The 55,609-nt window shown below is 70.2% G+C and carries 54 protein-coding genes, 1 pseudogene and 1 riboswitch (2 of these 56 running past the window's edge); of the genes and pseudogenes, 26 read left to right on the forward strand and 29 right to left on the reverse strand.

What is annotated here, in order from left to right:
• Positions 1–1,367, forward strand: the 3' portion of a protein-coding gene (locus FHR33_RS37205; RefSeq protein ID WP_183658082.1) for a helix-turn-helix transcriptional regulator. The gene continues 1,222 nt to the left of window position 1, outside the view; only the last 1,367 of its 2,589 coding nucleotides appear in the window; its start codon lies beyond the left edge, outside the window; it ends in the stop codon at positions 1,365–1,367.
• 9 nt (positions 1,368–1,376) lie between these two features.
• On the opposite strand, the gene FHR33_RS37210 is transcribed toward FHR33_RS37205, so the two are convergent.
• Positions 1,377–3,041, reverse strand: a complete 1,665-nt coding sequence (locus FHR33_RS37210) for a VanW family protein (protein WP_183658085.1) — start codon at positions 3,039–3,041, stop codon at positions 1,377–1,379.
• A gap of 293 nt (positions 3,042–3,334) precedes the next feature.
• On the opposite strand from FHR33_RS37210, the gene FHR33_RS37215 reads away from it, so the two are divergent.
• Together FHR33_RS37215 and FHR33_RS37220 are read left to right on the forward strand one after the other, a co-directional pair.
• Positions 3,335–4,183, forward strand: coding sequence for a helix-turn-helix transcriptional regulator (locus FHR33_RS37215; RefSeq protein ID WP_183658088.1), 849 nt, complete (start codon positions 3,335–3,337; stop codon positions 4,181–4,183).
• Positions 4,184–4,264: 81 nt separating this feature from the next.
• Entirely contained in the window at positions 4,265–5,020 is a 756-nt protein-coding gene (locus tag FHR33_RS37220; protein ID WP_183658090.1) for a glucose 1-dehydrogenase, read from the forward strand.
• Positions 5,021–5,094: 74 nt separating this feature from the next.
• On the opposite strand, the gene FHR33_RS37225 is transcribed toward FHR33_RS37220, so the two are convergent.
• The 4 genes from FHR33_RS37225 to proS form a co-directional block, all read right to left on the reverse strand.
• Complete coding sequence (locus FHR33_RS37225) at positions 5,095–5,838, reverse strand: amino acid ABC transporter ATP-binding protein (protein WP_183658092.1); 744 nt, start codon at positions 5,836–5,838, stop codon at positions 5,095–5,097.
• Complete coding sequence (locus FHR33_RS37230) at positions 5,835–6,662, reverse strand: amino acid ABC transporter permease (RefSeq protein WP_183658094.1); 828 nt, start codon at positions 6,660–6,662, stop codon at positions 5,835–5,837. Before FHR33_RS37230 ends, FHR33_RS37225 begins: the two co-directional genes overlap by 4 nt.
• Before the next feature lie 3 nt (positions 6,663–6,665).
• Positions 6,666–7,523 carry an ABC transporter substrate-binding protein gene (locus FHR33_RS37235; RefSeq protein WP_183658096.1) on the reverse strand — a complete coding sequence of 286 codons (858 nt, stop codon included), beginning with the start codon at positions 7,521–7,523 and terminating at the stop codon, positions 6,666–6,668.
• Positions 7,524–7,762: 239 nt separating this feature from the next.
• Positions 7,763–9,205, reverse strand: coding sequence for a proline--tRNA ligase (gene proS, locus FHR33_RS37240; protein ID WP_183658098.1), 1,443 nt, complete (start codon positions 9,203–9,205; stop codon positions 7,763–7,765).
• Positions 9,206–9,300: 95 nt separating this feature from the next.
• Between proS and FHR33_RS37245 the strand changes: the two genes are divergently transcribed.
• Complete coding sequence (locus tag FHR33_RS37245) at positions 9,301–10,125, forward strand: nucleotidyltransferase domain-containing protein (RefSeq protein ID WP_221241405.1); 825 nt, start codon at positions 9,301–9,303, stop codon at positions 10,123–10,125.
• A gap of 1 nt (position 10,126) precedes the next feature.
• Here FHR33_RS37245 and FHR33_RS37250 read toward each other — a convergent pair whose 3' ends face one another.
• From FHR33_RS37250 to FHR33_RS37290, 9 genes and pseudogenes are all read right to left on the reverse strand, one after another.
• Positions 10,127–10,627, reverse strand: a complete 501-nt coding sequence (locus FHR33_RS37250; protein ID WP_183658100.1) for a GNAT family N-acetyltransferase — start codon at positions 10,625–10,627, stop codon at positions 10,127–10,129.
• A 264-nt stretch (positions 10,628–10,891) separates the two neighbouring features.
• Positions 10,892–11,107, reverse strand: coding sequence for a hypothetical protein (locus tag FHR33_RS37255; protein WP_183658103.1), 216 nt, complete (start codon positions 11,105–11,107; stop codon positions 10,892–10,894).
• A gap of 131 nt (positions 11,108–11,238) precedes the next feature.
• The gene (gene rpsR / locus FHR33_RS37260; RefSeq protein ID WP_183658106.1) at positions 11,239–11,463 is read right to left on the reverse strand and encodes a 30S ribosomal protein S18; all 225 of its coding nucleotides are present in this window, start codon (positions 11,461–11,463) and stop codon (positions 11,239–11,241) included.
• Entirely contained in the window at positions 11,460–12,608 is a 1,149-nt protein-coding gene (locus FHR33_RS37265) for a CobW family GTP-binding protein (protein ID WP_183658109.1), read from the reverse strand. Before FHR33_RS37265 ends, rpsR begins: the two co-directional genes overlap by 4 nt.
• A gap of 11 nt (positions 12,609–12,619) precedes the next feature.
• The gene (rpmF, locus tag FHR33_RS37270) at positions 12,620–12,784 is read right to left on the reverse strand and encodes a 50S ribosomal protein L32 (protein ID WP_183658112.1); all 165 of its coding nucleotides are present in this window, start codon (positions 12,782–12,784) and stop codon (positions 12,620–12,622) included.
• Between the two features lie 2 nt (positions 12,785–12,786).
• A complete protein-coding gene (gene rpsN, locus FHR33_RS37275) occupies positions 12,787–13,086 on the reverse strand; it encodes a 30S ribosomal protein S14 (RefSeq protein WP_183658115.1) in 300 nt (99 codons plus the stop codon).
• Positions 13,086–13,322 (reverse strand): 50S ribosomal protein L28, encoded by a 237-nt coding sequence (gene rpmB, locus FHR33_RS37280; protein ID WP_183658117.1) that lies wholly within the window; start codon positions 13,320–13,322, stop codon positions 13,086–13,088. Before rpmB ends, rpsN begins: the two co-directional genes overlap by 1 nt.
• 14 nt (positions 13,323–13,336) lie before the next feature.
• Positions 13,337–13,447: pseudogene (rpmG, locus tag FHR33_RS37285) on the reverse strand (50S ribosomal protein L33); the annotation flags it as partial.
• A gap of 218 nt (positions 13,448–13,665) precedes the next feature.
• A complete protein-coding gene (locus tag FHR33_RS37290) occupies positions 13,666–14,241 on the reverse strand; it encodes a TetR/AcrR family transcriptional regulator (protein WP_246453429.1) in 576 nt (191 codons plus the stop codon).
• A 105-nt stretch (positions 14,242–14,346) separates the two neighbouring features.
• Here FHR33_RS37290 and FHR33_RS37295 point away from each other — a divergent pair, with 105 nt between their 5' ends.
• Together FHR33_RS37295 and FHR33_RS37300 are read left to right on the forward strand one after the other, a co-directional pair.
• On the forward strand, positions 14,347–15,744 hold the full coding sequence (locus FHR33_RS37295; RefSeq protein WP_221241406.1) for an MFS transporter: 1,398 nt from the start codon (positions 14,347–14,349) through the stop codon (positions 15,742–15,744).
• Positions 15,741–16,811, forward strand: a complete 1,071-nt coding sequence (locus tag FHR33_RS37300) for a Gfo/Idh/MocA family protein (RefSeq protein ID WP_183658127.1) — start codon at positions 15,741–15,743, stop codon at positions 16,809–16,811. The genes FHR33_RS37295 and FHR33_RS37300 overlap by 4 nt, the downstream gene beginning before the upstream one ends.
• An 80-nt stretch (positions 16,812–16,891) precedes the next feature.
• On the opposite strand, the gene FHR33_RS37305 is transcribed toward FHR33_RS37300, so the two are convergent.
• Positions 16,892–17,482 (reverse strand): short chain dehydrogenase, encoded by a 591-nt coding sequence (locus FHR33_RS37305; protein WP_183658130.1) that lies wholly within the window; start codon positions 17,480–17,482, stop codon positions 16,892–16,894.
• A gap of 71 nt (positions 17,483–17,553) precedes the next feature.
• Here FHR33_RS37305 and FHR33_RS37310 point away from each other — a divergent pair, with 71 nt between their 5' ends.
• The 4 genes from FHR33_RS37310 to FHR33_RS37325 are packed head-to-tail and all read left to right on the forward strand — an operon-like array spanning position 17,554 to position 20,570.
• On the forward strand, positions 17,554–18,489 hold the full coding sequence (locus FHR33_RS37310; protein WP_183658133.1) for a LysR family transcriptional regulator: 936 nt from the start codon (positions 17,554–17,556) through the stop codon (positions 18,487–18,489).
• Positions 18,486–18,734: an ATP-binding cassette domain-containing protein gene (locus FHR33_RS49350; RefSeq protein WP_376773265.1), complete on the forward strand. Its 249-nt coding sequence runs from the start codon at positions 18,486–18,488 to the stop codon at positions 18,732–18,734. The genes FHR33_RS37310 and FHR33_RS49350 overlap by 4 nt, the downstream gene beginning before the upstream one ends.
• A gap of 10 nt (positions 18,735–18,744) precedes the next feature.
• A complete protein-coding gene (locus FHR33_RS37320; RefSeq protein ID WP_183658136.1) occupies positions 18,745–19,953 on the forward strand; it encodes a sensor histidine kinase in 1,209 nt (402 codons plus the stop codon).
• Positions 19,950–20,570 carry a response regulator gene (locus FHR33_RS37325; RefSeq protein ID WP_183658139.1) on the forward strand — a complete coding sequence of 207 codons (621 nt, stop codon included), beginning with the start codon at positions 19,950–19,952 and terminating at the stop codon, positions 20,568–20,570. The genes FHR33_RS37320 and FHR33_RS37325 overlap by 4 nt, the downstream gene beginning before the upstream one ends.
• A 69-nt stretch (positions 20,571–20,639) precedes the next feature.
• On the opposite strand, the gene FHR33_RS37330 is transcribed toward FHR33_RS37325, so the two are convergent.
• From FHR33_RS37330 to FHR33_RS37345, 4 genes are all read right to left on the reverse strand, one after another.
• Positions 20,640–24,083, reverse strand: coding sequence for a S8 family serine peptidase (locus FHR33_RS37330; protein WP_312895895.1), 3,444 nt, complete (start codon positions 24,081–24,083; stop codon positions 20,640–20,642).
• Positions 24,084–24,321: 238 nt separating this feature from the next.
• Entirely contained in the window at positions 24,322–25,413 is a 1,092-nt protein-coding gene (locus FHR33_RS37335) for an ABC transporter permease (protein WP_183658144.1), read from the reverse strand.
• Positions 25,406–27,040, reverse strand: a complete 1,635-nt coding sequence (locus FHR33_RS37340; RefSeq protein ID WP_183658147.1) for a sugar ABC transporter ATP-binding protein — start codon at positions 27,038–27,040, stop codon at positions 25,406–25,408. Before FHR33_RS37340 ends, FHR33_RS37335 begins: the two co-directional genes overlap by 8 nt.
• On the reverse strand, positions 27,040–28,077 hold the full coding sequence (locus FHR33_RS37345; RefSeq protein WP_183658150.1) for an ABC transporter substrate-binding protein: 1,038 nt from the start codon (positions 28,075–28,077) through the stop codon (positions 27,040–27,042). The genes FHR33_RS37340 and FHR33_RS37345 overlap by 1 nt, the downstream gene beginning before the upstream one ends.
• Positions 28,078–28,767: 690 nt before the next feature.
• A riboswitch (cyclic di-AMP (ydaO/yuaA leader) is annotated at positions 28,768–28,937 on the forward strand.
• A 15-nt stretch (positions 28,938–28,952) separates the two neighbouring features.
• Between FHR33_RS37345 and FHR33_RS37350 the strand changes: the two genes are divergently transcribed.
• A complete protein-coding gene (locus FHR33_RS37350; protein WP_183658152.1) occupies positions 28,953–29,726 on the forward strand; it encodes a CHAP domain-containing protein in 774 nt (257 codons plus the stop codon).
• A gap of 91 nt (positions 29,727–29,817) precedes the next feature.
• Here FHR33_RS37350 and FHR33_RS37355 read toward each other — a convergent pair whose 3' ends face one another.
• From FHR33_RS37355 to FHR33_RS37370, 4 genes are all read right to left on the reverse strand, one after another.
• A complete protein-coding gene (locus FHR33_RS37355) occupies positions 29,818–30,534 on the reverse strand; it encodes a cation efflux transmembrane domain-containing protein (protein WP_183658155.1) in 717 nt (238 codons plus the stop codon).
• A complete protein-coding gene (locus FHR33_RS37360) occupies positions 30,531–30,908 on the reverse strand; it encodes an ArsR/SmtB family transcription factor (RefSeq protein ID WP_183658158.1) in 378 nt (125 codons plus the stop codon). The genes FHR33_RS37355 and FHR33_RS37360 overlap by 4 nt, the downstream gene beginning before the upstream one ends.
• Positions 30,909–31,003: 95 nt before the next feature.
• Entirely contained in the window at positions 31,004–31,768 is a 765-nt protein-coding gene (locus FHR33_RS37365; RefSeq protein ID WP_183658161.1) for an SDR family NAD(P)-dependent oxidoreductase, read from the reverse strand.
• Positions 31,769–31,781: 13 nt separating this feature from the next.
• Positions 31,782–32,864: an alanine racemase gene (locus tag FHR33_RS37370; protein WP_183658164.1), complete on the reverse strand. Its 1,083-nt coding sequence runs from the start codon at positions 32,862–32,864 to the stop codon at positions 31,782–31,784.
• 156 nt (positions 32,865–33,020) lie between these two features.
• Between FHR33_RS37370 and FHR33_RS37375 the strand changes: the two genes are divergently transcribed.
• Both FHR33_RS37375 and FHR33_RS37380 read left to right on the forward strand, forming a co-directional pair.
• On the forward strand, positions 33,021–33,956 hold the full coding sequence (locus FHR33_RS37375; protein WP_183658167.1) for a zinc-binding dehydrogenase: 936 nt from the start codon (positions 33,021–33,023) through the stop codon (positions 33,954–33,956).
• Positions 33,957–33,968: 12 nt separating this feature from the next.
• Positions 33,969–35,018: an amidohydrolase family protein gene (locus tag FHR33_RS37380; RefSeq protein WP_183658170.1), complete on the forward strand. Its 1,050-nt coding sequence runs from the start codon at positions 33,969–33,971 to the stop codon at positions 35,016–35,018.
• A gap of 62 nt (positions 35,019–35,080) precedes the next feature.
• On the opposite strand, the gene FHR33_RS37385 is transcribed toward FHR33_RS37380, so the two are convergent.
• Positions 35,081–36,073 (reverse strand): endo alpha-1,4 polygalactosaminidase, encoded by a 993-nt coding sequence (locus FHR33_RS37385; protein ID WP_183658172.1) that lies wholly within the window; start codon positions 36,071–36,073, stop codon positions 35,081–35,083.
• A gap of 246 nt (positions 36,074–36,319) precedes the next feature.
• Between FHR33_RS37385 and FHR33_RS37390 the strand changes: the two genes are divergently transcribed.
• From FHR33_RS37390 to FHR33_RS37405, 4 genes are read left to right on the forward strand one after another with little or no spacing between them, the layout of a single operon-like run.
• Entirely contained in the window at positions 36,320–37,609 is a 1,290-nt protein-coding gene (locus FHR33_RS37390; RefSeq protein WP_183658175.1) for an alpha-glucosidase/alpha-galactosidase, read from the forward strand.
• On the forward strand, positions 37,606–38,895 hold the full coding sequence (locus FHR33_RS37395) for an ABC transporter substrate-binding protein (RefSeq protein ID WP_183658178.1): 1,290 nt from the start codon (positions 37,606–37,608) through the stop codon (positions 38,893–38,895). Before FHR33_RS37390 ends, FHR33_RS37395 begins: the two co-directional genes overlap by 4 nt.
• The gene (locus tag FHR33_RS37400; RefSeq protein WP_183658181.1) at positions 38,892–39,818 is read left to right on the forward strand and encodes a carbohydrate ABC transporter permease; all 927 of its coding nucleotides are present in this window, start codon (positions 38,892–38,894) and stop codon (positions 39,816–39,818) included. The genes FHR33_RS37395 and FHR33_RS37400 overlap by 4 nt, the downstream gene beginning before the upstream one ends.
• On the forward strand, positions 39,815–40,633 hold the full coding sequence (locus FHR33_RS37405; RefSeq protein WP_221241407.1) for a carbohydrate ABC transporter permease: 819 nt from the start codon (positions 39,815–39,817) through the stop codon (positions 40,631–40,633). Before FHR33_RS37400 ends, FHR33_RS37405 begins: the two co-directional genes overlap by 4 nt.
• A gap of 73 nt (positions 40,634–40,706) precedes the next feature.
• On the opposite strand, the gene FHR33_RS37410 is transcribed toward FHR33_RS37405, so the two are convergent.
• On the reverse strand, positions 40,707–41,465 hold the full coding sequence (locus tag FHR33_RS37410) for an IclR family transcriptional regulator (protein ID WP_183658184.1): 759 nt from the start codon (positions 41,463–41,465) through the stop codon (positions 40,707–40,709).
• Between the two features lie 112 nt (positions 41,466–41,577).
• On the opposite strand from FHR33_RS37410, the gene FHR33_RS37415 reads away from it, so the two are divergent.
• Entirely contained in the window at positions 41,578–43,344 is a 1,767-nt protein-coding gene (locus FHR33_RS37415) for a serine/threonine protein kinase (RefSeq protein ID WP_183658187.1), read from the forward strand.
• A 156-nt stretch (positions 43,345–43,500) separates the two neighbouring features.
• Positions 43,501–45,279, forward strand: a complete 1,779-nt coding sequence (locus FHR33_RS37420; protein ID WP_183658190.1) for a PA14 domain-containing protein — start codon at positions 43,501–43,503, stop codon at positions 45,277–45,279.
• A gap of 84 nt (positions 45,280–45,363) precedes the next feature.
• Here FHR33_RS37420 and FHR33_RS37425 read toward each other — a convergent pair whose 3' ends face one another.
• Entirely contained in the window at positions 45,364–45,630 is a 267-nt protein-coding gene (locus FHR33_RS37425) for a YciI family protein (RefSeq protein ID WP_183658193.1), read from the reverse strand.
• Between the two features lie 23 nt (positions 45,631–45,653).
• Between FHR33_RS37425 and FHR33_RS37430 the strand changes: the two genes are divergently transcribed.
• Positions 45,654–46,373 carry a Crp/Fnr family transcriptional regulator gene (locus FHR33_RS37430; protein WP_183658196.1) on the forward strand — a complete coding sequence of 240 codons (720 nt, stop codon included), beginning with the start codon at positions 45,654–45,656 and terminating at the stop codon, positions 46,371–46,373.
• A gap of 21 nt (positions 46,374–46,394) precedes the next feature.
• Here FHR33_RS37430 and FHR33_RS37435 read toward each other — a convergent pair whose 3' ends face one another.
• Positions 46,395–46,964, reverse strand: coding sequence for a hypothetical protein (locus tag FHR33_RS37435; protein WP_183658198.1), 570 nt, complete (start codon positions 46,962–46,964; stop codon positions 46,395–46,397).
• Positions 46,965–47,193: 229 nt separating this feature from the next.
• Positions 47,194–48,486, reverse strand: a complete 1,293-nt coding sequence (locus tag FHR33_RS37440; RefSeq protein WP_221241408.1) for an erythromycin esterase family protein — start codon at positions 48,484–48,486, stop codon at positions 47,194–47,196.
• Positions 48,487–48,544: 58 nt separating this feature from the next.
• Between FHR33_RS37440 and FHR33_RS37445 the strand changes: the two genes are divergently transcribed.
• From FHR33_RS37445 to FHR33_RS37455, 3 genes are all read left to right on the forward strand, one after another.
• Positions 48,545–49,093 carry a helix-turn-helix domain-containing protein gene (locus FHR33_RS37445; protein WP_183658201.1) on the forward strand — a complete coding sequence of 183 codons (549 nt, stop codon included), beginning with the start codon at positions 48,545–48,547 and terminating at the stop codon, positions 49,091–49,093.
• Between the two features lie 98 nt (positions 49,094–49,191).
• Positions 49,192–49,824: a TetR/AcrR family transcriptional regulator gene (locus FHR33_RS37450; protein ID WP_183658204.1), complete on the forward strand. Its 633-nt coding sequence runs from the start codon at positions 49,192–49,194 to the stop codon at positions 49,822–49,824.
• Positions 49,825–49,882: 58 nt separating this feature from the next.
• The gene (locus tag FHR33_RS37455; RefSeq protein WP_183658207.1) at positions 49,883–52,885 is read left to right on the forward strand and encodes a WD40 repeat domain-containing protein; all 3,003 of its coding nucleotides are present in this window, start codon (positions 49,883–49,885) and stop codon (positions 52,883–52,885) included.
• Between the two features lie 81 nt (positions 52,886–52,966).
• Here FHR33_RS37455 and FHR33_RS37460 read toward each other — a convergent pair whose 3' ends face one another.
• Entirely contained in the window at positions 52,967–53,872 is a 906-nt protein-coding gene (locus FHR33_RS37460; protein ID WP_221241409.1) for a S1 family peptidase, read from the reverse strand.
• A gap of 243 nt (positions 53,873–54,115) precedes the next feature.
• Here FHR33_RS37460 and FHR33_RS37465 point away from each other — a divergent pair, with 243 nt between their 5' ends.
• The 3 genes from FHR33_RS37465 to FHR33_RS37475 form a co-directional block, all read left to right on the forward strand.
• A complete protein-coding gene (locus FHR33_RS37465; protein WP_183658211.1) occupies positions 54,116–54,907 on the forward strand; it encodes an acyl-CoA thioester hydrolase/BAAT C-terminal domain-containing protein in 792 nt (263 codons plus the stop codon).
• Positions 54,908–55,118: 211 nt separating this feature from the next.
• On the forward strand, positions 55,119–55,523 hold the full coding sequence (locus tag FHR33_RS37470; RefSeq protein ID WP_183658214.1) for a hypothetical protein: 405 nt from the start codon (positions 55,119–55,121) through the stop codon (positions 55,521–55,523).
• A protein-coding gene (locus tag FHR33_RS37475) for an NAD-dependent epimerase/dehydratase family protein (RefSeq protein ID WP_183658216.1) crosses the window boundary here: on the forward strand, positions 55,520–55,609 show its 5' end (the start). The gene runs 831 nt beyond the window's last position; only the first 90 of its 921 coding nucleotides appear in the window; it begins with the start codon at positions 55,520–55,522; its stop codon lies beyond the right edge, outside the window. Before FHR33_RS37470 ends, FHR33_RS37475 begins: the two co-directional genes overlap by 4 nt.

Raw genomic sequence — 55,609 nt, forward strand, 5'->3', positions numbered from 1 at the left:
ACCACCTGGTCAGGCATGCGGGGAGCTCGGCCGAGGCGGCCGCGCTCAGGGCCGTCATCGCCGACGGGCGCGGGCGGACGGAGGAAGCGCACGTGCTGCTGTTCGAGTCGGCCGCGACCGTCACGCCGGCGGAGCTGCAGCCTCTGCTGCGCAGCGCCGCGCGGGCGGCCTGGCGTGCCAACGACTTCGAGGCGCTCGACCGCATCGCCGCCTGCGTGGCCGAGGGGTCGGACGTGCACAGGCTGGCCACGGCGGCGCTCGCCACCAACCGGCTGGACGACGGCGGCATCGAGACGCTGAAGGAGCTGCTGGCCCTGCCGCCGCGGTCAGATGTGCAGGATCGCCTGCTGTTCGCCAGGTTGCACCTGATCATCGGCGACATCGAGGGCGCGATGCGCCTGGCCGGCAGCCTGGAGCGGGAGTGCAGGTCGCGGGGCGCGCTCGGCGTGCTGCCGGCCGTACAGACGATCCTGGGCAGGACCCTGCTCTTCACCGGCCGGCACACCGACGCGCGCGCCACCCTGGTCGACGGGCTGCAGATCGCCGACGACACCTGCCAGCGCATGCCGCGCGTCGAGCTGTCGGCGACCATGGCCGAACTGGCCGCCATCGAGGGCGACGAGGAGCGCTGCCGCGCGTTGACGGCCGAGGCGATCGAGACAGGCCTGGCCCCGAGCGCGGTGCACGCGGCCGTCGCGCTGAGCCTGCTCGACCTGGGCCTGGGACGGCACGAGGCGGCCCTGGACCGGATGGAGGCGGTGGTGTCGGGATCGCGCCCGATGGGCGTCATGGGCCATCTGCCGATCCTGATCGAGGCCGCGGTGCGCCTGGGGCAGCCGCGCCGCGCCGCTTCCGCGGTGCGGCTGTTCACGGCCTGGGCCGATCGGGTCGGCCAGCCGTGGGCCGCGGCCGTCGCGCTGCGCTGCCGGGCACTGCTCGCCGACGACGTCGACACGTTCGCGCAGGCCGTCCAGATCAGGACGTACCCCTTCGAGCAGGCGCGGACGGAGCTGCTGTACGGCGAGCGCCTGCGGAGGGACCGGCGGACCAGCGAGGCGCGCGGCCACCTGCGCGGCGCCGCCGAGACGTTCGAGCGGCTCGGCGCGCGTCCCTGGGCCGAGCGCGCCCGCGGCGAACTGCGCGCCACGGGGGAGACCCGCCTGGTGCGCGGCCACGCGACCGACCTCGCCGACCGGCTCACGCCGCAGGAACTGCAGAGCGTACGGCTGGCGGCCACCGGGCTGAGTAACCGGGAGATCGCCGAGCGGCTGTTCGTGAGCCCGCGCACCGTCGGCTACCACCTGTACAAGGCCTATCCCAAGCTGGGCGTCACGACCAGGGCGGAGCTCGCCTCGCTCGGGTTGTGACGCCGAGCGCTAGGTGCAGTCCAGCTTGGGTTCAGGGGCGTAGACGGTGTGGAACTTCTGCTTTTTGATCGTCTCGCCGTCCTTCTTGAAGATCCGCCACACGTCGATGGTGAACCCTTCGACGCCTCCCATGGGGATGCACTCAGGCCCTGACTCCTCCAGGGAGGGGAATCCGCGCACGTTGTAGCGTTGCGAGCTCTTCGACTCGATCTCGAAGCGTTTGGTGCTCCAGAACTGGACGGTGATGGACGTGCCGCTGTGAGAGGTGTTGATCAGCACGCCGTACGGCGAGTCGTTGCGCCAGCGGAAGTCCGGCTGCGGATAGGAGACGGTGGACTCGCGTCCGGCGGGGTAGCGGGAGATGTAGTACTGGTGCGGGACGTGCTGCACGTCCTCGAAGCCGCCGAAGAAGACCGCGTTGAACATCGTCGTGGCGAACTGCGACACCCCGCCGCCCACGTCGTCGACGAAGCGGTTGTTCAAGATCATGGGCGCCTCCACGAACCCGCGTGCCCTGTCGCGCCTGCCGACGACCTCGTTGAGGGAGAACGTCTCGCCGGGCATCACCACGTGCCCGTCGACGATGTCGGCGATCCGGTGGATGTTGGTCACGCGCGGCGCGCAGCAGGGGTGGCGGGTGGTGAAGGAGCTCACCTTCTCCTTGACGCCCAGGCGTGCCGCCTTCTCCGTGGTGAGCCTGGGTTCGGTCCTGCGCAGGGGCGCCTCGACGGTGCGGCCGCCGCTCGCCAGGGCGGCCGAGATCGCCTCACCCAGAGCGGCCGCGTCCACGCTCATGCCCGCCCGGGAGGGCACCACCTTGGGGACCCCTGCGGTGATCCTGAACGTGGCGTTCCTCGGTCGCCGGTCCTCGCTCACGAGTTTGGCGTCGAGGTCGGCGGCGAGGCCGGACGCGTCGAACCGGGGACGCAGCCCGCCCCTGTTGTCGGGAACGTAGCGCAGGCGCGCGGCGATCTGCTCGGGTGACAGCTCGGCCTTCCCCGTTCCGCTGGTGAGCGTGAGCGGCGCGGCCACAGCCCGGCGCGCACTCGTGGACACCGCCTGCCGTACCTTGTCCGCGCTCACCTGAGGGGCGACCTCGCGCACCGGCACGGTGACCGCCCCGGTGCCGGCCGGATAGGCCCGCCGTACGGCACGCGCGGCGCCTTCCTGGTCCAGCCGTCGCCCCGCCTTCGGGAGCACCGGCTCGGGCACCAGCCCGCGATAGGAGACGCCGCCTTCCCTGGGTTCTCTGTCGACCTTCTCGGCGACACCTGCCATGGCCGTCGCAAGACGCCGCTCGTCGACCGTGGTCACCGGGGCGATGTCCCGATGGCCGAACAACGAGCGAGCGACCCCGGCCGGAGTCAGGGAGCCGTCCTGCGCGGACGCGACGGTGCCCTTCGCGTCGAAGGCCAAGCCGAGCTTGTCCGGCTCGACGCGTACCTCGTCGTCTCCGACGTCGAGCGTGACGGGGACCGTCGCTCTACCGGAGAGCTCCCGGACCAGCTTCGCCTCGGCGTCCTCCGGTGGCAGGCCGCCGATGTCGACGCCCGCCACCCGCGTGTCGGGTGGCACCTCACCCGCCAGGGTGGCCGCGGCGACGGCGTAGGCGAGAATGGGGACGAGGAGCAGCGCGAGCACGACCGCGATCAGGCGCCGCCTCCCGCGGGGCATCCGGAGCAGAAGGGGCGGCCGCATGGTGATCAGCTCGTCGGGACGCGGGGGATGGGGGCGGTGAAGAACACGGCGCGGACGGCGCGAAGGCGATGCCTCCTACCCCTCATCGTCAGCCTCCTGGTCGAACAGCTGCCCACCTGCTCCCTGACCGACTACCCGCCAAACGGACCGGCATGTCCGCGACCCGCCTGCGAAGCGACGCCAGGTGACAGGGGACCGTCCGGCGCGGCCATGGCGTGTCCGCGCCGGATCGGGCGGCCGGTCCGCGCCGGTCGTCGCTACCATGGGATATGACCAGCGAATCCCCTGCGGTGACGCGGCGCCGTGAGCAGCTCCGCGACTTCCTGCGCACGCGGCGGGCGCGGCTCACGCCCGGCGACGTCGGCATCGTGGCGGTGGGCAGGCGGCGGACACCGGGGCTGCGGCGCGAGGAGGTCGCCGCGCTGGCCGGGGTCGGCGTGTCCTGGTACACCTGGCTCGAACAGGGCCGTACCATCAACGTCTCGGTCGAGGTGCTCGACGCGGTCAGCGGGGCGCTGCGCCTGACCGAGCCCGAGCGTGCGCACCTGTACGTGCTTGCCGGTCTCAACCCGCCAAGGGCCGGCGGGGCCCGCGGCGCCGAGGTCACCCCTGAGCTGCGGCACCTGCTCGAGGCGTGGACGCCGCGGCCCGCGGTGCTGCGGGACCGGTACTGGAATCTGCTCGCGATCAACGACGCGGCGCGGGCGGTGTTCGGGTTCGACGACACCGACCACAACTGTCTGATCTCGTTCTTCACCAATGCCCGATACCGGGACATGCACGTTCATTGGGCGTCGGCCGCGCCGGTCGTCGTCGCCGCCTTCCGCGCCGCCGCGGCCCACGCTCCCGACGACCCGGAGTTCGGCCGGGTGGTGGACGATCTGAGCGATGCGAGTCCCGAGTTCGCGCAGTTGTGGGCGCGCCACGACGTGGGTGTCCCTGTTCAGACGGTGAAGGCGGTGCACCACCCCGAGGCCGGTGACCTGTTCTTCGACATGGTGACCCTGGCCGTGGTCGACCGCCCGGAGTGGTACCTGGAGCTGTACAACCCGCGGCCCGGCTCCGAGACGGAGGATCGGCTCGAACGGCTGGCTACCCGGCTCGCCACCCCGGCCTGAGCACCCGCCCAAGGTGGTGGTGCGGCTCCCAGGTTGACTGCGCACTGTTTGTGCCGCGCGCCACCCGGCACGCTGAGTCTCATGACGCACAGCATTTCCCGATTCGACGACAAGATCGTACTCATCACCGGCGGTACGAGCGGCATGGGCCTGGCCACCGCGCGAAGGTTGCTCGCCGAGGGCGCGCACGTGGTCATCACCGGGCGCGACGAGGCCCGGCTGGAGGCCGCGGTCAAGGATCTGGACAGGGAGGACCGCGTCCTGGCGGTGCGCGGCGACGTGGCGAGCCTCCCCGATCTGGACGCGCTGACGGCCGCGATCCGGGACCGGTACGGGCGGCTCGATGTGGTCTTCGCCAACGCGGGCGTCGCCTCGTTCCAGCCGAGCGGTGAGATCACCGAGGCCGAGTTCGACCACGTCGTGGGCATCAACTTCAAGGGGGTGTTCTTCACCCTCCAGAAGAGCCTCCCGCTGCTGTCCGACCGTGCGGCGATCGTGATCAACGCGTCGTGGACGCTGTACCGCGGCCTGCCCGGCGCCTCCCTGTACGCGGCGACCAAGGCGGCAGTGCACAACCTGGCGCACACCCTCGCGGCCGAGCTGCGGGGCAGGGGGGTTCGGGTCAACTCCGTGAGTCCCGGCTACATCGAGACCGCGATGTTCCACGCCAACATCTCCGCCGAGGCGCAGGCCGCTGTCGTCGCCGAGGTGGCCGCCGGTCGGATCGGCACCCCCGAGGACGTCGCCGACGCGGTCGCCTTCCTCGCTTCCGACGAAGCGTCCTACATCAACGGACAGGACCTGATCATCGACGGCGGCCTGGTCGCCGCCGCCTGACGACCTGCGCACCTGGTTCGGGAGGCCCTCGGGGGGCGACCGGTCGATCGGCCACCACCTGGGGCCTCCCGAACTCAGCCCTCCGGATGCAGCACGCGCTTGAGGAACGAGCGGGTGCGCTCGTGCTGGGGGTCGCCGATCACCTGGGCGGGCGGGCCGTCCTCGACGATGACGCCGCCGTCCATGAACACCACCCGGTCGGCCACCTCGCGGGCGAAGCCCATCTCGTGCGTGACCACGAGCATGGTCATGCCCTCCTCCGCCAGCTTGCGCATGACGGCGAGCACGTCGCCGACCAGCTCGGGGTCGAGCGCAGAGGTGGGCTCGTCGAACAGCATCAGGTCGGGGTCCATGGCCAGGGCCCTGGCGATGGCCACCCGCTGCTGCTGTCCACCGGAGAGCTGGGAGGGGTAGGCGTCGCACTTGTCCGAGACGCCGACCTTGTTCAGGTTGTCCCTGGCGACGATCTCGGCCTCTTTGCTGCTCCGCTTCAGCACCCGGCGCTGCGAGATCATGACGTTCTGCAGCGCGGTCATGTGGGGGAACAGGTTGAACTGCTGGAACACCATCCCGATGCGGCGCCTGACCGAGTCGATGTCCGCGTCGGGGTCGGTGACCTCGATCCCCTCGACGTGCACGGTGCCCTCGGTCGGCTCCTCCAGCAGGTTCACGCAGCGCAGCAACGTGGACTTGCCCGAGCCCGAGGGGCCGACGACGCAGACGACCTGGCCCGCTTCGACCGTGATGTCGATGCCCTTGAGCACCTCGTTCGCGCCGAAGTACTTGTGCAGCCCCTTGATCTCGATGGCGGGCGTCATCGGCCACTCCCCTTACGCTTCTCCAGCCGGGTCGCGAGATAGCCGAGCGGGACGGTGACGATCAGATACGTCAGCCCCGCGACCATGATGGGCGTGGCGTTGGCGTACTGGGAAGCCAGGTCGTTGCCGAACTTGGCCAACTCGACGTACTGCCCCGAGACTCCGAGGAAGAGCACCAGTGAGGAGTCCTTGAGCAGGCTGACGAACTGGTTCGTGGTGGGTGGGATCACGATCCTGATCGCCTGGGGGATCACCACGGTGAACTGCGCCCTGGCCGCCGACATGCCCAGCGACCTGGCCGCCTCGGTCTGTCCCTTCGGTACGGCCTGCAGCCCGGCACGGAAGACCTCGGCCTGGTAGGCCGCGCCGACGAGGCCGAGCCCCAGGATGCCCTGGCCGTAGGTGCCGCCGGGCACCTCGAAGCCGGGCAGCGCCAGGGGCAGGAAGGTGATCAACAGGAAGATCAGGAGGGCAGGCAGGCCACGGAAGATCTCGATGTAGATCGTCGCGATCCACCGGTAGGGACGCACCGGTGAGATGCGCATGAGGGCGAAGATCAGTCCGAGCACGAAGGCGAGGACGAAGCCGCCGATCGTGTAGATGAGCGTGTTTCGCAGCGCGATCGTGAACAGCTCGGGCAGCGCCTTCTCGGCCACGTCGCCCTTGGCGAAGTTCTGGGAGAGGCTGGCCCAGTCCACGTACAGGAGCAGTGCGCCAAGGACGACACCCAGGACGACGTACTGGGTGCCACGAGTGATCTTCTGTTTCTTACGAGGGCTGAGCCGGGCACGGCCCGGCGCAGCCGCCACAGGCTGATCCGACATGGACTAGCCCAGCTCGCCGGGCTTCTTGCCGAACCACTTCATGAAGATCTGGTCGTAGGTGCCGTCGGCCTTGGCCTGGGTGATCGCGTCGTTGATCGTCTTGAGCAGGACAGGGTCGGCGTTCTTCTTGAGGCCGATGCCGTACTGCTCGCCGGTGTCGAGGCTGGTCAGCAGCTCGAACTTGGCGGCGATCTCCGGCTTCTTCAGCCAGGTGAGGACCACGGGCAGGTCCTGGACGATCACGTCGGCCTGCCCCGACTGCAGAGCCAGCAGCTCCTTGGGCGAGTCGGCGTACTCGGTCGGGTCGAACCCCTTCTTCTTGACGTAGTCGAGGCCGGTGGTGCTGGCCTGTGCGCCCAGTTTGAGACCCTTGGCCTTGACGTCCTCGAGGGACTTGGCGCCGGTGCCCTTCTTGGCCAGCAGCGCCTGCGTGGCGTCGAAGTACGGCACGGAGAAGTCGATGTTCTGCTTGCGCTCGTCGGTGATCGTCATGCCGGCGGCGGCCAGGTCGCACTTCTTCGCGGCCATGGCGGCGCCGCTCTTGATCACCGCGAAGTCGATGTCGACGATGTCCTGCGTCACCCCCAGCTTCTTGGCCGCCAGGTCGACGATGTCGACATCGAAGCCGACGACCTTGCCGCTCGCGTCCTTGAACTGGAACGGCTCGTAAGGGATGTTCGTGCAGGTGGTGAGCTTGCCCGGGTTGACAAGCTGCGCGCCGGCCGCGCCCGTGCCGCCAGGGCTGGCGGTCGTGGTGGTGCCGCTGTCTCCTGAGCCGCCGCAGGCGGACAGCCCCAGGATGGCGGTCAGAGCGAGCACGCTGATGGTGTTCCTGCGGCGGCTCTTGGACCAGAGGGCCATGTCAGGCCTCCTCAAAGAGGTATGTCATGAATGTTGCATTTGGTGAAGCCTAATTCGCCCCGTGCGATGACCCGACAACAGAACCGTGTGCCGATCATGCGGTGGCCGCGTTGCACAGAGTAGAACACCTCGATGCCGGCCGTCTGCGGGCGGGGACACCGTAATGACCACACCTGGCGAGGCGGGGGCGCACGCCTGCTCGCCCCCGTGAAGTGATGACCACGCGAAGCCGTCCGGCTTCAGTAGGACCGCCCGAAGATGACGCGCTTGCCGTAGGCGGAAGGCGCGCCGCAGTGCACGCATGATCCGGTCTCCCGCGCGGCGTCGAGAGGAACGCAACGCGGGGTGGCGGCGCTCTTGGCCTTGATGTCGTTCTCACACGCGGGCTCGCCGCAGTGCAGGGCCGAAGCCCAGCCCGAGGTCACAGCCTCGGTGAAGGAGTCCCACGTGTCGACCGTCGTTGTGTGAGCGTGGCGGAAGTCGGTGGCCCGCTTGAGGAGGAAGGCCTGGAAGGCTTCCAGGACAGCCGGCATGTCCTCCGCGGCGGAGGCCAGCGAGATCGTCTGCTTGCCCTCATCGCCGAGTCGTCTGACCATGACCACGCTGCCCGATTCAAGATCGCGCGGCCCTAGTTCGAGGCGTACGGGTACGCCGCGCAGCTCCCAGTCGTTGAACCGGAAACCGGGCGACAGCTGTGGACGGTCGTCGACGTGCGCGCGCACGCCGACGGCCTTGAGCCGCACCGCGAGGTCACGAGCGGCGGCCAGGGTCTGCTCACCCTGCCCCCCGCGTCCGATCGGAACGATCACGACCTGGTACGGCGCGAGCCTGGGCGGCAGGACCAGGCCCTTGTCATCGCCGTGGGTCATGATGACCCCGCCGATCATCCGGGTGGACATCCCCCAGGAAGTGGTGTGACACAGTTCGAGGCGGCCTGCCTCGGAGGTGTACTGGATGTCGAAGGCCTTGGCGAAGTTCGTGCCCATGTAGTGAGAGGTGCCGGCTTGCAGCGCCTTGCCGTCCCGCATCATGCCCTCGATGGTGAAGGTGCGCACCGCCCCGGCGAAACGCTCCCCGGCCGTCTTCTCCCCAGGCACGACCGGAAGCGCCGCGATGTCGCGCGCCACCTCGGTGTAGAGGTCGAGGGCGAGCATCGTCTCCCGCATCGCGTCAGCCTCGTCGGCGTGCGCGGTATGGCCCTCCTGCCAGAGGAACTCCGTCGTGCGCAGGAACATCCGGGGCCGCAGCTCCCAGCGCACCACGTTCGCCCACTGGTTCAGCAGGAGCGGCAGGTCGCGGTGGGAGGAGACCCACTTGGCCATCATCTCCCCGATGATCGTCTCTGAGGTGGGTCGGACGATCAGCGGCTCCTCGAGCTCCTTGCCGCCCGCATGGGTGACGACAGCGAGTTCGGGGGAGAAGCCCTCGACGTGCTCCGCTTCGCGACGCAGGTAGCTTTCCGGGATCAGCAGCGGGAAGTAGGCGTTCTCGTGGCCGGTGTCCTTGATCCGCCGGTCGAGCTCTCCCTGGAGGAGTTCCCACAAGCGGTAGCCGTACGGTCGGATGACCATGGTGCCCTTCGCCGGCCCCCTGTCCACGAGCTGAGCCTTGGCGACCAGCTCGTTGTACCAGGCAGAGAAGTCCTCCCCTTGAGGGGTCACACCGCGTTCATCACGTCCCATGGAGGGAGAATAGCGTCGGCCACGGAGGCTGGCGTCGCCATGGCGATGCTCGCTCATGTGCGCCGATCGAGCGTGGAGCGGTGGACCACCGAGTCGTGCAGCTGATCGGCCATCGCGGCGCTCACCGCCGTGACATGAATCCAGTCGCCGTCGACCACGGTCCCTGGAACTCTTCCGGCATGACTATCAACCACGTCGACCAGGCGCGACGTCTCGCCGGTGACCGTTTCCCCGATGCGCTCGCCGTCATCCTCGCCGGCTCGACGGCTACCGGGCGCGCCACTGCCCGCAGTGACCTGGACCTCGCGGCGCTCGTCGAGGACGGCGGCGAGACCGGCAGAGAGACGATCCGGTTCGAAGGCCGTGTCGTGGAGCTCTTCGTTCACACCCGTGCCGGTCTCGTGGAACTCTTCGCTGCCGACGTCGCCGCACGCCGTGCGGTCCTTCAGAGCATGTACGCCACGGGTCTCGTCCTGGTCGATACGAACGGTGAAGCCGGGCGCGCCCGCGCCCTGGCCGAGGCGGACCTCCGGAAGGGGCCGCCGGCGCTGGAGCCGCAGGCGGTCGAGACCAGGAGGTACGGGCTGACGGACGCACTGGACGATCTCACCGACACGGGCGACCGCATCGAGCGTCTGGCGGTGGCAGGGCTGGTTCTCAGCATGGCGGCCGACCTGCTCTGCGACCACCACCACGCGTGGATCGGTGGCGGGAAGTGGTTGCCGCGGCGTCTTCTGGCGGCGGACGCGCAGCGTGGAGCCGCCCTGTTGGAAGGACACCTGTACCTGTGTGAGACGGGAGACCCAGCGCTCATGATCGACGCGGCATCGGAGATTCTCGACCTTGTCGGCGGGCCGCTTCGCGAGGGATATCGGCGGGACTGGCGTGGCGGCGGCGACGCGGTCGCGCCCATGGGCTGATTCAGAGGTGGAGGGCGAACTCCACCTGTGCCAGCGGCCGGCCGTCGCCGAAGTCGTGGTCGCGCAGCGCGCCCGTTTCGGTGAAGCCGCACTTGGTGTAGAAGCGCCGGGACTGCGGAGTGTCGTGCAGCGTCCACAGGTGGACGTGGTCGAAGCCGTCCTCCTTGAGCTGGGCCAGGGTGGCGGTCATGAGGGCTCCGGCGGCCCCGGTGCCCCAGCCGTCCGGGTGGGCGTAGAAGCTGTAGATCTCCGCCATTCCGGTCTTGGACGGGGAGGTGCCGAAAGCGGACATGGCCAGCGGACGCCCGTCCCCCCTCGCCAGCATGATCGTGTCCTTGCCCTGAGCGAGGCGCTCGTGCCACTGGGTACGGCGGCGCCGTACCCCCTGCTCGGCGAAGTCCGTCGCGAAGAAGGGGGCGTAGGCGACCTTCCACGCCTCTGCGTGGATCTCGCCCAGCGCGTCCCCGTCGTCGGCTGTGGCCTGAGCAATGGTGAAGAGCATCAGGCCACCCTAGCCAAGGCGCGCGCCTCTGATCATCGGCACCACCGGCCGGCGAGCTTGTCGGTCACCGGAAGCGGGTGCCACCGGGGTGCCGCCGACCGCCAGGACGGTGATGATCATCTTCATGGTCAGCGATCATGCCGAAGGCAGGTCACAGGCGGGGCACGACCGGCCGACGGGGACGGGGTGGGCGGCAGGTCTGGGGACGACCTGGTGAGGGGACTCGCCGTGGCCGTCGTGATCTGGGCGGGCGCTCGCGCCGGTTCAGTCTTTCGGGCGGGCGAACAGTTCGAGGTGCGAGCACTCGGCACAGCGGAAGGCGTCGACGATCCAGCGCGTCTTCCCCATCCGCCTGGCGCCGCCGAACAGCCCGCGCTCCAGGGGGCCCTTGATCCAGCGGGCGTACCCTTGAGAATGCTCGCCGGAGTCCTCGATGAAGCCGGGCTCGAGGTCCGCGCTGTCACATTGGGTGCATCGCATGCCCGTATTGTGCCAGTGCGGCGATCAGGAAAGACCCGGCGATCACCGTCGTGCCGAGGCCGGTCACCGTTCCGGGCGTGGTCTGGGGCGACTGTCCGTACCTTCTGTACGGACAGTCGGCATGTCGCCCGTCAGCGGGCCCGCGAGCCGTACGGGAGCAGGGCCATCTCGCGGGCGTTCTTGACGGCGCGGGCGACCTGGCGCTGCTGCTGGACGGTGACCCCTGTGACGCGGCGGCTACGAATCTTGCCCCGGTCGGAGATGAACCTGCGCAGCAGGTCGGTGTCCTTGTAGTCGATGGAATCGACGCCCAGCAGTGGATTCGCCTTCTTGCGCGGCGGGCGGCCGGTTCTCATGCGGTGCTCTCCTTGAGGTCGAGTACGAAGGCGAACGGGTCGGCGTAGTTCGCCCAGACGTCGGATCCGGCCAGCGACTCCTGCTCGGTGAGCAGGCAGGAGTCCAGCAGCGAGAGGATGCGGTCCTGGTCGAGGTCGGGGCCGGTGAAGACGAGATGCTGGACGCGGTCACCGAGGATGTCGTTCCAGTCCAGGGTGGCGGCCATCCTGCGGGCGGGGGAGACCAGCTCCCAGGCGGCCTCGGGCAGGGCGACCAGCCATGGCCCTGCGTCCTCGATCGAGACGACGCCTGCCACGGCGTCCCAGGCGAGCAGCCGGTCGTGCCTGTTGGCCAGCCAGAACCGGCCGCGGCTGCGGACGGTCTGGGTGACAAGCTCGTCCACGGCGTCGAACAGGCGCTGGGGGTGCAGCGGGCGCAGCCGATGCCAGACCACGGTCGAGATCTCCCCTGTCTGCGCCTGGCAGGGCAGCTGGGCGGTGGCGGGGTCGACGCGGGCGGCGAGCATCTCCACGTCGACTCGCCGGCCGGTGACCTCCGGCAGCGCCAGGACGTCTGCCGGAGTGGTGGGAACGAGGTGGCCGAGCACCGTCAGGGCGAGCTCGATGTCCTCCTGGTCTGCGCCGGACACGACGATGCCGGTGGCGTACTCGATCTGCCTGGTCAGGACCTCGGCCAGGTAGCGCTCGTCGTCGGCGGCCGCGCGCTTGCCACGCGTGGCGAGCCGCTCGTCGCAGCACAGGTCCTCGGTGAGTCCTTCGGCGTCCACCGCGGTCAGCACGCCCGTCACGCGCAGGGCGTGCGCCGCGTCCTCATGCCAGGCGAGCGCCTCGGCGACGGCTCTGGGCTCGACGGAGTCCCACAGCTCCGCGATGAGCAGGGGAGCGCTCCCCGCCGCCCTGGCCAGCAGCTCGGGGATCAGGTCTTCGCGTACGGTGCAGGTGACGCAGCCGTGCGCGAGCCGTACGTGGTGCCTGTCGAGGACGCCGGAGGCGTCCCTGACGATGCGCTCCACCCGGCCGGCGCCCACCTCACCCAGATCGTGGTGGACCGCCACCGACCCGGGATGCTCGGCGAGCAGACGATCGACGAGCGTCGAACGCGCTTCGGCGTGCAGTCCTGAGACCAGGACGACGGGGACGGACATGTCAACTCCTCTCAGGGGGTGATGAGGCCGCGCTGGTAGGCGCGGACCAGACGGCGCGGCACCAGCAGCCGGTTGCCGCCGATGACCAGCGGGACCAGGTCGGGGGTGGACGCCTTCCACTGGGAGCGACGATGGCGGGTGTTGGCGCGGGAGGTCCTGCGCTTGGGAACGGCCATGGCTACCAGCTCGCCTTCGTGATGCCGGGCAGCTCGCCCCGATGCGCCATCTCTCGGAACCGGATCCGGGAGAGCCCGAACCTGGTCAGGTGGCCGCGGGGGCGGCCGTCGACCGTGTCGCGGTTGCGCAGGCGGGTGGCGCTGGCGTCGCGCGGCTGCCTGCCCAGCTCCCGTACGGCCGCCGCCCTCTCCGCGGGGGTGCCGGTGCGGATGGCCTCCTTCAGCTCCGCCCTCCTGGATGCGTGGCGGGCGACGACGACTTCGCGCCGCCGGTTGGCTGCGATCTTGCTCTTCTTGGCCATCAGACCCTCTCTCCGCGAGCGCGGATCCGTGCCACCGCGGCTTCGACGCCGATCTTGTCGACGGTCCTGATCGCTCGGGCGCTCAGCGTCAGCCGGACGTGCCGGCCCTCGCTCGGCAGCCAGTAGCGCCGGTGCTGGATGTTGGGGTTCCACCGGCGGCGGGTGCGCCGGTGGGAGTGGGAGACGTTGTTGCCGAACACCGGCTTGGCGCCGGTGAGCTGGCAATGGGCCGACATCAGTTCCTCCCGCTGAGAGTGAGGCGGTCGGGATCGTTGCGGCGGTTCTTGCGGGTCACGTAGGTGTAGCCGGTGCCCGCCGTCGAACGCAGGGTGATCACCGGTCTTACGTCGTTTCTGGCCAATGCCACAGCTCCTCTGTCTGGCCGGGTCCTGGCATGATAACGAAAACGGTTTTCATTTGCGAATGGCGGAGCCAGCCGGCAGGGAATTGCCGCAGCCACGGTGCGGGAGATCTCGAAGAGCGGCGTCGCCTGGACGAGCGCATGGCACAGGGGGCTCCGGCGCCCATAGGGCCGCCGCAGCCGAACCGGGCCGACCGGTCAAGGACGCACGGGACCCGCTAGCGCCACTGGCTGAGGACGTGGTCGATCAGAGCGTGGAGGCGGTCGTCGGTGTGCGGGCCAAGGTGCAGGAGGCGGCGGTAGTAGATCGGGCCGTACAGCAGCTCGACGATCAGCTCCAGGTCCGCCTCGGGGGACAGCTGCCCCTGCCGCTGGGCGGAGCGGAGCCGGTCCATCGCGACCGCGACACGTGGCTTGATCAGTTGCTCGACGAGGTCGCGGGCCAGGGCCTCGTCGTGCTGGGTCTCCGCGATGAGCCCGAGGTAGGCCGATCCGGTGCGCGGGCTGGCCAGGAAGTCCAGCACGGCCGCCGTCTGCGTGCGCAGGTCGGCGACGAGGTCGCCGGTGTCGGGAAAGACGGTGGCGGTCTGCGCCAGTTCGCCCAGCGCCTCGAGGATCACGGCGCCCTTGGTGGGCCACCAGCGGTAGATCGTCTTCTTGCTCACCCCGGCTCGGGCGGCGATGGCCTCCACGGTCACGTTGCCGTAGCCGCGCTCCGCGCTGAGATCCATGGCCGCGGCCAGGATCGCCTGGTGGCTCTTCTCGCTGCGTCGTTGCGCGTTGGGTGCCATCATCACGCCGCCAGCTTACAGGAACGACACGTGTCGTGTTGACAGAGGCCGAGCGTGGCCGCACAATCTCAACACGACACGACACGTGTCGTATAGTGAAGGGGATCCATGAACTCGCGCTGGTCGGCGCTCACCGTGCTGTGCGCCATGCAGTTGATGACGGTCCTGGATGGAACGATCGTCACCGTCGCCCTGCCCACCATCCAGAACGACCTCGGCTTCTCCCAGGCGGGCCTGTCCTGGGTGGTCAACTCCTACCTGATCGCCTTCGCCGGTCTGCTGCTGCTGGCCGGACGCCTCGGCGACCTGGCCGGCAGCAAGAAGGTGTTCCTGTTCGGGCTCGCCGTCTTCACCCTCGCCTCGCTGCTGTGCGGCGTGGCGACCAGCCAGGAGACGCTCATCGCCGGACGGTTCCTGCAAGGCGTCGGGGCCGCGCTTGCCTCCGCCGTCGTGCTCGGCATGATCGTGGGGCTCTTCCCCGAACCCGGCGAGCAGGCCAGAGCCATGGGCGTCTACGGCTTCGTCTCCGCCGGCGGCGCCTCGGCAGGACTGATCGCCGGCGGGGTCATCACCGAAGCCCTCGGCTGGCACTGGCTCTTCCTGGTCAATCTCCCGATCGGCGCAGTCGCGCTGCTGGCCGGCGGGCGGATGCTCAGCCGGGATAACGGGCTCGGACTGCACGCAGGCGCCGACGTCCTCGGGGCAATCCTGGTCACCACGGGCCTGTCCCTCGGGGTGTTCACCATCGCCCAGATCTCCGAATCCGGTCTGAACCCCTGGTACGGCGGGGCCGCCATCACCTTGCTGGCGGCGTTCGTCGTACGCCAGGCCAAGGCCTCCAGGCCGCTGCTGGCGCTGCGCATCTTCCACAGCAAGGAGATCGTCGGCGCCAACCTCGTGGTGGTGCTCGTCTTCGCCGCCGGCTTCGGCTTCCAGTTCCTCAACGCCCTGTACCTGCAGCGCGTGCTCGGCTTCGACTCGATGCAGACAGGTCTGGCCTTCCTGCCGGCGCCTCTGGTCATCGGCGCCCTGTCGCTGTTCTTCTCGGCCAGGCTCACCGCGCGCTACGGCACCCGCCGCGTCCTGCTGGTCGGGCTGCTGGCACTCGGTGCGGGCCTGGTCCTGCTCAGCCGGGCGCCGGTCGGCGGCGACTACTGGACCGACGTCGGCCCCTCGCTGCTCATCCAGGGCTTCGGCATGGGCCTGACGATCCCGGCGGTGATCATGAGGGCCATGTCGGGCGCCGAGCCGACCGACGCCGGGCTCGCCTCCGGGCTGAACAACACCGCACAGCAGGCCGGCGCCGCAGTCGGCCTGGCGGTGCTGGCGACGGTCGCCACCACGCGGAGCGGCTCACTCGTCGCTCAGGGCGAAGAGGCCCTCACCGCGCTGCGTGACGGCTACAGCCTGGCCTTCCAGGCCGCCGCCGGGTTCGTGTTCGTGGCCCTGATCATCACCTACGTCGTCCTCAGGGACGCCCCCGCCAAGCAAAGGATCCCGGTATGAGAGTCGGAGTCATCGGCGCGCACGCCTCCCGCGGCTGGGCGCGCGCGGTCCACCTGCCCGCCCTGCTGTCCCTTCCCGACTACGAGATCACCGCGGTCGCCGGCACCAGCCGGGAGTCCGCTCGCCAGGCGGCCGACGTGTGGGGCGCCAAGCACGCCTTCGCCGACCCCCAGGAGCTGATCTCCCATCCCGACGTCGACCTCGTCACGATCTCCGTGCAGCTGCCCCGCAGGGACGGGCTCGTCGAGGCGGCGATCAGCGCGGGCAAGCACGTCTACAGCGAGTGGCCGCTGGCCCGCTCCGCCGAGGCCGCCGAGCGCCTGCACGCCCTCGCCGAGCAGGCAGGGGTACGGCATGCCGTCGGGCTGCAGAGCAGGCACCACCCGGCGATCGGGTACCTGCGCGACCTGGTGGCCGACGGCAAGGTCGGCGAGGTGATGTCAGCCTCGCTGACCTACTCCCTGTCCTCGCCCGAGGTCTGGTCCGTGCGGTACGCGGACCTGTTCGACCACACGAAGGGGGTCAACCACCTCGCCGTCGTGGGCGGGCACTCGATGGACATGTTCGGCTCGGCCGTCGGGCACTTCACCGAGATCTCGGCGACGCTGGCGACCCGTATCCCGCGCATCACCCTGCAGGAGACAGGCGAACAGATCACTGTCACCTCTCCCGACCAGATCGCGGCCGTGGGCCTGCTGGAGTCCGGCGCCGCCGCCTCGGTGCACATCATGACCGGCGGGCCGCGGGGCGAGGGGTTCCTGATCGAGGTCCACGGGCGGGCGGGACGGCTGGTGCTGGATTCGGCCGACGACTCGCTGGTCGGCCCCGAGTTCACGCTGTCGTTCTCCGGCGGCACCGGCGGAACGGTCGTGCTCCCCGTGCCCGATCGGTACGTCCCGATGCCCTCGGACGCTCCGCCCGCCGTACGCAATGTTCGTCAGGTCTACAGGAATCTGGCGGCCGGAATTCCGACCGAGCCGGACTTCCTCACCGCCGTCCGGACGCACCGGCTGATCGACGCCATCAAGCGCTCCGCCACGACCGGCGAGCGGCAACACCTCGGCTGACATCTCCTGGCCTGATGCTGTGAGAGCCGTCCGCACCGCCGTCACAGCATCAGGCGAGGCCCGTCACGGATCACCCGGGGTCAGCCGACCTCGTAGACCTGCCCGGTCTGGTGTCCCTCGATCGAGCGCAGGTAGGCGTTGGCGGCCTGCCGTACCGGCACCGGCTCGAAGCCGGCGAAGAGCTCGCCGTAGGCGTCCATCGATTCGGTGAAGACGGTCGGGCTCACCGCGTTGACCCGTTGCGGCAGCTCGATGGCCGCGGCGCGGACGAAGGCCTCGATCGCGCCGTTGGCGAGGGACGCCACGGCGCCGGTGCGCAGCGGGTCGCGGGCCAGCACGCCGCTGATCAGCGTGAACGATCCGCGGACGGTGGCGGCGCCCTGGCGCACCAGTTCGACCTGGCTGGTGACCTTGCCCGTGATGCCGTCCAGCACGTCCTGGTGGTCGAGCCGGTCGAGCGGCAGCCATGGCACACTGCCCGCCGCTGAGGCGACCGCGTCCACCTCGCCCAGCTGCTCGTACATCGCGCGGATCGATGCGGGGTCGGTGATGTCGACCGGGACGTCGGAGCCCTTGCGGGACGCCGTCACGATCTCGTGGCCGCGCTCGCGCAGCACCTCATGGATGCCTCGGCCCAGCGTTCCTGTCGCTCCCACGAGCACAATTCTCATGAGCCCAGCTTCGCTGGAGCACTATCGTGAAGTCTAGCTACCTGAACTTCAGGACCTTTTAAGATGTGCTTGTGATTGATGTGAAGCGGCTCGTCCTGCTCAGGGACTTCGCCGAGTACGGCACCGTCACAGCCGTCGCCGAGCTCCACGGCGTGACGCCGTCCGCGGTGTCGCAGCAACTGCGGATCCTGGAAACCGAGGCAGGCGCCGCTCTCCTGCGGAGAGAGGGACGGATGGTCCGGCTCACCGCCGCGGGATCCACGCTCGCCGCCGAGTGCGAGCAGGTGCTGGCGGCTCTCGAACGCGCGAAAGGCGCCGTTCGCGCGCTCGACGGCGAGGTGGGCGGCGAGCTGGTGATCGGCTGCCTGCCCAGTGGACTGGAAACGCTGGCAGCGCCGCTGGCATCGAGCCTGGTGCGCGCGCATCCGGGGCTGCGTGTCCGTATCGTCGAGGCCGAGCCCGAGGAGGCGCTGCCGCTGCTCAGGCAGCGCACTCTCGACGTGGCGCTGACCTACCGCTACCCCCACCTGGGCATGCCCCTGCCGGAGGGGCTGGTCGCGCAGGCGCTGTTCGACGATCCGCTCGTGCTGGCCGTACCGGAGGAACTGGGGGAGATCGACGGTCTGGCCGCGCTCCCGCACCAGCCGTGGATCACCACACCGGCGCCGAGCGCGTGTCGCGACGTGATGACGCACGCCTGCCAGAGCGCGGGCTTCACCCCGGTCATCGAGCGCAGTTACCGCGACCTCCGCTCCGCGCTGGCGCTGGTCGCCGCGGGCCTCGGGGTGACGATCCTGCCCATGATGCTGTGCAGGACGCCGCCGCGGGGACTCGCCCTCATCACCCTGCCGGGCAAGGGGCGGACGATCGAGGCCGTGGTCCGCGCAGGGACGGAGTCCCATCCGGCCATCGCCGCCGCCCTCCATCACCTTTCTGTCAGTGAATCAGCGGTCGTTCCGGATCCACCAGCCGGAAGGCGGGCGGGCGATGTGCGGGCCGGCAGGTGACGCCATCGTCGAGGTATGGGAACACAGGGGATACCCGCGCTCTTGGTCACCGGCTGCACAAGAGCTTCGGAGACCATGTCGCGGTCGATCACGTCGAGCTGACGGTCCCCGCAGGATCGTTCTACGGCCTGGTCGGGCCGAACGGCGCGGGCAAGACGACGACCCTGGCGATGGCGGTGGGCTCTTCAAGGTGCTGGGCGGGGGAACAGCAGGACCGGTCGGTCCGCCAACCGGCAGGGACGTAGGGTCGGCATCATGACGGACCCGTACCCCCCATCGCGGTGGGAGCGACGCTTCGATCGCCTCGTCGAGGTGGTCCCCTTCATCTGCCTGGGCACCGCGGCGGTCATCAGCCTCTCGGCGCCTGACCAGCCCTGGGAGAAGCGGCTGGTGACGCTGGGGCTGGCGGCAGTGGCACTGGCCTGGATCCTCTGCGCCCACGTGCTGCTGCCCGCGCGATGGCGGCAGCGAACGGGTGTCACCGTCGTCCACTTCGTCGGCGTGCTCGTCACGGCGGCGATCCTGACGCTCCACGATCCGATCTTCGCCATCCATACGATCTCCGGATTCTTCCTGGCCGCCCAGTTCGCCCCGTCGAGGTGGACGTTCGCCGCGGTCGCCGCCACCTCCATCGTCCTGTACGGCACCGTCCTGGACTGGTCGGAGGCGAACGTGCAGTTGGTCCTCTTCCACGCCGCGATCGTGGCCGTGCAGACGCTCTCCATCGGCGGCGGCGTCATGATGAGCATCAAGATCGAGGAGCGGCAGCTGAAATACCGCAAGGCCCTCGCCGACCTGGAGGCCATGATGGAGGAGAACGCCGGGCTGCAGGTCCAGCTGATGACGCAGGCCCGTGAGGCGGGTGTGCTCGACGAGCGGCAGCGGATGGCCAGGGAGATCCACGACACCCTCGCCCAGGGCCTCACCGGGATCATCACGCAGCTCAGGGCGGCCAAGAGGGTCGAGGACATGCGCCCGCACGTCGACCTCGCGCTCACCCTCGCCCAGGAGAACCTGGCCGAGGCGCGGCGGTCCGTCCAGGCGCTGAGCCCGCTCGAGCTGGAAGAGGCCCACCTGCCAGAGGCCCTGTCGGCGATGGCGCGGAACTGGGCCGGCGGCTCGGGAATCGACCTGCACGTCGAGGTCACCGGAGAGAGCCGGCCGCTCAGCCCGGCCATCGAGGTCACCCTGTTCCGCGTCGCCCAGGAGGCCCTGACCAATGTCGCCAAGCACGCCGGCGCCTCACGGGTCGGCCTGACGCTCTCGTACGCCGGCGACGTCGTCCTGCTCGACATCCGCGACGATGGGGCAGGCATCGGCGCCGAGAGCGGGAGGGGATTCGGGTTGAGCAGCATGAGGCAGCGCGTCCGCGGGGTCGGCGGCACCCTGGAGATCGAGAGCACCCCCGGCGAGGGGACCGCCGTCAGCGTCGGTGTCCCGGCCCTGCAGGCGGTCACGGCATGATCAGGCTGCTGATCGTCGACGACCACCCGATCGTGCGTGGCGGCCTGCGCGCCGCCTTCGAGGCCGAGCCCGGTATCGAGGTGGCAGGCGAGGCGTCCAACGGCCGCGAGGGCGTCGAGCGGGCCGGAGCCCTCGCCGTCGACGTCGTCCTGATGGATCTGCGGATGCCGGAGATGGACGGCGTCACCGCGATCGCCGCCATGCGTGAGGCTCACCCTGAGATCAAGGTACTCGTGCTGACGACCTTCGACAGCGACGCGGACGTGCTGCCCGCGATCGAGGCGGGGGCCACCGGTTACATGCTCAAGGACGCCCCGACCGAGGAGCTCCTGCGGGCCGTGCACGCCGCCGCGGCAGGCGAGCCCGTGCTGTCGCCGTCGGTCGCCGGACGGCTGATGGGCCAGATCCGCAAGCCCACGAAGGCCGTCCTCACCGAACGGGAGCTGCAGGTGCTCCAGCTCGTCGCCGACGGCGCGTCCAACCGTCAGGCCGCCGCCAAACTGTTCATCAGCGAGGCGAGCATCAAGACGCACCTGCTGCACGTCTACGGCAAACTCGGCGTGCGCGACCGGGCCGCCGCCGTGGGCGAGGCCTACCGTCGCGGCCTGCTCGCCTGAGCACCGGCGGGGGTCGCCGGCCTGGAGCCCAGCCTCGCCCCCTCCTGATGGAGGGGGCGAGGGAGGACGTCACGGCTTGTCGGGCCGCTCCGAGATGCGGACGAAGCTGACGATCGGCGCGCCCTTACGCGCCGCGAAGCGCACGTTGAGCTGCCCGTCGGTCACCTTCACCGTGTGCTGCCTGGTCACCGCGGTGTAGGTGCCCGCCTCGAGCGCCAGGTCGAGCGCCGGGATCGCCAGCTGGCCCTCGACGATCACGTCGAACACGCGCCTGCCCATCCCCGTCGACCTGGTCTCCGCGAAGCCCAGCTCGACGGTGTACGTGCCGGAGGGGACGTTGTCGAAGCGGTACTCCAGCATGTTCTCCCTGACCCGCCTGAACAGCTCCTGTTCGGTCGTGCCCTTGATGGTCCTCGTCGTGGTGTGCGTCGAGGTGGAGGTGGCCACGTAGCCGTGTGCGCCCTGGGCGTACTTCCTGTCTGCGGTCCAGGTGTCGCCCTCGCCGTCCGTCAGGGCCCTGGCGCCGCCCGCGTCGACGGCCACCTGGAGCTTCGGCACCGCGACCGTCACCCTGATCTCGATGACCGGCTGGCGACCGCTGGCCGAGCGGACGGTCAGCGTGCCCGCCCGTACGCCGCCCGGCTGGAGGCCGGCGCTGGAGACGGAGATCTTCAGCGCCGCCGACTGGCCCTTGGCCAGCTCTCCCGCGGCCGGGGCCACGGTGAGCCATGCCGCGTCGGCCGTCGCGGTGTAGGCGGTGGGCGAACCGAGGTTGGTGAGCTCCACCGTGCGGGCCCTGCTCGCCTCCGCGGGCATCACCACCGTCACCTCGGCCACAGAGGCGCTCACCCTGCCGGTGACGAGCGCGGTGTCGATCCTGGTGAGCGTGCCGGGCGCGATCGTCACCTGCTGGGAGAAGGTGCCGTAGTGCTCCCTCGAGACCTCCACCGTGTAGTCGCCCGACGGCACCTGCCCGTAGAAGGCGCCGTCCGCGCCGGTGGTGAACGTCGCCACGTCGCCGATCTTCACCTGGGCCCCGGCGAGCGGGTCGCCGTCGTTGGCGTCGGTGACGGCGCCGATCGCCAGGCCGTGCCTGCTCGCCGTCACCGCCAGGCTCTGCCCGTCGGTCAGCGCCGCGGTGTTGTAGGAGTACAGCAGGCCGTCGGTGCCGCCCGCGTTCTCGATGCCGACGGTGGCGCTGGAGCCGCGTTCCCGCTCGCTGTCCACGTCCTTGTAGCGGTAGCCGATCGAGCCGTCCTCGCCGAGCAGGACGGAGAACGACATCCGCTGCGTGGTGTCGGAGTAGAAGGTGACGTTCCGCCACTCGATCACGAAGGTCCTGCGTGGTGCGGTGCCGCTCGTCGCGGTGTAGACGCCCGCCTGGGCGTCCACCGACAGGTCGTCCCAGAACGGGTAGACCGCCAGGTTGGGTGCGCCGGTCGAGGGGAGGGTGGTGTTGCTGCCGGTGGTCGCCCTGTCGGCCGCGAAGGTGGCGAAGCCGTTGGTGGTCACCCAGGCGCGTGACTGTCCCGTGCCGTAGTAGGGGACGGTGAACGGCAGCGTCACCTGCGTCGCCTCGTCGTCGCCCGTGAGCGCGAGCCTGTCGGTGCCCGCCACGTAGGCGTCGGAGCCGCTCCTGCAGGTGTAGCCGAAGTTGTCGCCGCGCAGCGGCAGCTCGATGTCCTTGGTCACGTCGCCCGCGACGCTGACCTCGGCGGTGGCGCTGCTGGAGCAGCGGGAGGCGGGCGTGACGGTGAGCTCGTAGGCGCCGTGCGGCAGCGTCAGCCGGTACCTGCCCGAGGCGTCGGTGACCGCGCTGACCGGCGTGCCCCTGGCGGCCACCGTGGCGCCGGCCTCAGGCGCGCCGGCGGTGGTGACCGTGCCCGACACCACCGCGGAGGCGGCCGGGGTCAGCGTCACGTCCGTCGTCGCGCTCTGCTCGGCGACCACCGAGGCGGTCGCGGTGGCCTGGCCGTAGCCGAACTTGGTCACCGTGATCTGGTAGTCGCCCGGCACCAGGCGCGGCAGGCTGTAGGCGCCGTCCTGCGCCGTGGTCACGGTACGGCTCAGCGGGCCCGTCACGGAGACCGTGGCGCCCGCGAGCGGCGCCCCCTCCGCGCTGACCGTGCCCTTCAGCTCGCCGAGCCCCTCGCGTGGCGCGGCGTTGACGGCGGCGAAGGCGTCGAGGCGGCCCTCGCCCCACACGTTGTTGTCGGCCGCGGTGCCGCCGCAGGTGGTGTCGCTGACGTCGATCGCGGTGCTGTCGAGCAGCGGCCGGGTCGCCGCGATGTCCCCCTGCAGGCGCGGCGAGGCCGACCAGATCAGCGCCACCGTGGCCGCGACGTGCGGCGAGGCCATCGAGGTGCCGGTGAAGCTGCTGTATCCGCCGCCCGGCACCGACGAGCGGACGTTCACGGCGGGAGCGGAGATGTTGGGCTTGATCTCGCCGTTCTCGCCCTCACCCTTGCTGGACCGGTTGTAGACGACGTTGTTCACGTCGAACCCGCCGGTGCTGTAGCTGGCCACGTACTGCCCTGGCGAGCCGCTGGTACGGCAGGCGGGCCCCTCGTTGCCGTTGGCGAACATGGGGAAGATCCCTGCCGCGATCCACGCGTCGACCGTCGCCTTGTACCAGGGGTCGAAGCCCGCCCCGCCCCAGGAGTTGTTGACGATGTCGGGAGCCAGGTCGGGGCGCGGGTTGGCGCCGGTCAGGTCCGTCGGCGCCAGCACCCACTGACCGGCCGCGAGCAGCGAGGCGTCCGTGCAGGTCTGGCCCTCGCAGCCCTTGGCCGCGATCCACGTGGCGCCGGGCGCGACGCCGATGCCGGAAGCGCCCACCATGGTGCCCATGACGTGGGTGCCGTGGCCGTTGTTGTCACACGGGGCCGGGCTGGGGCAGATGCCCGCCGGGTCGAACCAGTTGTAGTTGTGGTCGTGACCGCCTGCCGAGGTCCTGCCCCGGTACTGCGCGGCGATCTCCGGGTGGTCGAACTGCGCGCCGGTGTCGATGTGCGCGACGACGATCCCCTCGCCCCTGGCGCCCAGCTCGTTCCAGACGCGGGGCGCGTTGATCCGGTCCACGTTCCACTCGACCGCGTTGACCTTCGCCTCCGCCGTGCCGGGGACGGGCTTGGGCAGGGAGAGCGTCCTGACCGGCTCGATGGCCGTCACCTCGGGCAGCTCGGCGATCTCGGCGGCGAGCTTGGCGTCGGCTGTGACGGTGACCGCGTTGACGATCCAGAATGGCGTGAACTCCGCGTCGCGCGCGTCGAGCAGCTTGCGGAGGTTCGCCTGGGAGGACCTGGCGTGCTGTGACTTGGCCGTGTAGACCTGCTTGGCCTTGTCGTCCTTGGTGGTGGCCCGGTGCGCGGCGGTGAGGCTGGCCTCGCCCTTCAACCGCACCCAGAATGTCGCCTTGTCGTCCTTGGCCAGGTCGGCGCGGACGGCTTCACTGATCTTCTGCGGTTCCGGTGCTGCGTGGGCCAGGCCGTGGGGGAGGAGAAGGGAGAGCACGGCGAGGATCCCTAACAGGACCGCTCGACGGCGCCGGGGGGTGTGGGTCACAGACGCTCCTAGACGATCTTTACCTCCATGTGGACGAAGCGTGACTCCCGTCAGTTACCTTTTCAAGGGGCAACTGCGGCATATGTGGGAATTGTGACCTGTCGGCTCTCGGGGCGTCGTGTGCTGCGGACGGAGGGTGACGGGGGACCGCCGCGGCGTTGCGCCGCGGGCACCGGGGAGACCGGTGTCAACCGCCGCTGGAGGCCGACCGTCTGGTGTTCAGCTGGTCGAACCCGACCGCGACAAGGATGAGCACGCCGATGGCGATCTGCAGGTAGAAGGCGTTGATCGCCAGGAGGTTGCCGCCGTTGTTGAGGACCCCCATGATCAGGGCTCCGGTGGCGGCGCCGATCGCGCTTCCCTTCGCGCCGAACAGGCTCGCGCCGCCGATGACACAGGCGGCGATCGCGCTGAGCTCGAAGCCCGTGCCGGCGGTGGGGATGCCCGCTCCCAGCCGGGAGGCCAGCAGCACCCCGCCGAGACCGGCGAGCAGGCCAGAGATCATGTAGACCGAGATCGTCACCATCCGCACGGGTACACCCGCGAGGCGGGCCGACTCGGGATTGGAGCCGACGGCGTAGATGTAGCGGCCGAAGACCGTCCGCGTGAGCACGAACCACATCACGGCGGTGACCGCGGCGGCGACGATGAGCAGGTTGGGAATGCCGAGGATCGTGCCGTTGGCGATGACCTGGAACGCCTCGGGAACGCCCTGGATGGTCTGGGCGTCGGTGCTGACCAGGACTATCCCGCGGGCGATGCCGAGCATGCCAAGGGTCGCGATGAACGGCGGCAGCAGGGCCCTGGTCACCAGCAGGCCGTTGACGACCCCGAGCGCGGTGCCGATCCCCACGCCGAGCAGGATCGCCGGCACGATCGGCATGCCTGCGACCAGGAACTGCGCGGTGGAGGCGCCTGACAGGCCGAGGATCGACCCGACCGACAGATCGATCCCGGCGGTCAGGATGACCAGGAGCTGGCCGACCGCGATGATCCCGAAGATCGCGACCTGCCGGGCGAGGTTGGACAGGTTGTTGCCGGTGAGGAACTCGTCGCTGGCAAGGGTGAGGGCGCCGATCGCGACGAGCAGGACGACGAGGCCGCCGCTCTCTCGTCCCGCGATGTCCCCCAGCGTGATGACTCGCCGCCTGGGCTCGGCCTGCTGCTCGGGCGACAGCCTGGCCCTCGGCACCGTCTCCAGCCCCGGCCCCTCACCGCCCGGCGGCTTGTTGGTGATCGTCGTGGTCTCGATCGGCTCACGCCAGATCAGCTTAGGCATCTCGGCTTCCCCCTCCTGGGTCGTCGGGCGTCGGTGGAGTCGTGCGCCCAGGCGCTCGGACCTCACCCGAGACCGATGCGGTTCCGTCCGAGGCCGCGGGCGTCGCGGTCGCGTCCTCGGCGGCCGGGACCTCGGCGCCTCCGCTGCCGCTGGCCAGGCGGAGCACGTCCTCCTCGGTGGCCGATCCCGGAAGCTCGCCCGCCACCGCCCCGTCGCGCAGCACCAGGATGCGATCGGCGAGACCCAGCAGCTCAGGGAGGTACGACGACACCACGATGATCCCCAGCCCCTTCGCGGCCAGGTCTCCGATGACGGTGTACAGCTCTCCCTTGGCCCCGACATCGATGCCCTTCGTGGGCTCGTCGAACATCAGTACCTTCGGCTTGGTGAGCAGCCATCGGGCGAGCAGGACCTTCTGCTGGTTGCCGCCGGACAGCGTCGACACCGGCTGGTCGTAGGAACCGGCCCGCAGCCGCAGGCTGTCGAGCAGCCGATCCGCCTCCTCGACCTGCTCGCGGCCGGGCAGCAGCCCGCGGCGGGAGCCGCTGCGCAGGCTGGCGATGGTGACGTTCTCCCGGATCGAGAGCTCCGGCAGCAGTCCCAGCACCTTCCGGTCCTCGGTGAGCAGTCCCACCCCGGCGTTCATCATCGCGCGTGGACCGGACGGTTTCACCGGCTTGCCGTCGACCTCCAGCTCACCGGCCACGACAGGAGCGGCGCCGAAGACGGACAGCAGCAGACCGCTCCGCCCCGAGCCGAGCAACCCGCCGATGCCGAGGATCTCCCCTGCTCCGACGTGGAGGTCGATGCTCGGCGAGCCCTCGAACCGGCGCAGCCCCCTGACCCGCAGCGCGGGCGTTCCCGCGTGCCGGTGGGTCTCCGGATAGAGGGAACTGATCTCCCTGCCGACCATCGCGGTGATCAGCCGGTCCTCGTCGTAGTTGCTGATCGGCCCCGTCTCGGACAGGCTCCCGTCCCGCAGCACGGTCACCCAGTCGCCGATCTCGAACATCTCCTCGAGGCGGTGGGTCACGTAGAGCATCGCTATGCCGCGCTCGCGCAGCCGCAGGATGTGCTCGAGGAGCCGTGCGGACTCCGCCTCGGTGAGCGCCGTGGTCGGCTCGTCGAACACGATCACCTTGACGGAGTCCGCGGTCAGCACCTTGGCGATCTCCACGAGCTGGCGCGTGGCCGCAGGGAGCCGCTCCACGATCGCGTCCGGGCTGAGGTCCGTCAGCCCTACCTCGTCGAGGGCCTGCCTGGCCCGGGTGCGCAACCGGTTCCTTGCGATGATCCCGGTGCGCGAGGGGAGGCGGCCCATGAACAGGTTCTCCGCGACCGACAGGTGGGGGAGCAGGCTGAGCTCCTGGTAGACGGCCTGCACGCCGGCCGCGCGCACCGACGCGGGGGTCGGCGCGGTGACGGGGTGTCCCTCGATCTCGTAGCTGCCGCTGTCCCTGCGCAGCGCGCCCGTCAGCACCCGGATCAGGGTCGACTTGCCCGCGCCGTTCTCCCCCGCCAGGCAGTTCACCTGACCGGGGACCAGGCTGAGCGAGACGTCGCTCAGCGCCTGGACAGGGCCGAAGGCCTTGGAGACGCCCTGCAGTTCCACCACGGCCTGGACCATCACTCCGCCTTCATCGTCGGCGGGTTGAGCAGCTGCTTCACGTCGGGCTCGCTCATGTTCTTCTTGTCCGCCACGACCGCCCCAGGGTCGATGTCACGCGGCGGGATGCGGTTGACCGTGGCCATCCCCGCGGCCAGGACCCCCTGGTAGCCGAAGAAGTACGGGTTCTGCACCACCAACGCGTCGATGGTGCCCGCGGCGAGCGCGGCGTTCTCCTGCGGGTCGGAGTCGAACGCCACGACGGGGACGGTCTCGCTGGCGTTGTTGTCCTGGATCGCCCTGGCCGCGCCGACCCCCGAGGTGTTGTTGTCCGCGAACACCCCCGCCAGATCGGGGTTGGCGGTCAGCGCGTCGTTGACCTGCGACGCCGCGGTGTTGATGTCGTTGTTGTTGAAGCGCTGCAGCGTCACCTTGACCTGCGGGCAGTTCAGCGCGAGGCCCTGCTTGAAGCCGGCGTCCCTGTCGACCAGTGACTGGATGCCGGCGACGGAAGACTCGATCATGACGCTCCCGCTCGTCTTGTTCTGCGCCTTGAGCAGCTCGCACATCCGCTTGCCTGCCTGCATCCCGGCCTTGAGGTTGTCGGTGCCGATGAACCCCTCGGAGGCGGTGGTCACGCGGCTGTCCACGGTGATGACCTTGAGACCCGCCTTGCGCGCCCTGTCGATCGCCGAGTTCAGGGCGCTGGAGGAGTTGGGCGCGATGACCAGCCCGTCGACGCCCCTGGAGATGGAGTTCTCCACCAGTTGGACCTGCTGGTCGATGTTGGTCTCGGACGTGGGGCCGAAGGTGCTCACCTTGATGCCGAAGTCGCCGCCTGCCTGCTTCGCTCCGGCGATCATGGTCTGCCAGAACGAGGAGTCACTCGCCTTGATGACCACGTCGATCTTCTTGCCGCTCGCCGCCCCGCCCGAGCCTCCGCCGGTCGCCTGGCTGGCCGAACTCGTCGCCCGGCCTCCCACCACCCCGAGCACCAGTGCCACCAGCGCGATGGCCAGGACGAGTGAGAGCGAGAAGACGATACGTGAGCGAGCCATGACGGCCTCCTGAACTGCCCTCCCTATGGGCGCCTCAAAGGGCTTTCACGCTCGGTCGCGAACCTTGACGACGAGCGCGGACAGCGGTCGGGGTGCACCCATGGAGAACTCTTCATTCAACAAAAACTCACAACCATCGGTCGCTTCCAGCAAAGCTCTGGAAGTGTCCCGGTGGAAACATGTGAAAGGAAAAGAACTCATTACTCGCGGCGACATGTCATCGCCGGCTCCATGGGCGACGAGCCCGTAGCGACGACTCGCTCCCCGCGGATCGACCCTCGGGCCGCAGCGGGGCCGCGACCTCGGGCGAGAACTCCACCTCCTTCGCGATCGTCCAGGCCGGCGTTCTGGAGATCCAGTGTTCCGATCTTCCCAACGGGCGTGTCCGTCCTCGCGTGGTGCCCCGGCTCCCTGCAGGCGATCGTGTAGCGGGTCTCATGGTGATCGCTCTGCGGACGACTGGAGCCGCCCTGAGCTGCGGCTGGTCGCTCTCGATGGCCGTGAGGTGGGCCTGACGCGATCTCGCGGGGGGAGGGCAGGCGAGGGCAAAAGCGAGGTGTGCTCGATGGCGGTTCAAACCAGCGCAAGGTAAATCTTTTGTCCGGAATGGTGCGGTTTGTTCAAGTAATCGCTACCTTCTTGCCACATCGCAACGTACTGACCGGCGACTTGCCTTCACCCCCGAGGGCGGCCGGTCGGCCGCCGAATCCCATCGGTGACGGGCACGTCCCGTCATGGGAACCGGGGACCCACTTGGTGTGGAGCGATCCACGCCCGGGGTGAATCCACCATGCGTGGTGGTAGGGCGACTCCTGGCCCGAACCCGTCAGCTAACCCGGTAGGCGGTCAAGGAGAAAGGTCATTCCCCCAACCTCATGCCATCCATCGTGGACGGGCTGCTTGACGCTGCCCAAAGGGATCTCGGCTACCGGGAACAGAGCAACGGCTACACCAAGTTCGGCGAGTGGTACTACGCCAACGTGGACAAGAGCGACTCCTACTTCAAGACCGCGCCCTGGTGCGACATGTTCGTCACCTGGGCGGCCCACCAGGCCGGTGTCGAGGAGTACGTCGGAGAGTTCGCCTACACCGTCGACCACGCGAAATGGTTCAGACAGCAGGACGCGTGGAGCGAGGAGCCCGAACCGGGCGCCATCGTCTTCTTCGACTGGTCCGGCGGGGACAGCGTCGAAGGCATCGACCATGTCGGAATCGTCGAGAAGGTGGACGGAGCCAAGGTCTTCACGATCGAGGGCAACGCCGACCGTGTCTGGCTCAAGCGCAAGGAGCGCGACCCGGGCAAGATCGTCGGCTACGGCCTCCCCAGGAAGGTGCAGGAGAACCTCGGCGCGCGCGTGGAAAGCGCCTCCGAGCAGGTGGAGAGCGCGGCCGTCGGCAGCGCTTCCGAGCCCCCGATGAAGGCCTCGGCGGTGCAGCACGTCTCCGTTTCAGCTCGGCAGCCGTTCGCCGGTGTGACCTCTGAGCTGCCCCAGGTTCAGGACGCGACCGCTTCGGCCGCCGTGCTCGTCGCGCTGCTGTGCACCGCTGTGGCGGTCAAGCGCGTCAGGGACAGGCGACCGGCCCACGCGGTGGGCGGCGGTGGCCGAAGCCACCGGGCATCCGGGTGGAGCAGGGACCTGTTCGCGTAGGGGAGGCTCTCCGGCCGAGCCGTGCGGCTCGGCCGGAGAGCGCCCCCCGCCAGGCGGACGGGCGGGGGTGTCTCAGTTCGACAGCAGGGCATCAGTCGTCCTTCCGCTCGTTCGGGCAGCAGCCGTCGGCGCACCCGGCCGAATCCGGGGCCGAGAGGTCGGTGGCGAGCGGATGCGGGGCGCAGCAGGCCTCCCCGCGCCAGGCTTCACGACCCTCCTTGACCGCCACAGCGGCGATCACGAGGGCGGCAACGGGGTCGGCCCATGACCAGCCGAACAGGCTGTTGAGCGCAAGCCCGACCAGGAGCACCGCCGACAGGTAGGTGCACAGCAGCGTCTGCTTGGAGTCGGCCACGGCCGAGGCGGAGCCGAGCTCGCGACCGGCGCGCCGCTGGGCGGCCGACAGGAAGGGCATGACGACCAGGCTGAGCCCTGCCAGGACCAGGCCGGGCGTGGAGTGGTCGGCCTCGCCGGTGCCGAGCAGGGCGCGTACGGCGTCGAAGGTGACGTAGGCGGCCAGGGCGAAGAACGACAGCGCGATGACGCGCAGGGCCGTCCTCTCGCGCTCTTCGTGGTCGGCGCCGGAGAACTGCCAGGCCACCGCGGCGGCCGAGGCGACCTCCACGATCGAGTCGAGGCCGAAGCCGACCAGCGCGGCGGAGGAGGCGACGGTGCCCGCGGTGATGGCCACCGCGGCCTCGATCACGTTGTAGGTGATCGTCGCGGCGACCAGCAGGCGGATGCGGCGCCGTAGCGCCTCGCGCCGGTCGGCGGACGGCCCGAGGCCCGGCGTGTTCAGCGCGGTCACGACGGCCTCGGCTGCGCCGCCAGGCCGGGCATCGGGCACAGGGCGACCGCGTGGCCGGTGGCGGACAGGAGCTGCTCGGCCGAGGCGAGCAGGTCCATCAGCTCTGGCCGGGTCAGCGAGTAGAACGACTGCCGTCCTTCGGCGCGGTAGTCGACGAGGCCGCAGTCGCGAAGACAGGCCAGGTGTTTGGAGACGGTGGACTGCGCCAGCCCGAGCTCGCCGGTCAGATCCACCACCCGCGCCTCGCCCCGGGCCAGTCTGGCCACGATGCGCAGCCGGGTCTCATCGGCCAGGGAATGGAACAGCGCCGCCGCGGGCGGCAGTCCTGCCGCGATGTCGGCGCTCACACACCGGCCAGCATCATTGATCGCCATACCGCGATGATAGCTCTTGCGGGCGACGACTTGGCAAGGGGGAGGCGGTCGCGACCGGCGATCGCACCGTCGGCGACGCCTGGGCCGCAGGTCCGTCACATGATCGCCAGCTGGCCGCCGTCGATGACCAGCTCGGTGCCGTGGACGAACGCCGCGTCGTCGGAGGCCAGGAAGGCGTAGCCCGCCGCAACCTCCTCCGCGAACCCGGCGCGCCCGAGCGGGATGTGGTCACGCTCGTACGACGAGACGAAGTCGCCGTCGAGCCCGGCCGAGATCGCCGAGTTGAGCGGCGTCCTGATGTAGCCGGGGCACAGCGCGTTCACCCTGATGCCGTGCTTGCCCAGCTCGACGGCCATGGTCCTGGTGAGAAGCAGGACGCCGCCCTTGGAGGCGTTGTAGTGGGCGTAGTCCGCCTCGCCGCCGAGGCCGTTGGTCGAGGACATGTTGAGGATGACGCCGCCCTCGCCGCGCTCCACCAGGTGGCGCGCCACGGCCTGGGCGACGAGGAACATGCCGCGCAGGTTCACCGCGATGATCGTGTCCCAGTGGTCGGGGGTGATCTCGAGGAACGGCTCGCGCCATGCCGTACCGGCGTTGTTGACCAGGACGTCGACCCCGCCCATCGCCGCGATCGCGCCCTCCACCAGCCTGGCGACGTCGGCCTCGGCGCGGACGTCGCCCGCCAGGCCGCTCACCTCGCCCAGCGGGGACAGCTCGGCCACGGTCGCGGCGACCTCGGCCTGCTCGAGCCCGCCGAGCACGACCCTGGAGCCCTCCTCGAGAAACCTGCGGGCCGTGGCGGCGCCGATGCCGCTGCTGCCGCCGCTGATCAGCACTCGCTTGCCGGCCAGTCCTCGCATGACGTCCCTGCTTTCAACGCACCGCGCCGCGGGCCGCGACGCGTAGCTCGGTGATGACCTGTCCATCTTCGACGCCGTGGGCCAGGTCGAAGAGGTTGACGACGGAGCAGGCGTGGCTCGGGATGAGCGCCGCCCGCGTCCCCACGGGCAGTTCGCCGTGGTGACCAGGCTCCAGATGCGCGACGGCGTGCTCCTCGTTCAGGAACTCCATGTGCGCGTACGGCACGCCCGCGACCCTGATCCAGTCGGGTGAGCCGCTGCCGTCGGAGGTGAGGCACTTGGTCCCCGCGTCGAAGACCACGCGCTCGGGCGTGGGCCTGGCGATGACGGTGGACAGCACGCGGGCGGCCGTGGTCGCCTCGCTCGCCACGCCGAGGCGCATCATCGAGGCGTCGTTGAAGATGTAGGTCCCCGGCCTGATCTCGGTCACGCCCGCCACCCCCGCGACGTGCCTGGCGGTGGGCGTGGAGCCGACGCTGATCTCGCGCAGCTCGATGCCGTCGCGGGCGCACAGCTCGGCCGTGGCCACCAGGTCGGCGCCCTCGCGGCGGGAGGTCTCGGCCAGCTCCTCGGGGGTGCGGGAGTGGTAGGCGTGGCCTGCGAGCGTGAGCAGCCCGACGACCTCGACGCCGGGGATCGCGGCGATCTCGGCCACCAGGTCGGCGGTCGGCCGGCCGGGAGGACGGCCCAGGCGGTGCTGGCCGGTGTCGACCTCCACCAGGACCTCGACCGGCGGCCCGCCCAGGCGGCCGAGCCCCGCGGCGACCTCGGGGGAGTCGAGGCTGACCCGCACCCTGGCCCGCTCGCGCAGCGCGGCCAGGCGGCGGAGCTTCGGCTCGCCCCAGATCGGAAAGGCCAGCAGGATGTCGTCGATCCCCGCGTCGGCCATGATCTCGGCCTCGCCCAGCTTGGCGCAGGTGATACCGGTCGCGCCCGCCTCGAGCTGCATCCTGGCCAGTTCGGGCATCTTGTGCGTCTTGACGTGCGGCCGCAGCCTGACGCCGTTGCGCGCGGCCACCTTGGCCATCTCCGTCACGTTGGCTCTGACCGCGGCGAGGTCGATGACGAGCGCAGGGGTGTCGATCTCGGGGTACATATCCCGAAATTAACATCCATTCCGCCTAGTGCACCAGCGTTCCGTTATATGGAATAGCGCGATGGCTGCCCAAGACCCTTGACAGCCGCATCGCATGCTGGTGTTCTTGCGCTAATTCGGAATGCCGTTCTGCGATACGGAATGAGGAGGTCCGCGATGAGGGCGTTGGTGTTCACCGGCCCTGGTGTCGTCGAGATCCGCGAGGTGGCCGAGCCGGAGGTCGGTGACGGCGAGGTCCTGGTCCACGTGGTCACCTCCGGCATCTGCGGGAGCGAGCTGCATGGCGTCAGGACGCCGGGGTTCAGGGTGCCGCCGCTGGTGATGGGGCACGAGTTCGCCGGCCGTACGGACGAAGGGACCCAGGTGATCGTCAACCCGATCCTGTCGTGCGGCGCCTGCGACGTGTGCGGGATGGGTCTGCGGAACGTGTGCAGGAAGCGGCAGATCGTCGGCGTGCACCGGCCGGGCGGCTTCGCCGAGCGCGTGGCCGTACCCCGCGAGGCGATCACCGCGCCGCCCGTCGAGCTGGACTGGACGGCTGCGGGCATCGTGGAGCCCGCGGCGAACGCGGTGCACGCGTGGTCGCTGGCCGGGGCTCCCGCGGGGGCGCGGGTGGGCGTCATCGGCGCGGGCGCGATCGGCCTCGCCTGCCTGCAGGTCGCCCTCTCGGGCGGGGCCGGGGGCATTGAGGTGGCCGACCACGCGGAGAGCCGGCGCGCGATCGCGCGCAGCCTCGGCGCGGACGCGGCCGTGGCCGAGCTGACCGGCGAGTACGACGTGATCTTCGACGCGGTGGGCGCCGCCGTCACCCGCGAACGGTCGCTCGCGTTGCTACGGCCCGGTGGGGTCGCGGTGTGGCTGGGCCTGGCCGAGGCCGTCGCGGGCTTCGACGCCGCCGGGCTCGTGCGCGGCGAGAAGCGGGTGCTCGGCTCGTTCGCCTACACCGACGCCGACTTCGCCACGGCCGCCGAGCTGGTCGGCGGATGGGACCTCAGCTGGGTCGGCACCTTCCCGCTGATCGAGGGGGCGGCGGTCTTCACCACGCTGATGAACGGTCACAGCGTTCCCGTCAAGGCCCTGCTCACCCCCTGAACCGAGGCAGCCGTGGACATTCCCCTCTCCCAGTACCGCCCGATCTCCCAGCTCACCGTGCCGGTCACCGTCGTCGAAAGGGCCCGCGTGCCCGCCGTGGACGCGCACGTCCACCTCGGCCGCTGGCTCACCGGCGACGGCGACTGGATGGTCAAGGACGTGCCCGCGCTCCTGGCGACGATGGACGGGCTCAACCTGCGCGGCATGGTCAACCTCGACGGCCGCTGGGGTGGCGAGCTGGCCGCGAATCTGGAACGTTACGACGCCGCCCATCCAGGCAGGTTCGCGACGTTCTGCCACGTCGACTGGTCGTGGACCGCCGATCCCGGCCATGGCTTCGGCGAGCGGCTGGCCGCGCAGCTGCGCGCCTGTGTCGCCGAGGGCGCCGCGGGGCTCAAGGTGTGGAAGGACGTCGGCCTGCGCCGCCGCGACCATCGCGGTGAGCTGGTCATGCTCGACGACGAGCGGCTCGCGCCGCTGTGGGAGGCGGCGGGGGAACTGGGCGTCCCGATCGCCCTGCACACCGCCGACCCTGTCGCGTTCTTCCAGCCGATCGACGAGCGCAACGAGCGGGTCGAGCAGCTGGCGGCCCGCCCCGACTGGGCGTTCTCGGGGCCCGGCTTCCCCCGCTTCGAGCGGCTGATGGAGGCCATGGAGTCGATGGTCGCCGCCCACCCCGCGACGACCGTGATCGGTGTGCACGCCGGGTGCTGGCCGGAGAACCTCGGCTGGGTCGGCGGCATGCTCGACCGTTACCCCAACTTCCACATCGACCTCGCCGCCCGCATCGCGGAGCTGGGGCGCGCGCCCCGCGCGGCTCGAGAGCTGCTGGTGCGCCACCCCGGCCGCGTGCTGTTCGGGACCGACGAGATCCCGCCTGACCCCGAGGTCTACCGCATCCACTTCCGCTTCATGGAGAGCGACGACGAGGCCTTCGCCCACTCCACGCAGGACCCGCCGCTGATGGGACGCTGGACCATCAGCGGGCTCGACCTGCCCGACGACGTGCTCGCGCGGGTCTACGCGGGCAACGCGCTCGCACTCGTGCCGAGGCTGGCATGAAGACTCGTGCCGAGGCTGACGTGAACGGGTGGCCCCGCCCCCGGCGGGGCCACCGCGCGCGCTCACTTACACGGCTTGTACGGCTTGTCGTACAGCGAGTAGTCGCTCGCCTTCTTGATGGAGTTGAACTTCAGCTGGTTGGCCTTGGCGCAGAAGCTCCCCGGCGAGGTCTTGTACTCCACCTGGAAGACCGGCTTGCCCGCCCTGACGAAGGCCGACAGGTCGGCGCACTCGCTGTACTGGAAGCACTCCTCGTTGACCGCGTAGTCGAAGACCGACACCAGGTCCTCGATCTGGCTGAGGTCGTTCTTCAGCGCGACGGACAGGCCCTTCCTGTGGGCCAGGTCGGCCAGCGCCCTGTTGTAGATCAGCTGGGTCTCCGGGCTGATGTCCCAGCCGGTGACCTCCTTGCCCTCCTCGTGGGCGTGCACGACGTCGAACTCGACCCCGTCGAACCCCGCCTGCACGCACTTGTCGACGCGGGGCTCCATCATCTTCAGGAGGAAGTCACGCTGGCCCCTGTCGTTGTTGATGTTCGCCCAGCGCTCGTTCGGGAACTCCTCGCTGAACGGTTTGCCCAGCAGGGAGTTGCCGTGGCTCTCGTGCCAGTCGACGAACTGCTGGTAGTCGGGCCTGAACTCCTCGATCGACCCCGCGTCGATGTAGCAGACGGCCTTGGCGCCCTTGGCGTGGATGGCCTTGACACCCGCGGTGTTGAGCGTGGAGTTGTTGCCCGCGATCTCGGCGTCGACGTACAGGTCGATGTCGAAGACGGTCGGGCGCACGCACGCGCCGCCGGTCTGCGGCACCTCGCAGATGTTGACGTTGATGCCGCCGGTCGAGGCGTAGGCCTTGTTGCCCTGGAGCTGGTACTGCCAGCGGCTCTGCACCGGAGGGCGCCAGATAGCCGCGCTCGCCGCCGCCTCCGTGCCCTTGGCGGCGCCAGGGGCGGCTGTCGCGGCGGCCTCGGCGGACGCCGTGAGGCCGAGCGCGGCGACCGGCAGTAAGGCCGCGACCGCGGTCAAGCGGGTGGAGATGGATCGGAAACTGACCAACGCACTCTCCTTCTATTCCATATAGCGGAATGATATTCCGCCATTAAGGAAATCGGGCATGATCGGGGGTTGTCAACCTTCCTCTTGACGTCGAGACTTCCGCAAAACAGATGAAAAGCGCCAATCCTCCGCCTCAACAAGATCTTTCCGTATAGCGGAACTCTAGTCTGTATCGCGGATGGGTGGCTATACTCGCCGCACGCAGTGGGCCGTCACGCTCACCGTGTGCTCTGTGGAGGGAACCCCATGGCACGCATAGTCTTCGTCGGCGCCGGCAGCGTCGAGTTCACCAAGAACGTCCTCTCCGACATCCTGACATTTCCGGAGCTCGGAGAGTCCAGCCTGGTCCTGCACGACATCGACCCCGAGCGGCTGGCCACGGCCGAGGCCATGGCCAACTGGATGGTCACGGAGCTCGGGCTCGGCGCCAAGGTGGAGGCGCACCTCGACCGCCGAGCCGCCGTGGACGGCGCCGACTACGTGATCAACGAGATCGCCGTAGGCGGGCACGCCGCCACCCGTGTCGACTTCGAGATCCCCCGTCGCTACGGCCTGCGCCAGACGATAGCCGACACCCTCGGCATCGGTGGGATCTTCCGGGCGCTCCGTACGATTCCGGTGATGGTGGGCCTCGGCCACGACCTGGCCGAGCTGGCGCCGCAGGCGCTGCTCCTCAACTACACCAACCCGATGGCGATGATCCCCCGCGCCGTCTACCAGGGAACGCCCTTCAAGAACGTCGTCGGCCTCTGCCACTCCGTCCGCGACACCCAGGCCAGGCTGGCCTCGCTGGTGGGCATGCCGGAGGAGGAGGTCTCCTTCGTCACGGCGGGCGCCAACCACCAGGCGTTCGTGCTGAAGTTCGAGCACAAGGGCCAGAACCTCTACCCGGCGCTGGACGAGGTCATCGCCCGCGACCCCGAGCTGCGCAGGACCGTCAGGGTGGAGATGTACCGCCGCTTCGGCCACTTCCCGACCGAGTCGAGCGAGCACGGGTCGGAGTACCTGCCCTGGTTCCTGCACCACGACGACCAGGTCGAGCACTTCCGCATCCCCGTCGAGATCTACCTGCGCTGGTCGGAGGAGAACCTCGACACCTACGAGGAGACCAGACGCAGGCTCGCCGCGGGAGAGGGCGTCGAGATCGAGCCGGCCATGGAGCTGGCCTCCGAGGTCATCCACTCCATCGAGACCGGCACGTCGAGGGTCGTCCACGGCAACGTGCGCAACGACGGCCTGATCGCCAACCTGCCCGTCGACGCCTGCGTCGAGGTGCCGTGCCTGGTCGACAGGTCGGGGATGCACCCGACCAGGATCGGCGAGCTGCCGCCCCAGCTGGCCGCGCTGAACAGGACGTTCCTGAACGTGGGCGAACTGACCGTGAGAGCGGCCCTCGAAGGCCGCCGCGACCACGTCTACCACGCCGCCATGCTCGATCCCAACGCCTCGGCCACGCTCACGCTCCAGCAGATCCACGACCTCGTCGACGAGATGATCGAGGCCCACGGCGAGCTGCTTCCCGAGGGTGTCCGATGAGGCGGGCGCTGGCCGCCGCGGCGGTCCTCACCCTGGTCGCGACCGGCTGCGGCGGCGGCACACAGGACAAGCAGGCGGCGAGCGGTCCTGTCGAGATCACCATCTGGCACGGCCAGGAGGACGCCTCCGCGAAGTCGATCGAGAAGCTGGTCGACCGGTTCAACCAGAGCCACCCGGACATCAAGGTCAACACCGAGTCGGGTGGAGCCACGGCGGACGGCATGCTGCCCAAGATCACCGCGGCGCTCACCTCCGACTCCTACCCTGACATCGCCTACCTCTACGGCTCATGGGCGCCCAACATCGCCAGGAACACCAAGACGGCCGACCTCACGGAGTTCGTCAAGGACCCCGCCGTCCAGTGGAAGGACTTCTGGGCCAGCGAGCGCGAGGCCGTCACCGTCGAGGGCAAGGTCATCGGCTTTCCCGCAGTGGTCGACAACATGGTCGTCCTCTACAACAAGAAGGTGCTGGCCAAGGCGGGCCTCCAGCCGCCGAGGGCGGGCTGGACCTGGGACGACTTCAGGGCGATGGCCAAGCAGGCCACCGACGCCCAGGACGGCGTCTTCGGCACCACCTGGCCGATCAGCGGCGGCGAGGAGGCGGTCTGGGGCCTGTGGCCGATGATCTGGCAGGCCGGCGGCGACATCCTCACGCCCGACCACAGGAAGGCGGTCTTCAACTCCACGGCGGGCCAGCAGGCGCTCGGCAGGCTGCGCGCCATGGCGGTCGACGACAAGTCCGTCTACCTCGACTCCAGCCCCGCGGAGAAGGGGCAGAAGCTGTTCGAGTCCGGCAGGCTCGGGCTGTTCCTGTCGGGGCCGTGGGTGCTGCCCGACCTGCAGGCGGCGAAGGTCGACTACGGCGTCTCGCCGCTGCCCGGCACCAACGGCAACCACGAGACCATCTCAGGGCCCGACAACTGGGTGGTCTTCGACCACGACGAGCGCAGGGTCAAGGCCTCGGCCACGTTCCTGGCCTGGCTGACGGCCGCCGAGCAGCAGCTGGTGTGGATGGGTGACACGGGCTCGCTGCCGATCAGGGAGTCGATCACCAAGCTGCCCGGCTACCAGGACTACCTCGACAAGTACCGGGGCATCGACGTGATCTCGGCCAACCTGGCCAACGCCAGGCGGGTCAGGCCGGCGACCACCAGGTACCCGAGGGTGTCCGCCTTCGTGGCCGAGGCCGTCGCGCAGACCCTGCTCGGCAGGAGCGATGTGAAGACGGCGCTCGACGAGGCGGTCGCCAAGTCGGACGCGGCGCTGGCCGTACCTGGATCATGAGCAGCACCGCGCTCAGCGCCTCCACCGCCGCGCACAGGCGCTCGAAGGACCGCAGGAGGCTCGGCGACAACATCGCCGGCTGGTCCTTCGCAGGGCCGGCGACGCTGGTCATCCTGGGGTTCTCGCTGGTGCCCATGGCGTGGGCGCTGGCGCTGTCGTTCACCGACTCCGACCTGATGACGCCGGGGCGCAACGTCGGGCTCGACAACTACCGGGCGCTGCTCGAGGACCCGGTGTTCTTCCAGGCGCTGCGGAACACCGGGCTGCTGCTGGTGCTCTACATCCCCGCATCGCTCGTCGCGGGCCTGCTGGTCGCGGTGCTGCTGAACAGGAAGGTGCGCGGGATCGGGTTCTACCGGACCTGTTTCCTCGTGCCCTACATCGTCTCGGCCACCGCGACGGGCCTGCTCATGGGGTTCATCTTCGACCGCGACTTCGGCCTGGCCAACGGGCTGCTCGCCAAGCTGGGGCTGCCGATCCAGGGGCTGCTCAGCAGCCCCTCGCAGGCGATGTTCGTCCTCACCCTGATCTTCTTCTGGACGCGCTTCGGGTTCTCCGTGGTGATCTACCTGGCCGCGATCCAGGAGATCAGCAGGGAGGTGATGGAGGCCGCCTCGATCGACGGCGCGGGATGGTGGACCACCTTCAGGCACATCATCGTGCCGTCGGTGCGCCCGATGACGATCTTCCTGGCGGTCTGGGGCGTGATCGACGCCCTGCAGTTCTTCGACCTGGTCATGACCACGACGAAGGGCGGCCCCGCCAACGCGACGGTGACCATCGTCTACTACGTCTGGCAGCTCGCCTTCACCTACTCCACCGCGGGCTACGGCGCTGCCGTGGCGTACGTGCTGTTCGCAGGGACCCTGCTGCTGATCGTCGTGGGCCTGCTGGTGGCGCGGCGGAGGGGGGTCACGACGTGAGACGCCTCCGCCTGCCCAGCAAGTGGCACCTGGTGCTGGCGCCGATGTCGGCGGTGGTCCTGCTGCCGTTCGTCTGGCTGGTGCTCAGTTCCGTGATGACCCAGGCCGAGCTCAACAGGTTCCCTCCGGCGATCTGGCCGGAGGGCGTCGACCTGGGCGGCTACCGCACGGTCGTCGAGCGCTCGAACTTCCTGCGCTGGTTCCTCAACAGCGTCATCGTGTCGGGAGCCATCGTGCTGGCCCAGGTCGTGCTGTGCAGCATGGCGGGCTACGCCTTCGCCAGGATCAGGTTCGTCGGCTCCAAGCTGGTCCTGGTGCTGGTCATCGCCACGGCCTTGATCCCGTTCCAGCTCACGGTGATCCCGACCTTCCTGATGTTCAACCGGATGGGGCTCACCGACACGCTCGGCGCGCTGATCGTGCCGCAGCTCAGCTCGGCGGTGGGCATCTACCTGATGACCTCCTTCTTCCAGTCCTTCCCCAAGGAGCTGGAGGAGGCGGCGCGCATCGACGGCTGCTCGCGCGTCGCGGTGTTCTACCGGGTGGTGCTGCCGGTGGCCAGGCCCGCACTGGCGGCGCTCGCCGTCATCACGTTCATCACGGCGTGGAACGACCTGTTCTGGCCGCTGGTGGCGATCAACTCGGAGGACAACTACACGGTCCAGGTGGGTCTGACGACCTTCCAGGGGCAGCACCGCGCCGACTGGCCGGCGATCATGGCGGGGACGGTGATGACGACGCTGCCGGTGCTGGCGGTCTTCCTGTTCGGCCAGCGCCGCTTCGTCCAGGCGCTGACCGGCGCGGTCAAGGGCTGACGGCTCAGGCGGGGAGCGGCGCGGTCAAGGGCTGACGGCTCAGGCGGGGAGCGGCGCGCTCTCCGCCCGAGCGTCAGATCTTCTCGGCCACCGCCCGCTTCAGGACGTTGCCCACCTCTTCCATCCGGGCGGGGGACATGCGGTCCTTGATCGCGGTCACGCTCACCGCGGCGACGGGCGCGGTCCTGCCCATGAAGACGGGGGCGGCCACGCACCGCACGCCGTACTCGTTCTCCTCCAGGTCGAGCGCGTAGCCGCGCTGCCGGACCTGGTCGAGGTGGGTGGCGAGCTTGCCCGGATGGGTGATCGTGTTACGGGTCCTGGTCGACAGCGGGCCATACCTTTCGGCCCACGCCCTGATCGCCTCGTCGGTCGGATACGTCCAGGCCAGCAGCGCCTTGCCGACGCCCGTGCAGTGGGCCGCGTTGCGGCCGCCCACCACCGAGGTCATCGTGATCGAGCGGACCGCCTCGACCTTGTCGAGATAGACGACCTCGCTGCCGTCGAGCATCGCCATGTGCACGGTCTCGGTGAACTCCTCGCTCAGCCGCAGCAGCAGCGGCCGTACGAGCGTGCGCAGGTCCATCGTCTCGTAGAACCTGAAGGCAGTCGCCAGCATCTCGGTGCCGAGGAAGTAGGGGCCGCTGGGCTCGGGCTGGGCGGCGAAGCCGCGGTGCTTGAGCGCGCCGAGCAGCCGGTGGAGCGAGCTCTTGGGGAGGCCGAGCCGGGTGGCGAGCTCGTCGAGCGTAACGCCCCTGCTGTGTTTTCCGATCTCCTGCAGGATGAGCAGGGCGCGATCGACGCTGCCGACGGGGGACTGGGCCTCAGCCACTGCATTCTCCTCATGTTCCGCTTTGTGGAATGCTAGCGCGTTATGCGGAACCGGGCGCGTTCCGAGCGGCCTTCTCGTTTCCAGCGCCGCGGGAATGGGATAGAAACTCCGAGTGATCCCGATCAACGGCGACGACCCTCGGCAGATCGGCCCGTACCGCGTCGTGGGCCGGCTGGGAGCGGGCGGAATGGGCGTCGTGTACGCCGGGCTCGGCCCGGACGGCGTGCGGATCGCGGTCAAGCTCATCCACGCCTCCTTCGCGGCGGACCCCGAGTTCCGGGCGAGGTTCGCGCGCGAGATCTCCGTTCTGGGGCGCGTGCGAGGCGTGTGCACCGCGCGGATCCTCGCATCCGACGCGAACGCGGCGCGCCCATGGCTGGCCGCCGAGTACGTGCCGGGGCCGACGTTGGAGGAGTACGTCCAGGCGAACGGCCCGCTCCAGGGCGACCGGTGGTTCGGCCTCGTGGCCGGGCTGGCGGAGGCGCTGGCCGCCGTTCACGCCGTGGGCGTCGTCCACCGTGACATCAAGCCCTCCAACGTGATCCTCTCGCCGAGCGGCCCCAGACTCGTGGACTTCGGCATCGCGCGAGCCCTCGACGGGACATCGGTGACCCGGTCGGGGACCCTGATCGGGTCCCCTGGATGGGTGAGCCCTGAGGAGTACCGCAGCACGCCGGCCGCGACGGCCGCCGACGTCTACGGCTGGGGGATGCTCGCCGTGTACGCGGCGACGGGCAGGCCGCCGTACGGCACGGGCCGGCCCGAGGTCCTCGCGATGAGGGTTCTCAACGACCCGGTGGACACCTCGGCGGTCCCCGCGTCCCTTCGCGAGCTGGTCGACAGGTCGCTGGCCAAGGAGCCGTTATCCCGGCCCTCCACGCAGGAGGTCCTGGAAGCCGTGTCGGGGGCGTGGCGGATCGGCGGGGCCGACGAGCTGACGGCGCGGCTGGACCGCACGTGGGTGCTTCCCGTCGAGGACGTCCCATGGCCCTGCCGTAGGGGCGGCGGTCGCCGGACCGCGATGGCGTACGTGGCGGCCGTGCTCGTCCTGGGCGTGGCGGCGGCCGCCGCCCTCCGGCTCCTGCCGGAGGCCGAGCCGTCGGCGCGCTCCACCCTCACTGCCACCGCGACGGCCTCCAGGCCGCCGGTGTCCGCGAGCGACTCCACACCCCCGTCGCCCGACACCTCCTCGACGGAGCCCACCCCGTCCTCGGAGCCCACCTCGGCGTCACCGTCCACTCCGGCGCAGCCCGAGCCGCCGCGGACGCCCACCGAGCTGGCCGCCGTCCTCGACCTGGCGCTGGAGGCCACCCCCGCGGCGAGCTTCTCCTTCGAGGGCGGCTTCACCCAGAGCAGCGCCTCCGCGAAGGCGACCGGCCGTACGGTGACCACCGACCACGGAGGGAGCGACCTCGACATGCTGGTCGAGGGGGGTGACGACAGGCCGAGGGCCCGCTACGTCGTCCTCGACGGCGGCACCCTCCACCCCGGCGACGAGCGGGTGTCGGTCCTGCGGCCCGAGAGCCCCGCATGGGTCACCCTGATGATCGCGGGCACCGCCGGACCGTCGATCATCCGCGAGGTGGTGGCCAACTCCACGCGGATGAGGAGGAGGGGACACACCTACACGGGAACCATGGCCATCGACCAGACGAGCGGGCTCCTCCGCGATCTCCTCAACTCCTGGGCGGGCGGGGACGTCGAGCGGACGAGCCCTCGTTCGTACCTCACCTACAGCCTCTCCACCGACCCGGACGGCAGGCCGCGGCGCTTCAGGCTCACCTGGTGCGTCCCCACCGGCGACAGCGGCATCTACAGGTCCGACTTCATCACCACCTACCGCGCCTGGCGGTCCGGCGGCCGGATCGACAAGCCGTGAAGGGCGGGCACGGCGCTCTTCGCCTGCCGATCCCTCGTGATGACGGCCACACGCCCCGCGGTCGCGCGAGCGGAGAGGTCGGCTTCGTGTAACTCCCCGGTCATCCGCTTATGTCATGATCCACAGGATCTTGTGGGCATTGTTGACTGGAGAAGAATGATCGCATTAGCACGTCGCACGCTGCGCGCCGTACTCGCGGGCGGTCTGACCGCCGCCGTGGTGATCGGCCCGGCGGGCGCGCCGGCGGAGGCGGCCGTGGCCGCCGCCGTCCTGGTGGACTTCACCAAGCCGATCCGGACCATCTCGCCCGCCGACATCGGCGTCTCGATCACCGGGTACGGCGAAGGCTCGTACATCACCAACGACGCCAAGCACCGCGAGCACCTGCGCAAGCTGGGTGTGGGTCGCATGCGGATGGAGCTCCACTACCAGGAGCCCGGAAACCATGACAGCCCGATCATCTGCGGCGGCTACAAGTGCGCCACGGAGGTCTCGGGCGACGCCTGGATCACCGCCATCCGCGACCTGGGCGCCGAGCCCGTCGTCATCCTCCAGGTGGACGGGCGGCAGAGCGCCGAGGTGAACCGCGGCGACGCGGTGGCCCTCTACAGGCACTTCGCCGCCACCGGAAAGCCGGTCCAGCGCTTCATCCTCGGCAACGAGCTCAACTGCGCGTGCACTCCGGACAAGCCCGAGATGCCGGCCGGCGAGTACAGCAGGCGCTTCAACCTGATCGCCGACGCGCTGCGGGCGGAGAACCCCGCGGTGAAGGTGGGCGGTCCTGCCACGGCGTGGAACGACCTCGGCTACATCAGGACCTTCCTCGAGGGCTCCCGCGACCGGGTCGACTTCCTCGACTACCACGACTACGGCACCGGCTCCGAGCCCATCACCGACGAGGCGCTCCTCGGCAGCGTGATCCGTCAGTACGAGACCGACATCAAGGAGGTGAGCGCCCTGGCCGAGTCCGTTCTCGGCAGGAAGGTCGAGCTCCAGATCGGCGAGTTCAACTCCGACTTCGACGACCCCGACGGCCACCGTACGCTGACGCACTTCAACACGCTGTGGGGCGCGGCTGCGCTCGGGCAGATGCTGCACGCGGGCGCCGGCGCCTTCCAGTACGGCGACAAGAACGGCCAGCTCGGCCTGACCAGCACCAAGGGCGAGGGCGGCATCCCGCGCAGCGAGCCGCTGCCCATCTACCACGGCATCGGCATGTACACGGGCGAGGGGCTGTTCAGACCCTTCGGCAAGACCGTCGTGCAGGCGAGTGCGGACACCGACAAGCTGCACGTGTTCGCCTCCGACCACGCCAAGAACGTGGTCCTGGTCAACGTCGGCGCCGACCAGGTCGAGGCGGGCCTGACGCTCACAGGAGTGACGGCTGGGACCGCCGCCGTCTGGCGGAGCACCCAGGACGCCTGGGCCCCGCACAGGACGGGAACCGCCACGATCACCGGCGGCAAAGCCACCGTCACGCTGCCGCCGGGCTCGGTGACGACGCTGGTGATCGACCAGCAGGGCCTCTCGGCGACCTACTACGACAACGTCGACCTCACCGGGGCCATGGCCACCAGGATCGACTCCACCGTGAACTTCGACTGGGGGCAGGGCGCCCCTCACCCGGCCGTCGGCCCCGACACCTTCAGCGTGCGGTGGACGGGGAAGGTGGTGGCAGACAAGGCCGAGACCTACACCTTCATCACCACCACCGACGACGGGGTGCGGCTGTGGGTGGACGGCAAGGTGCTCATCGACAACTGGACCGACCACTCCAAGCGTGACGACACCGGCCAGATCGCGCTGAGCGCGGGGCCGCACGACATCAGGATGGAGTTCTACGACAGGGGCTACGACGCCATCGCCGAACTGCGCTGGTCGAGCCCGAGCATCCCGCGCCAGGTCATCCCGGCCGACAAGCTGCTGGCAGGCTAGGCGCCGGCCGTACCTGCCTTCGCGGCGGCGAGCGACCGGCGCGGAGACGTCAGCGGCGCCTCGACGCGGCCTGGGCGGACCCCGTCAGCGGGCCGGGCCCACCACCGGCGCCCACTCCCTGACGCGGGTCACCTCCACACCGGGCGTGCGGTAGTACGGATCGGCCTCGAGCAGGCGCTCGACCTCCGCGCGCTCGCCGGTGAAGACCAGGAGCGCGCCCGAGTCGTCCGCCCACGGCCCCGCCGCGAGCAGGCGCCCCTCCTCGTGGAGCCGAGCGAGGAACGACCGGTGTGCGGGACGGGCGGCAAGCCGTTCGGGGGTGGCGGTGAAAGCCAGCTCAAGGATCATCATGCGGCCGAGAGTATGGTCGGACGATGGCGAGTTCAGTATCAGCCGATACACCGGCGCCATGGCGGGCGCTGGCCGCCGTCCCTCTGCTGGTGACGCTGCCCGAAGACCGTCTTCGTGCGCTGTGGCGCGACTCGCTGCCGCGCCGCCACCACGCGGGAGAGGTGCTGCGCGGCATCGGCGATCCGGCCGAGCACCTGCTCGTGCTGTTGCGCGGCAGGGTCTGCGCCACCGCCGGCACGGCCGCCGGCAGGGTCGTCCGCTTCGGCGAGTGGGCAGGGCCGTGTGCGCTGGACAAGGTCGCCGTGATCGACGGCCGCGGCCACACGGCCACGCTCACGTCGATCACCGCCTGCAGCGTGCGCAGCCTTCCCCGCGCCCGGTTCGAGGAGCTGGTCGACGACGTGCCCTCGGTACGCCGGCACGTCCTGCGCCTCCTCGCCGACCAGGCCAGGCGGCAACAGGAGCGGTTCGCCGACGCCGCCATGCTGCCCGTGGAGGCCAGGCTGGCGAGCTGGCTGCTGGCGCGGGCCGCGGCGTCGTCCCGCGCGCGGGTCGAGCTGCCGCAGACCCAACAGGAGCTCGCCGACCTGCTGGGGACGACCCGGGTGACGGTCAACCGCGCACTCTCAGCGCTGCGCCGCGACGGATTGGTCGAGGTCACCCGCCGCGCCGTCGCGATCCTCGCGCCCGAGCTCCTCGCCCTGCGCGCCCACGCCCCCTCGCGCCGCGAGGCACAGCGGTGAACCCCGGTCGGCGGTCATCGGTCAGAAGCGGCGGCACTGGTCTTCCTTGTCGCCACCGACGGAGTTCCCGCTCCCCGTCGGCTTCGGGCTGTTCTCCTTGCACTGCAGGTCGCCCTTGACCGAGTTGCGGTGGATCTGCGCCCCCTTGCCGTTGCCGACCACCTGGATGTCGCCGCCGACCCGGTTGCCGTTGACCCGCAGGTAGCGCCGGTTGGCGTCGAGCTGGACGTCGCCGTTGATCCGCGAGGAGGTCACCGTGGCGGCGCCGCCCTGCTTCACCTGGACGCTCCCGCGCACCACCGAGCCGCCTAGCACCGACACGGCGCGGGCGCCCTCGCCCTGGACGTCGCCCTCGACGTTCACGTCGCGGGCCACCAGGGTCGCGCCCCGCTCGACCTTGACGGTGCCCTTCACCCTGGTGCCGGCAAGAGCGCAGGTCGCTCCCTGCGGCACGCGCAGGTTGTCGACGGTCGCGGCGCGGATGGTCCCCCTGCAGGCGCGCTCGTCGGCGAAGGCGGGGGTGGCGACGACCAGCCCGCCGAGAACGCCTCCGAGGACGGCTCCGGCCATCGTCAGCTTGACCCTGTTCATCTCATGCCCTCCGGTCGGCTTCGGACCCGGGCCGCTGCCCGGTCACCTGAAGGATGTCGGCCGGCGGTGAGCGCCACGTGAGGCGAACATGAGCGTCTTCTCACCTGAGCGGCGCTCTCCGTGCTCTTCCTGTACGGCCTGGCACGGGGCCGTACAGGAAGAGCACGGGCCTGGCGTCGGACGGCGCGGGCCTCACTCCGGCTTCCACCGGGAGAAGGCCGCCTGCACCTCATGAGGCGCGTGGGTGAGGGCGGCCCTGGTCGGGTTCGGCCGGAGTGACGCGGGGGAGGTGAACGACGACGTCGTAGGCGTCGAGGGGGCTCACGCCGCTGTAGTACGTGCCGTGACGCTGCTGGGAGACGGCCCGGACGGCTGCGGCGTCGGCCGGCGACAGGCGCCGCAGGTCGGTCGCGAAGGGTCCGTCGTGGCAGGCGGCCATGAGCGCGTCGAGGCTGCCGGGCTGGGGCGCCTCCTCCAGCTCCGTGAACAGCGTGCCGGCATAGAAGTCGGACGAGGTGTTGAGCGTCTGGCCGCTCGCCGAGGTCGTGCCGATGACCAGGTAGTCCTCGCCCAGCCGATCGGCCAGGTGCATGCCCATCGACGGCGAAGGGGACATGCCGGGCACGGTATGGGGCCAGCGCTGGACGTGGCCGTTGTGGGCGGCGAGGACGATCCGGCCCTCCCTGTCCAGGATCCACTCGACCGTGTCCGCGATCGTGGCCTCGCGGTCGAGCGTCATCCCGTGCTGGTCGCCGCGAGCCAGGTCCCGCAGCATCGCGTCAAGGGTGATCGTGATGCTCAGCGAACGGAGCGCGCGCTCGTAGGCGTCGGCCGCCGTCCCCCTGAGGTAGTCGAGGCGCCTGGCCGTCATGCGGGCCCTGAGATCGGCCAGGCCCGCCGTCAGCGCGTCCCTCGTCGCGGGTGCCAGCTGCCCGTAGGCGGAGAAGGCCGCGGGCGCGGAGAACGCCGACGCCGCCGCGAAGGCGGCGGCCGTCTCCCGGATGGCCGGATCGACCTGGAATCCGGGATCGGCCTGCGCGAGGTAGGCGGTCACCGCGTCCAGGCCGGGCAGCAGGGACACCATGGAGCCCGGCATGTCGATCCCGTGGAAGCCGACGGGGTGCGCGGCGGTGCGGTTGTGCCGCCGCATCCACTCCAGGTGGGCGCGCATCTGCTTCCACAGCCCCATCAGCGACGTCATGCCGTTCGCCATGACATGGCCGAGCCGCTCCTCGCCGCCCCTGACCCAGGTGTCGGGCAGGCGTCCCTCGACGAAGCCCGACTCGGTCGCGTAGGCGCTGAAGCCGTGCCGTTCGACCAGATAGCGCAGCAGGCGGTGGCGGAGTTCGTAGAACTCGCGGTTGTAGTGCGCGCTCTCTCCGATCGCCACCACCCGCGCGTCGCCGATCGCCAGGTCCAGCCATTCGAGATCGTCCAGCGGCGCGGCCGGATCGAGCGTGGTCAGCGGTATCACCGCCTCGTCACTCAGCCTGGCGGATGTCGTCACAGCTTTCGCGTTCACAGACGGCTCCTTGCTTTCCCATTTTTGGGAACGGTACCAGATGTGGGACCATGTGGCGATGGACATGCTTGGCCTGCTCCTGCACCCGGTGCGGCTGCGCATCGTGCACGCCATGTCGGGAGAGCGCACCCGCACCACGTCCGACCTGTGCGCGCGCCTGCCCGACGTCCCCAAGACCACCGTGTACCGGCACGTCGGCCTGCTGGCCGAGGCCGGAGTGCTGGAGGTGGAGAGCGAGCAGCGGGTGCACGGCGCCGTCGAACGGCGCTACCGCCTGCGCAGGGAGCAGGCGGTGATCGACCGTGACGCGGCCGCGTCGATGTCCCTGGACGACCACCGCCACGGGTTCACCGCCGCCATGGCCGCGCTGCTGGCCGAATTCGACGCCTACCTCGACAGGGAGCGCGCGGACCCGACCGCTGACTCGGTGTCCTACCGGCAGTTCCCGCTCTGGCTCAACCAGGACGAACTCGCCGAGCTGATCGGCGACATCACCGGCGCCATCGTGTCGAAGATGCACAACAAGCCCGCGCCGGACCGCAGCCCCCATCTGCTGAGCACGATCCTGTTCCCGACCGAGGAGCCGCCGCGGCCTCCGAGCGGCTGAAGGGGCCCCGCTGACCCGTACGGCGTCGGGCAAGGCTTGACGGTGTTCTTGCCGTGGCCGTCCCGACCTGGTGCGCGTCGCCGTCGTAGTGTTCATGCATGGTTCCACCGGAGGACTCGCAGCTGCTCGACACGGCGACCCGGCTGTTCGCCGCGATGGGCTACGACGGGACGCCGATCGAACAGATCGCGGAGGCGGCGGGTGTGGGCGTGGCCGACCTCAGGCGCGCCTTCGGCGGAAAGCGGGAGCTCTACCTGGCCGTCATGGAGCGCTGTCACCAGACCGAGCGGGCCTCACTGGACAAGGACCTGGCCCAGATCTCCTGCGCCGACCCCGCGGCCTTCGCGCGCTCCATTCACTTTCTCATCGACGGCTACATCGACTTCGCGGCTGAGCACCCCTACATCCATGCACTGTGGATGCATCGGTGGCTGTCCGACGCCATTGACGTCGAGGAGCTCGAGTCTCGCTACGCCCGGCCGCTCTACACGGCGATCCTCGAGACGCTGCAGCCAGGGGTGGCCGCGGGATACATCGGCTCGGATGTCGATGTGGAGTACGTGCTGCACTCGCTGATGTGGTGCGTGCACGGCTTCGGGCAGGGCGGGGTGCCCGACAGCGGACGCAACGGATTCTCCGACCCGCGGGCGCTGCACCGCTTCAGGGCCAACATGCACCAGATGGTCCATCGGGCCCTCCGCCTGCCGGAAGACCACGAACCGCGGTTCTGATCCGCCTCACGTCGAAGGCCCCGTGACAGCCGCGACATCCAGCTGCGACCCTCGACGCATGGAAGAACTGATCAAGGCGTTGACGGAGGGCGAAAGCCGGATCATCGCCCTCGTCCCCGAGATCGACGGGCTGGAGGGCGCGGGCGTCACCACGGTCGCGGCCGCGGCCTGCGCCGATCCGAGGGTCGTGAAGCGCTTCCCCAACGGCATCGCCTGGTTGAGCGTGGGCGCCGACCGGCCGGAGATGCTGACGGATCAGATGGTCGATCGAGCTTTCGAGGTGAACGGCGAGAGCGACCCTGACACGGACTGGCTCGAGGCCTTCTCGACCGGCCGGCTCATGGACGGCGGCGAGTGGCCAGGCCCGCCGGGAGACGGACTGCTGGTGCTGGACGGGGTGCGCGATCCCTACCTGCCCCTCGCGGCACTGGTCATCGCCGACCACGTCAGCGTGCTGGTCACCGCCAGATCCGCCCGCGTGCTGCCCGACGACATCCCGGTCATCGCTCTGCCCGTACCGCGCTGGCCGCTGCTGGAGCGGCTGTCGGGCGAACTCGGCGTCCGACCCGCGCAGGAGCCCGACCTGAATGACCCACGCTCACGTGCGGCGGCCGTGCGCGAGGTGCTGAGCGCAGGGCTGGCCGGGCTGAAACTGCCGGGCAGCGTGGCCCGCCTGACAGAGCTCGGCGTCTTCGCCGACGAGGCCAACATCCCCGCGGGGCTGGTGCGGCTGCTGTGGAAGCGCACCGCCGAGCTGGAACCGCTCGACTGCGAGCTCACGCTGACCGGGCTGAGCGCGCTCGGCGTGCTCTCCCGCGCGCCCGACCGCGAGGTGGTGATGATCCCCGACGTGATCCGCGGCCACCTGCGAGCGGAGCTGGCGGCCGCCGGATCCGGGGAGGTCCACCGCGCCCTGATGGAGGCCGTCGTCGAGGCCCCCCACACGGCGTTCTCCGCGGAGGACGCCAGGTATTTCCTTTTCTATCTGCCCGACCATGCGGCACAGGCGGGTGACGAGGTGTCCGACATCGTCTGCGACGGGGCGTGGCTCGCCCGCAAGCTGAACCGTTTCGGCATCGCGGCCGTGGAGCAGGACCTCATGCGTGCAGGGACACCGCTGGCCGAGCGGCTGCGCCGCACGCTCGCCCAGAGCATGACCGTGCTGGAGCGGCCGGAGCTGGTGGCGCCCCCGCTGCCGACGCTGGCGGCCACGCTCGCCTGCCGCCTGTACGGGATCCCCGAGACGGCTGACGAGGTGAAGATGCTGCTCAGCCGGCTCGGCGCCGCCTGGCTGGAGTGCCTCTGGGCTCCGCCCGACCTTCCCCATCCGGCGCTGCGCCGGGTCATGGGCCGTGCCGAGCCGCTGAACGGGGTGGCGATCAGTCCCGACGGGTCCTGGCTGGCGACGGCGGGCGGCAACGGCAGGGTCAGGATCTGGAACCTTGACGGCAGCGTCGAGGCCACGCTCTCCGGTCACGACGACGACGTCAACGACGTGGCGATCGCGCCGGACGGCACGTGGCTGGCCACCGCGGGCGACGACGAGACCGTGCGGCTCTGGGACGACGACGGGACGGAGCGGGCCGTCCTGCACGGGCACGAGGGCGCCGTGCGGCGCGTGGTGATCGCACCGGACGGCAGCTGGCTCGTCTCGTGCGCCGCCAACGACCTGCGGGCCTGGTCGGCGGACGGGACCCTGCTGTGGCAGGTGGACATGACGGTTATGTCGGACTCCAGGCCGGTCATCGGTGCCGACAGCTCCTGGGTCGCCTTCGTGGACGATGAACGCGAGAGCGTGCTGGTGTGGACGCGCGAGGGCAGCCTGCGCGCCGAGCTGGCCGATGGAGAGGAGGGCGCCAGGTACGTCGCCGCGCACCCGGCCCGCGACCTGCTGATCACGGAACACTGGGACGGCTGGATGCGCATGTGGAGCCCGGACGGGGTGCCGCTGGGCGCGATCGAGACGGACGGGCTCATCTTCGGCGCTCTGACCGCGGCGCCCGACGGATCCATGGTCGCGGGAGAGGGGTCAGGCAGCGACGTCCTGCTGCGGGCCCTCGAACCGGTCACCGACTCGCGCCTCACCGGGCACAGCACGCCCCCGAGCGACGTCGCCTTCAGCCCGGACGGCACCTGGCTGGCCAGCGTCAGCGACGACGCCACCGTCCGCCTCTGGGACGCTGGCGGCGGCCTGCCCGAGCCCGACGAGCACCTGCGCCGCGAGTCGATCCGCTCGCTCGCCGTCGCGGCCGACGGCAGCGTGCTGGTCACGGCGGGCTATCGCGGGCTGACCTTCCGGGACACGGAGGGCCGCGCGCTGCGGGCCGTCCACGAAGAGGAACGGTTCGACGCGGTGGCCATCAGCGCCGACGGCTCCGCGCTCGCCGCCGTGGACGACGAGGACGGCCTGCTGTGGTTGCTGGATCGCGACGGCGAGATCCGCCATCAGGTACGGCTCAGCGAGCCGGGCACCGCGCTGGCCCTCGCGCCCGACGGCTCCTGGGCCGCCGTGGCGACGGAGAACGAGCTCGGATTCTGGGAGGCCGACGGCCGGCTACGGACCGAGGTGCCCGTCGTGGGGGCGGAGTACCTGGCCATGGCGCCCGACGGCAGCTGGCTGGCCGCCGCCCGCTCCGACCACGTGCTGCTCTTCGACGCGCGAGGGCGGCGGCTGGGCCCGGCGTTGGACGCGGGCGACGAGATCACGGGACTGGCCGTCTCGCCACGCGGCGACTGGGTCGCCGCCACCACCGGGCAGGGCGCGATCCTGCGGTGGGACCCCGAGGGCAGGCTCCTGGCCGAGCTCGAGGCGGCGGCGGCGGCCACCCACCTGGCGGTGGGCCCGTTCGGGTCGTGGCTGGCCACGGTGTGCTTCGACGACGCGGTGCGGGTGTGGGACGTGCAGGCGGGCGAGTGCATCGCGGCGATCCACCTGGAGGCCGGGCTGGACGCGTGCGCGTGGACGCCCGGCGGCACCCGCCTCTACGTGACGGGGTGGGCCGGGCTCCACGGGTTCGCCCTGCGCCTGCCGCCCCAGGGCCAGCAGGCCCATGCCTCATGATCGCAGGGCGTGGCGTGCCTTCGCCGAAGGGCGTGCGCCCAGCGGTTCGTGGAACCGCTGGGCGCCGGTGTTCCAGCGGGCTCAGGAGGCGTTGCGCAGCTCCGCCCCCACGATGCCGTCGATCCAGCTGCGGTAGTGGGTCACGTCGGTCCAGATGCCGACGCCGGGACCGCCGTCGGGGTTGGTGGAGCAGCCCGCGCCGCCGTCCCTCCGGTCCTCGTAGTCGTCGCCGTCCCTCGAGGTCGCCCCGATCAGCTCCCACCTGCCGGCCACCATGCGGATCTGCGGACCGCCGGAGTCGCCGTTGCAGGCGCTGGCCGCCCGCCCGCGGCTGTCGCCGGTGCACAGTTCGGCGCCTCGCGCGAGGTCGGAGCACTTGCCGTCGGTCACGCGCACGGTGTCGAGCTCCTGCAGCTGCCGAGGCTCGCAGGCGGGGTCCTCACCGTCCTCGCAGACCAGGCCCCAGCCGATGACGCGGGTCGGCTGGCCCACCTTTCCCGGGTCGGCGGCGACGCGGATGGGCTGGAGGGAGACCTTCCGGTCCAGCTGGACCAGCATGATGTCGCTCTGCTGCTCGCCGTGCCCGCCCCGCTGTCGCCAGCCGGGATGGGTGACGACCCGCTTGATGCTGGCGACCTCTCCGCCCTTGCCCTTCTCGAGGGAGCCGACCCGCACCTGAGTCCTGCCGGGCCTCATGAGCCCCTTGCAGTGGGCGGCGGTGACGACCCAGTCCGAGGCGATGAGGGAGCCGCCGCAGTGATGGCCGGGCTCCCTCCGCAGCTGGAAGGAGACCATGAACGAGTAGGGCTCCTTCACGTCCCTTCCACCGATGATGGCGGGGCGGCCCGCGCCGGGGGCGGCGGCGGTGACGGCGCCCGCGCCGGGGGCGGCGGCGGTGACGGCCGCGGTGGCGGCGGGGGCCAGCGCGAGGCCGGCGACCATGAAGGCGGCGAGCACCGCTGATCGCCTACGAGTTGCCTTGAACACACACATCTCCATCAGTTGAGGGGTATGGCTGGAGCTTGACCGATGGTTGCCGCTTTTGTCCAGCTTTCGACCGGTTCGCACCGGAAACGAAGGATACGCAAGGTTATCTATGCCTTTGGCAGATTTTGAGGGAGAGTCGCCTGCGGAACACGTGGCCGAGAGCTCCGGGGCGGGAGGTCTTCGTGGTGCGGTGGCCGCGGCCGGGCGGCCGGCCTGTCCCGGCGAAACGTCGATAATCCTCATATGGAAAGCTGCCTGACCATCTCCGACAACGCCGAGGCCGGAGTGCTCGTCCTGGGCGGATCCAGCGGCCGCGTCGAGGCGGGCCGCTGCGCGCTGCTGTCCGCGCACGGGATGACCGCGATGTCCATCCGCTGGTTCGGCGGACCGGGTCAGCCACCCGGCATCTGCGAGGTGCCGCTGGAGACCTTCGTGTCCGCGCTCGACCTGCTGGCCGCGACGGGAGTGTCGCGGCTGGCCGTGCTCGGGCTGTCCAAGGGCGCGGAGGCGGCCCTGATGCTGGCGTGCGTCGAGCCGCGGGTCCAGGCGGTGGTCGCCCTTTCGCCCTCATCGGTCGTCTGGGCCAACGTCGGGCCAGGGCCGGACGGCGTCACCGTGCCGTACCGCTCATCGTGGACATGGCGCGGGCGACCCGTCCCCTTCGCCCCCTACCCCGCGCAGTGGCCGACGGAGGGGCCGCCCACCTCCTTCCGCGCGTTCTACGAACGCGGCCTGGCCGCAGCGCCTCCCGAGGCGGCCATTCCGCTGGAACGCACTCGGGCGGAGGTCCTCCTGGTGGCGGGCGGCGACGACCTCATGTGGCCGTCGCTCGCCTTCGCCGACGCACTGGCCGGGCGCCGTGAGGTTCGCATCGTCAGCCACCCGTCGGCGGGGCACCGCCCGCTCCTTCCCGGCGAGGCTCCGCCTCCGCCGTCGCCGTCCTATCTGTACGGCGGGTCGCCCGACGCTGATGCCGCCCTGGGGGCGGCGGCCTGGCCCCGCATCGTGGACATGCTGAACCGGCCGAGCGTGTGACGCCGGCGACCCGGTCCGCTCCGCCGAGCACTGGCGAGCGGCCCGCGACGGCGAGCCGAACCCGTGGCACCTCTCGAAGGCGGCCGCGCTCCCTCGCGGCCCGGGCACGGCCCAGCGCGCTGTGACAGGTGTGCGTCAGATCACAACCCCGCATGTCACAGCCGTCCTTCCTCGATCCGTCTGGAACGCGAGGCGGAAGAAAGGACGGATCATGACAGCAGGTCGTTTCGTCAAGGTCGTCACGGTGCTGGCCGCGATGTCCATGCTGGTCACCGGGGTGTGGGCGCGGGTGGATCCCGCGAGCTTCGCCGAGTGGGCCAACTGGCCGAACCACGTGCACTTCCTGCACGACGCGGGTGTGTTCCAGATCGCCATCGGTCTGATGTTGCTGTGCGCGCTGTGGTGGCGCGACGTCGTGGTGGTGGTACTGGCGGGCTTCGTGTTCGCCAACACCTTCCACGCGTTCAACCACGCGGTCGACCTCGAGCTCGGTGGCGGCAACGCCAGCGACCCGTGGGCGTTGCTGGCGGTCTCGGTGGTGGCCGCGGCGGGGCTCGCCGTCAGGCTGCGCACGCTTCACATCCGCAGGAACGCCAAGGAAGGGGCGAGCGCGTGAACGTCCTGCTCGCGGGGGCCACCGGCACGCTGGGTTCGGTCCTGGTCCGCGACCTGCTCGCCGCCGGTCATGCGGTGCTGGGACTC

The sequence above is a fragment of the Nonomuraea dietziae genome (genome assembly GCF_014195505.1).
In the GTDB taxonomy this organism is placed as follows: Bacteria; Actinomycetota; Actinomycetes; order Streptosporangiales; family Streptosporangiaceae; genus Nonomuraea; species Nonomuraea roseola.

Excerpts from the sequence above, each read along its gene's own strand:
- FHR33_RS37215 (WP_183658088.1), top strand. The coding sequence starts at position 3,335 with ATGACCAGCGAATCCCCTGCGGTGACGCGGCGCCGTGAGCAGCTCCGC.
- FHR33_RS37220 (WP_183658090.1), top strand. The coding sequence starts at position 4,265 with ATGACGCACAGCATTTCCCGATTCGACGACAAGATCGTACTCATCACC.
- FHR33_RS37295 (WP_221241406.1), top strand. The coding sequence starts at position 14,347 with ATGAACTCGCGCTGGTCGGCGCTCACCGTGCTGTGCGCCATGCAGTTG.
- FHR33_RS37305 (WP_183658130.1), bottom strand. The coding sequence starts at position 17,482 with ATGAGAATTGTGCTCGTGGGAGCGACAGGAACGCTGGGCCGAGGCATC.
- FHR33_RS37395 (WP_183658178.1), top strand. The coding sequence starts at position 37,606 with ATGAGGCGGGCGCTGGCCGCCGCGGCGGTCCTCACCCTGGTCGCGACC.
- rpsR (WP_183658106.1), bottom strand. The coding sequence starts at position 11,463 with ATGAGAACCGGCCGCCCGCCGCGCAAGAAGGCGAATCCACTGCTGGGC.
- FHR33_RS37430 (WP_183658196.1), top strand. The coding sequence starts at position 45,654 with ATGGCGAGTTCAGTATCAGCCGATACACCGGCGCCATGGCGGGCGCTG.
- FHR33_RS37350 (WP_183658152.1), top strand. The coding sequence starts at position 28,953 with ATGCCATCCATCGTGGACGGGCTGCTTGACGCTGCCCAAAGGGATCTC.
- FHR33_RS37465 (WP_183658211.1), top strand. The coding sequence starts at position 54,116 with ATGGAAAGCTGCCTGACCATCTCCGACAACGCCGAGGCCGGAGTGCTC.
- FHR33_RS37390 (WP_183658175.1), top strand. The coding sequence starts at position 36,320 with ATGGCACGCATAGTCTTCGTCGGCGCCGGCAGCGTCGAGTTCACCAAG.
- rpmF (WP_183658112.1), bottom strand. The coding sequence starts at position 12,784 with ATGGCCGTTCCCAAGCGCAGGACCTCCCGCGCCAACACCCGCCATCGT.
- FHR33_RS37435 (WP_183658198.1), bottom strand. The coding sequence starts at position 46,964 with ATGAACAGGGTCAAGCTGACGATGGCCGGAGCCGTCCTCGGAGGCGTT.
- FHR33_RS37225 (WP_183658092.1), bottom strand. The coding sequence starts at position 5,838 with ATGACGCCCGCCATCGAGATCAAGGGGCTGCACAAGTACTTCGGCGCG.
- FHR33_RS37345 (WP_183658150.1), bottom strand. The coding sequence starts at position 28,077 with ATGGCTCGCTCACGTATCGTCTTCTCGCTCTCACTCGTCCTGGCCATC.
- FHR33_RS37230 (WP_183658094.1), bottom strand. The coding sequence starts at position 6,662 with ATGTCGGATCAGCCTGTGGCGGCTGCGCCGGGCCGTGCCCGGCTCAGC.
- FHR33_RS37400 (WP_183658181.1), top strand. The coding sequence starts at position 38,892 with ATGAGCAGCACCGCGCTCAGCGCCTCCACCGCCGCGCACAGGCGCTCG.
- FHR33_RS37360 (WP_183658158.1), bottom strand. The coding sequence starts at position 30,908 with ATGGCGATCAATGATGCTGGCCGGTGTGTGAGCGCCGACATCGCGGCA.
- proS (WP_183658098.1), bottom strand. The coding sequence starts at position 9,205 with ATGGGACGTGATGAACGCGGTGTGACCCCTCAAGGGGAGGACTTCTCT.
- FHR33_RS37470 (WP_183658214.1), top strand. The coding sequence starts at position 55,119 with ATGACAGCAGGTCGTTTCGTCAAGGTCGTCACGGTGCTGGCCGCGATG.
- FHR33_RS37320 (WP_183658136.1), top strand. The coding sequence starts at position 18,745 with ATGACGGACCCGTACCCCCCATCGCGGTGGGAGCGACGCTTCGATCGC.
- FHR33_RS37210 (WP_183658085.1), bottom strand. The coding sequence starts at position 3,041 with ATGCCCCGCGGGAGGCGGCGCCTGATCGCGGTCGTGCTCGCGCTGCTC.
- FHR33_RS37300 (WP_183658127.1), top strand. The coding sequence starts at position 15,741 with ATGAGAGTCGGAGTCATCGGCGCGCACGCCTCCCGCGGCTGGGCGCGC.
- FHR33_RS37375 (WP_183658167.1), top strand. The coding sequence starts at position 33,021 with ATGAGGGCGTTGGTGTTCACCGGCCCTGGTGTCGTCGAGATCCGCGAG.
- FHR33_RS37455 (WP_183658207.1), top strand. The coding sequence starts at position 49,883 with ATGGAAGAACTGATCAAGGCGTTGACGGAGGGCGAAAGCCGGATCATC.
- FHR33_RS37370 (WP_183658164.1), bottom strand. The coding sequence starts at position 32,864 with ATGTACCCCGAGATCGACACCCCTGCGCTCGTCATCGACCTCGCCGCG.
- FHR33_RS37255 (WP_183658103.1), bottom strand. The coding sequence starts at position 11,107 with ATGCGATGCACCCAATGTGACAGCGCGGACCTCGAGCCCGGCTTCATC.
- FHR33_RS37445 (WP_183658201.1), top strand. The coding sequence starts at position 48,545 with ATGGACATGCTTGGCCTGCTCCTGCACCCGGTGCGGCTGCGCATCGTG.
- FHR33_RS37335 (WP_183658144.1), bottom strand. The coding sequence starts at position 25,413 with ATGCCTAAGCTGATCTGGCGTGAGCCGATCGAGACCACGACGATCACC.
- FHR33_RS37420 (WP_183658190.1), top strand. The coding sequence starts at position 43,501 with ATGATCGCATTAGCACGTCGCACGCTGCGCGCCGTACTCGCGGGCGGT.
- FHR33_RS37425 (WP_183658193.1), bottom strand. The coding sequence starts at position 45,630 with ATGATGATCCTTGAGCTGGCTTTCACCGCCACCCCCGAACGGCTTGCC.
- FHR33_RS37250 (WP_183658100.1), bottom strand. The coding sequence starts at position 10,627 with ATGCTCTTCACCATTGCTCAGGCCACAGCCGACGACGGGGACGCGCTG.
- FHR33_RS37365 (WP_183658161.1), bottom strand. The coding sequence starts at position 31,768 with ATGCGAGGACTGGCCGGCAAGCGAGTGCTGATCAGCGGCGGCAGCAGC.
- FHR33_RS37290 (WP_246453429.1), bottom strand. The coding sequence starts at position 14,241 with ATGATGGCACCCAACGCGCAACGACGCAGCGAGAAGAGCCACCAGGCG.
- rpsN (WP_183658115.1), bottom strand. The coding sequence starts at position 13,086 with ATGGCCAAGAAGAGCAAGATCGCAGCCAACCGGCGGCGCGAAGTCGTC.
- FHR33_RS37450 (WP_183658204.1), top strand. The coding sequence starts at position 49,192 with ATGGTTCCACCGGAGGACTCGCAGCTGCTCGACACGGCGACCCGGCTG.
- FHR33_RS37265 (WP_183658109.1), bottom strand. The coding sequence starts at position 12,608 with ATGTCCGTCCCCGTCGTCCTGGTCTCAGGACTGCACGCCGAAGCGCGT.
- FHR33_RS37325 (WP_183658139.1), top strand. The coding sequence starts at position 19,950 with ATGATCAGGCTGCTGATCGTCGACGACCACCCGATCGTGCGTGGCGGC.
- FHR33_RS37340 (WP_183658147.1), bottom strand. The coding sequence starts at position 27,040 with ATGGTCCAGGCCGTGGTGGAACTGCAGGGCGTCTCCAAGGCCTTCGGC.
- FHR33_RS37235 (WP_183658096.1), bottom strand. The coding sequence starts at position 7,523 with ATGGCCCTCTGGTCCAAGAGCCGCCGCAGGAACACCATCAGCGTGCTC.
- rpmB (WP_183658117.1), bottom strand. The coding sequence starts at position 13,322 with ATGTCGGCCCATTGCCAGCTCACCGGCGCCAAGCCGGTGTTCGGCAAC.